Below are 55,009 nucleotides of genomic sequence, written 5' to 3'. Positions count from 1 at the left end.
GCCTTGCTGTGGCAACACCTCTTCTGGTTCTTCGGCCATCCAGAGGTGTACATCATCGCGTTGCCGTTCTTCGGCATCATCTCCGAGGTCATTCCGGTCTTCTCCCGTAAGCCGATGTTCGGTTACACGGGTCTGATCGGCGCGACCATCGCGATCGCGGGTCTGTCCGTGACGGTGTGGGCCCACCACATGTACGTCACCGGCGGTGTGCTGCTGCCGTTCTTCTCCTTCATGACCTTCCTCATCGCGGTCCCGACCGGTGTGAAGTTCTTCAACTGGATCGGCACCATGTGGAAGGGCTCGTTGTCCTTCGAGACACCGATGCTCTGGGCGACCGGCTTCCTGATCACCTTCACCTTCGGTGGTCTGACCGGTGTCATCCTGGCCTCGCCGCCGATGGACTTCCACGTCTCCGACTCGTACTTCGTGGTGGCCCACTTCCACTACGTCGTCTTCGGCACCGTGGTCTTCGCGATGTTCTCCGGCTTCCACTTCTGGTGGCCGAAGTGGACCGGCAAGATGCTGGACGAGCGCCTCGGCAAGATCACCTTCTGGACCCTGTTCATCGGCTTCCACGGCACGTTCCTGGTCCAGCACTGGCTGGGCGCCGAGGGCATGCCGCGCCGTTACGCGGACTACCTGGCGGCCGACGGCTTCACCGCGCTGAACACGATCTCGACGATCAGCTCGTTCCTGCTCGGCATGTCGATCCTGCCGTTCTTCTACAACGTGTGGAAGACGGCCAAGTACGGCAAGCCCGTCGAGGTCGACGACCCGTGGGGCTACGGCCGCTCGCTCGAGTGGGCGACGTCCTGCCCGCCGCCGCGGCACAACTTCATCACCATGCCGCGGATCCGCAGTGAATCCCCGGCGTTCGACCTGCACCACCCGGAGATCGCCGCTCTCGACCAGCTCGAGAACGTGGGCCACGGTGACAAGGCCCTCGCCGGCGGCAAGGAGGCCGGCAAGTGAAGATCCAGGGCAAGATGTTCATGTGGCTGAGCGTCTTCGTGCTCGTCATGGCGGTCGTCTACGGCTACTGGTCGAAGGAGCCGGCCGGTACCACGGCCCTCTTCCTGGCCTTCGGCCTGTGCATCATGATCGGCTTCTACCTGGGCTTCACGGCCAAGCGGGTCGACGTCGGCGCACAGGACAACAAGGAGGCGGACGTCGCGGACGACGCCGGCGAGGTCGGGTTCTTCAGCCCGCACAGCTGGCAGCCGCTCTCCCTGGCCATCGGCGGCGCCCTCGCCTTCCTGTCGGTCGCCATCGGCTGGTGGCTGATGTACTTCTCGCTGCCGATCATCCTGGTCGGCATCTGGGGCTGGGTCTTCGAGTACTACCGCGGTGAGAACCGCACCCAGTAACCCGCGCCCAGCGCCACAGGGGCCCGGACACTCCGAGAGGAGCGTCCGGGCCCCTGCCCGTTGCCGCAATACATGTCACTCGTACGAGTCTCTCGGCGTGCCGCTGTTGACGGGCCTTCCTAGCGTGAGGTCATGAGCCACACAGCGATAACCCGGCCCCGCACCGTCGTCAGTTGCACGCTGCTGGTGATAGCCCTCAGCGCGGGCGTCATCACCGCCTGCGGCTCGGACGGCAACCCCCTCGCCCACCGCCCCTACGACGCGGCGGACCAGATCTCCTTCAACGGCCCCCCAGAGGGCCGCGAGAAGGCCGACCCGGACAAGCCCCTGGAAGTGGTCGCCGAGGACTCCGACGGGCGGATCACGGACGTCACGGCCTACGACGCCACCGGACGCTACCTCGCGGGCGAACTGGCCGCCGACGGCAGCCGCTGGCACAGCACCGCGCCGCTCGCCGCCAACGCCGGCTACACGGTCCGTGTGAGCACCGAGGACGAGGACGGGGCGCCCGGCCGCAAGGTCCTCACCTTCGACACGGGCAGGCCCACCACCAAGAAGCGCCTGGACGTCACCTTCGGTCCCAAAGCGGGCACCTACGGCGTCGGCCAGCCCGTCACCGCCGAGCTGAGCCGGCCCGTCAAGGACAGGGCCCAGCGGGCCGTCGTCGAACGCGCGCTCAAGGTCTCGTCCATGCCCGCTGTGGACGGCGCCTGGCACTGGGTGGACGACAAGAAGCTCCACTACCGCCCGAAGGACTACTGGCCCGCACAGGCCACCGTCCAGGTCCGCAGCAACCTGGAGGGCATCAAGATAGGCGACCGCCTCTGGGGCGGCGGCAAGGCCAAGCCGGTGACGTTCGGCACCGCCGACAAGCTCATAGCCGTCACGGACGCCTCGGCCCACCAGATGACGGTCTACAAGAACGACGAGATCGTCCGCCAGATACCGGTGACCACGGGTATGCCCGGCTACGACACCCGCAACGGCGTCAAGGTCGTCCTGGCCAAGGAGGGCACCGTCCGCATGACCAGCGCCAGCATCGGCGCCTCGGACTTCTACGACCTGATCGTCCACCACTCGGTGCGGGTCACCAACAGCGGCGAGTACGTCCACGCCGCCCCCTGGTCGGTCGGCTCCCAGGGAGCCGCCAACGTCAGCCACGGCTGCACCGGCATGAGCACCGAGAACGCCGCCTGGTTCTACGACACCGTCCGCGAGGGCGACATCGTCAAGGTCATCAACTCCGGCGGCGACACCATGGCCCCCTTCGGCAACGGCTTCGGCGACTGGAACCTCGACTGGCAGAAGTGGCGCACAGGCAGCGCCCTCCTGGGCGGCACCCCGGACGGCCCGGCAGCGGCCGACAGGGCCCGACTGCGCCCACAGAGCGTCTGAACGCCCTCAGGGGCTCGTCCCCAGGGGCGCGGGGAACCGCGCGACAAGCCACAACCCACCCGCACCCGCCACACAACCGGTCGAACCGAGCCCCTAGGCGTTCAAGGCCTTCTTCTCCCGCAGCAAAGCAGCCAGCGCCGCCGCGAACTCCACCGGCTCCACCGGCAAGGTCACCGCCGACTCCGCACGACTCCAGGTCGCCAGCCACGCGTCCTGCGGCCGCCCGATCAGCAGCAGCACGGGCGGGCAGTCGAACACCTCGTCCTTGATCTGCCGGCAGACGCCCATGCCCCCCATCGGCACGGCCTCACCGTCCAGCACACAGACGTCGATCCCACCCCGGTCCAGCTCCCGAAGCACCGCGTCCGGAGTCGCACACTCCAGGAACTCCACCACAGGAACGTCCGGAGCCGGCCTCCGTCCCGTGGCGAGCCGCACCTGCTCGCGGGTGTTGGAGTTGTTGCTGTAGACCAGCACCGTGGCGGTCGGCTGCATTGTTCCTCCGTGACGTCAGCGTCGTAAGGACAGGCCCGATGGGCGGGATGCTACTCCCTTGAACACCACGTCAACACCGGTACGACAGGCGAAGACACTCCGAACGGCACCCCCCGGAGTGAGGGCGGGATAAGCGACCGACATAATGTCGGTCGTGGCGACAGCAACGACAGCAGAAACCGGGCACGCGCACCCGTCGGTCAACCGGCCGAACCTCACCAGCGTCGGAACCATCATCTGGTTGAGTTCCGAGCTGATGTTCTTCGCGGCCCTCTTCGCGATGTACTTCACCCTGCGATCGGTGACGGGTCCCGATCACTGGAAGGAGATGGCCGACCATCTCAACTTCCCGTTCTCGGCGGCGAACACCACCATCCTGGTGCTCTCTTCCCTCACCTGCCAGCTCGGCGTCTTCGCCGCCGAGCGCGGTGATGTGAAGAAGCTCCGGATGTGGTTCATCGTCACGTTCGTGATGGGTGCGATCTTCATCGGCGGTCAGGTCCTCGAGTACACGGAGCTGGTCAAGGAGGCGGGCCTGTCCCTGTCCTCCGACCCCTACGGCTCGGTGTTCTACCTGACCACCGGCTTCCACGGCCTGCACGTGACAGGCGGTCTCATCGCCTTCCTGCTGGTCCTCGGCCGGACCTACGCGGCCAGCAGGTTCACCCATGAGCAGGCGACCGCCGCGATCGTCGTGTCCTACTACTGGCACTTCGTCGATGTCGTCTGGATCGGCCTCTTCGCCACGATCTACATGATCAAGTAGCAGGGCCCACATCCACGCGTGCTCCATGAAGCGCGCATCCCAGAAGCATCGACGCAGAAGATCCTGACACCGGGGTAATCCGTGAAAAAGCTCTCCGCACGACGACGCCACCCGATGGCGGCGCTCGTCGTCCTACTCCTCGCGCTGGCATGCACCGGGGGGCTGTATGCCGTGTTCGCACCGACGAGCCCGGCGAAGGCCGACGAAACCGCCCAGTCCCTCACCATCGAGGAGGGCAAGAAGCTCTACTCGGTCGGCTGCGCCAGTTGCCACGGCACCGGCGGTCAGGGCACCTCCGACGGGCCGAGCCTGGTGGGTGTGGGCGCCGCGGCCGTCGACTTCCAGGTGGGCACCGGCCGGATGCCGGCCGCCACCTCGCAGGGCCCGCAGGTCCCGGCGAAGAAGAACATCTACTCGCAGGCCGAGATCGACCAGCTCGCGGCGTACATCGCCTCGCTGGGCGCCGGTCCGTCCATCCCGACGGAGGAGCAGTACGGCCCCGAGGGCGCCGACATCGCCGAGGGCGGTGAGCTGTTCCGCACCAACTGCGCGCAGTGCCACAACTTCACCGGCAAGGGCGGCGCGCTGACGCACGGCAAGTACGCGCCGACCCTCGAGGGCGTCTCCGCGAAGCACCTCTACGAGGCCATGCAGACCGGCCCGCAGAACATGCCGTCCTTCCCCGACACCACGCTGTCGGAGGAGAACAAGAAGGACATCATCGCTTACCTCGACGCGGTCAACAGCGACCAGACCGAGAGCCCCGGCGGCCTCGAGCTCGGCGGCCTCGGGCCGGTCAGCGAGGGCCTGTTCGGCTGGATCTTCGGTCTCGGCGGACTGATCGCCGTCGCCGTGTGGGTCGCCGCCCGGACCGCAAAGGCCAAGAAGTCATGAGTAGCCAAGACATTCCAGAAGAGAACCTGCCCGCCGAGCACGCGGGACGTGACGAGCACGGGCACGACGCGGTGAGCGTCCCGGACGACAAGCACCCGTTCGCCGACCCGGGCCTGCCTCCCCACGAGCACCGGGTCCAGGACGTCGACGAGCGGGCCGCCAAGCGGTCCGAGCGTACGGTCGCCCTGCTGTTCACGGTGTCGATGCTGGCCACGGTCGCCTTCATCGCCGCGTTCGTGGCGATCCCGGTCGACAAGTCGGTCTTCATCTTCCCGCTGGGTCACATCAGCGCCCTGAACTTCGCGCTGGGCATGACGCTCGGCATCGCGCTGTTCTGCATCGGCGCGGGCGCCGTCCACTGGGCGCGCACCCTGATGTCCGACGTGGAGGTCGCCGACGAGCGGCACGCGATCGCGGCGACGCCCGAGGTCCGCGAGAAGGTCTTCGCGGACTTCAAGCAGGGCGCCAAGGAGTCCGCGCTCGGCCGCCGCAAGCTGATCCGCAACACCATGCTCGGCGCGCTCACGCTGGTGCCGCTCTCCGGTGTCGTGCTGCTGCGCGACCTCGGCCCGCTGCCCGGCACCAAGCTCCGCCACACGCTGTGGTCCAAGGGCAAGCTGCTCGTCAACATGAACACGGACGAGCCGCTGCGTCCCTCGGACGTCGCGGTCGGTTCGCTGACCTTCGCCAAGCCCGAGGGCCTGGAGGAGCACGACCACGACTTCCAGAACGAGATCGCCAAGGCCGCCCTGATGATCGTCCGGATCCAGCCGGAGAACATCAAGGACAAGCGCGAGCTCGAGTGGTCGCACGAGGGCATCGTCGCGTACTCGAAGATCTGCACCCACGTCGGTTGCCCGATCTCCCTGTACGAGCAGCAGACGCACCACGTGCTCTGCCCCTGCCACCAGTCCACCTTCGACCTCTCCGACGGTGCGCGAGTGATCTTCGGTCCCGCCGGTCACGCCCTGCCGCAGCTCCGCATCGGCGTGAACGACGAGGGCTATCTTGAGGCGCTCGGCGACTTCGACGAGCCCGTCGGCCCTGCTTTCTGGGAGCGCGGATGAGCACTGCACAAGAACGCCGCAAGGCACCCGCCGGTGAGCGGGTCGCCGACTGGGCCGACGGCCGCCTCGGGATCTACTCCCTGGCCAAGGCCAACATGCGCAAGATCTTCCCGGACCACTGGTCCTTCATGCTGGGCGAGATCTGCCTCTACAGCTTCATCATCATCATCCTCACGGGTGTGTACCTGACGCTGTTCTTCCACCCGTCGATGAACGAGGTGGAGTACCACGGCAGTTACGTCCCGCTCCAGGGGCAGCTGATGTCGGAGGCGTTCGCCTCCACCCTGGACATCAGCTTCGACGTCCGCGGCGGTCTGCTCATCCGGCAGATCCACCACTGGGCGGCGATCATCTTCCTCGCCGGCATGTTCGTGCACATGATGCGCGTCTTCTTCACCGGCGCGTTCCGCAAGCCGCGTGAGATCAACTGGATGTTCGGCTTCCTGCTGTTCGTCCTGGGCATGTTCACCGGTTTCACCGGCTACTCGCTCCCGGACGACCTGCTCTCCGGCACCGGTGTCCGCTTCACACAGGGCGCGATCCTGTCCGTGCCGATCGTGGGCACGTACATCTCGATGTTCCTGTTCGGCGGGGAGTTCCCGGGCACCGACTTCGTCGCCCGGTTCTACTCGATCCACATCCTGCTGCTGCCGGGCATCATGCTCGGGCTCGTGGTCGGCCACCTGATCCTGGTCTTCTACCACAAGCACACCCAGTTCGCGGGTCCCGGACGGACCAACAAGAACGTCGTCGGCATGCCGCTGCTGCCGGTCTACATGGCCAAGGCCGGAGGCTTCTTCTTCCTGGTCTTCGGTGTCATCTCGGCCCTCGCCGGCATCGCGACGATCAACCCGATCTGGGTCCTGGGCCCCTACCGACCCGACCAGGTGTCGACCGGTGCCCAGCCCGACTGGTACATGGGCTTCGCCGAGGGTCTGATCCGTGCGATGCCGGGCTGGGAGGTCAACTTCTGGGGCCACACGCTGGTCCTGGGCGTGTTCATCCCGCTGGTGCTCTTCGGTGTCTTCCTCGGGATCATCGCCCTCTACCCGTTCATCGAGTCGTGGGTCACCGGGGACAAGCGCGAGCACCACATCCTGGACCGTCCGCGCAACGCCCCGACCCGCACCGGTGTGGGTGTCGCCTGGGTCACCGGCTACATCATCATGCTGATCGGCGGTGGCAACGACATCGTCGCCACGCACTTCCATCTGTCGATCAACTCGGTCACCTGGTTCGTCCGGATCGGGTTCTTCCTCGGACCGGTCCTCGCGTTCATCGTCACCAAGCGCATCTGTCTCGGCCTGCAGCGCCGGGACAAGGAGAAGGTGCTGCACGGCCGCGAGTCGGGCATCATCAAGCGCCTGCCGCACGGTGAGTTCATCGAGGTGCACGAGCCGCTCAGCCAGGAGCAGATGTACACGCTCACCGCGCACGAGCAGTACCAGCCGGCCGAGATCGGTCCGACGACCGACGAGAACGGTGTCGAGCGCAAGGTGAAGGGCTCCGAGAAGCTGCGCGCCAAGCTCAGCGAGTCCTACTACGGCGAGGGGGCCCAGATCCCCAAGCCCACCGCCGAGGAGTACCGGGAGATCACGAGCGGCCACGGCCACCACTGATCGCTGCTTCGCCACGCCACAGAAGGGCCCCGTCCGGTGTTCGGACGGGGCCCTTCGCGGTGCCCGGGGCTGGATAGGGTGGGCACACTGCTTTTACGTGACGTACGACGACCCAGGAGCGGCTTATGAGCGCTGTGACCCCCGCTGGAGGCGACACCGCGGCGGGCCGCTCCTGGCCCGCCCTGCTGAACGGCCTGCTGGACGGCAGGCACCTGAGCGCGGACGACACCGCCTGGGCGATGGACCGGATCATGCGCGGCGAGGCGACCGAGGCGCAGATCGCGGGCTTCGTGGTGGCCCTGCGGGCCAAGGGCGAGACCGTCGAGGAGATCAACGGCCTCGTCCGGACGATGTACGAGCACGCGAACGTGATCGAGGTGCCCGGGGCGACGGTCGACATCGTCGGCACGGGCGGTGACGGCGCCAAGACGGTCAACATCTCCACGATGTCCTCGATCGTCGTCGCCGGCACCGGCGCGAAGGTCGTCAAGCACGGCAACCGGGCCGCGTCCTCCGCGTCCGGGGCCTCCGACGTGCTGGAGAAGCTCGGGGTCAACCTGGAGCTGCCGCTGAACCGGGTCGCGGAGGTCGCCGAGGAGGCCGGGATCACCTTCTGCTTCGCGGTGAAGTTCCACCCGGCCCTGCGGCACGCTGGCGCGGCACGCGGCCAGCTGGGCATCCGTACGGTGTTCAACGCGCTCGGCCCGCTGACCAACCCGGCCCGGGTGCGCTCCCAGGCCGTCGGTGTGGCGGACCCGCGCATGGCGCCGATCGTCGCGGGCGTCTTCGCCGAGCGCGGCAACTCGTCCCTGGTCTTCCGGGGCGACGACGGCCTGGACGAACTGACCACCACGGCCACGTCCCGGGTGTGGATCGTCCGGGACGGCAAGGTCACCGAGGAGCCCTTCGACCCGCGTGACGTGGGCCTCGAACTGGTCCCCGTGGAGGCCCTGCGCGGCGCGGACGCCTCCTACAACGCCGAGGTCGCCCGCCGTCTGCTGGAGGGCGAGACCGGGCCGGTCCGCGACGCGGTCCTGCTGAACTCGGCGGCCGCGCTGGTGGCTCTGGAGCCGACGTCGGCACCGCTGGCCGACCAGGTCCGTGCCGGGATGGCGAAGGCCGCGGAGTCGATCGACTCGGGGGCCGCGAAGCGGACCCTGGAGCGCTGGGTGGCGGCCAGCAACGCGTAACCGAGGTGAGCGCGGTCCCGCGATGCGGACACGAGTTGCGGGACCGCGATCACTTCACGTACTTTCCTGATCAGGTCATGAGTGACAGTCATGAGGCCCCGGCCGACTGTCCGGCAACCCTCCGTCCGTGGCGGGGTGCCCCGGGTGAAGACCGGGCCGCAGGCAGCGAGGTCTGTGGCAAGCGCGTGACGAGGAGCTTCTCGTGAACCAGCGAATGCGATAGGGCCGCAGAGCCCCGCCTCCGCACCCCCTTCTTCCTTCACCCCCGCTTGAGCCGTACGTGCTCGCGGGCGGATTCGACCTGCCTTCACGGGAGTTCCGCCATGTCTGTCTCCACCGCTGCCGCCGCCCCGTCCGTCTGTGCCTCGCTGCCCGTTCTCGGCCGGGATGTCACCGTGCCGCTCGTGACCGGCGGCGAGGTCACCTACGCCGCGCTCGACTACGCCGCCAGCGCCCCGGCGCTCCAGCGCGTCTGGGACGACGTCGCCGCCTACGCGCCGTACTACGGCAGCGTCCACCGCGGCGCCGGGTACCTGTCCCAGCTGTCGACCGACCTCTTCGAGAGCGCCCGGCGGACCGTCGCGGAGTTCCTCGGCTGCCGGGACGGTGACCAGGTGGTGTTCACGCGGTCCACCACCGACTCCCTGAACCTCCTCGCCGCCACGCTCCCGGACGGCTGCCAGGTCTTCGTCTTCGAGACCGAGCACCACGCCTCCCTGCTGCCGTGGCGGAACGCCCACGTCACCTATCTGGACGCCCCGGGCAGCCCGCGGCAGGCCGTCGAGATCCTGGAGCGCGCCCTCGCCGACCGGGAGCCTCACGGGCCGGCCCTCGTCTGTGTCACCGGCGCGTCGAACGTCACCGGCGAGCTGTGGCCCGTACGGGAACTCGCCGCCGCCGCGCACGCCCATGGCGCCCGGATCGTGCTCGACGCCGCCCAGCTGGCCCCGCACCACCCGGTGTCCGTCGCGGACCTCGACGTCGACTGGGTCGCCTTCTCCGGGCACAAGCTGTACGCGCCCTTCGGCTCCGGCGTCCTGGCCGGCCGGGCCGACTGGCTGCGTGCGGCGGACCCCTATCTCGCCGGCGGCGGTGCCTCGCGGAAGGTGGCGCGGCGTACGGACGGCGGCGTCGACGTGGAGTGGCACGAGAGTGCCGCCCGGCACGAGGCAGGCTCCCCGAACGTCATCGGTGCCTACTCCATCGCCTCCGCCTGCACGGCGCTCACCGAGGCCGGGTTCGACAGCCTGGTCGCCCGTGAGCAGTACCTGATCGAGAAGGTGCGTACGGGCCTCGCCGAGGTGCCGGAGGTCCGGATCCTCTCCCTCTTCGGCGACGACGCCCCGCGCGTCGGCGTCATCTCCTTCGTCGTCGAGGGCTGGAACAGCTCCCACTTCGCCGCCGCCCTCTCCGCCGAGTACGGCATCGGGGTGCGGGACGGGCTGTTCTGCGCCCACCCGCTCCTGCGGACCCTGCTGGGCAGCGACCCGCAGACCCAGGGCGAGTGCGGCGCACCGGAGGCGGCTCCCGGCGAGAAGTCCCTCAACGCCATCCGGGTGAGCTTCGGCGCGGGCACGCCCGACGAGCACGTCGAGCGGTTCGTCGGCGCCGTCAAGGAACTGGTCCAGGACGGCGCGCGGTGGAACTACCGTACGGAGGACGGCCGTTGCGTCCCGGACACCTCCGCGTGAGCCGGTAGCCGGGCACCCAGCAGGATCATCCGCAGGGCGCGTTCGGTCGCGTCCGTGAGCAGTTCGGAGGCCCGTACCAGCGCCTCCGCCAGGGCCATCGGCGCCGGCAGGATCCCGCTGAACGCGTCCACGCCCGGCACCTCGTGCGCGCCCTCGCCGAGGGTGCCCGCGAGGGCCAGGACCGGGCGGCCGTGGAGCTTGGCCCGGCGGGCCACCTCGGCCGGGACCTTGCCCCGCGGTGTCTGGTGGTCCAGGGCGCCCTCGGCGGTGACGACCAGGTCGGCCCGGGCCAGCCGGGCGTCCAGGTCGAGATGGTCCAGCAGCACGTCGAAGCGGGGGAGGAGCCGGGCGCCGAGGGCGGCGAGACCGGCTCCCAGGCCGCCGGAGGCTCCCGTGCCGGGACCGGAGCGGAGATCCGTGCCCGGGACGGCGACATCGCGGGTGAGGACGAAGGCCCAGTTCTCCAGGCCGGCCGACAGTTCCTCGACCTGGACCGGCGTCGCGCCCTTCTGCGGGCCGAAGACCCGGGCCACGCCCCGCTCGCCGCACAGCACGTTGTAGGGGTTGCAGGCGACGAGCAGCTCCACCTCCGCCAGCCGGGGGTCCAGGCCCCGTGGATCGACGCGGTGCAGACGCGCCAACCCGGCTCCTCCGTACGGGAGTTCCCGGCCCTCCTCGTCCAGGAGCCGGGCCCCGAGCGCCTGGAGCGCGCCCGCGCCCCCGTCCGAGGTGCCCGAGTCGCCGCAGCCGACGAGGATCCGCCGCACGCCCAGGTCGAGCGCGGAGCGGATCAGCTCACCGACGCCGTACGTGGTGGTGGCGCCCGGGTCGCGCAGGTCGCGCGGGACGAGGGAGAGGCCCGCGACCGCCGCCATCTCCACCACCGCCGTGTCCCCTGAGCCCAGCACGGCGAAATGGGCGCCGATGGTCTCCCCGACCGGGCCGGTGGCGGGCACGGTGACGAGCCGGCCACCGGTCGCGGCGGCCAGGGCGAGCGCCGTGCCCTCGCCGCCGTCCACCAGCGGAACCAGGTCGATCTCGGCGTCGGGCAGGACGCGGCGGACACCGGCGGCGATGGCGTCGGCCGCCGCCTCCGCGGACAGGGACTCCTTGAAGCCACTGGGGGCTACGACGACTCGGGTCAGCATCAGGACTCTCCTCAACGGGTGACGGACACGCCGAGCAGCGGCCACACCGCGACGGCGAAGAGCAGGACGAGCGCGGCGGTCAGCGGTGCCAGGAACGCGGACAGCCGCAGCAGGTCGCGCGGGGTGTAGGTGGGCGTGCCGGGGATCTGCGCGAAGAGCGTGACCGGCTTGGCCGAGGCGGGCAGGGTGTGGCAGAAGCCCGCTGCGGCGGTGGAGGCGAGCGCGGCGGCGACCGGGTTGACCCCGACACCGACGGCGGCGGCCACGACCAGCGGCACCAGGACCGACGAGCGGGCCGAGCGGGACTGCAGGACCAGGTGGGCCGCCGTACTGACGGTGATCACGATCGCCAGGAACACCACCGGCGCCTCACCCGTCGGCAGACCTGAGACCAGCCACTTCGCCGCTCCCGAGTCGGCGAGCGCGACGCCCATCGCCATCGTCGCCGCCATGAACAGCAGCAGCGACCAGGGGACGGTCTTCAGCGCGTCCTTCAGTCGGACGGTGCCGAGGGCGGGGGAGGAGGCGATGACGGCGCCGATCAGCGCGACCAGCGCCGGCGGCACCCGGTGCAGCGGCTCACTGCACCACAGCAGCACCACCGTGGCGAGGAGCAGGGCGCAGCGCTTCTCGGCCTGGCTCCAGGGGCCGGTCACCGGCTGCTCGCTGTGTTCCTGGATCTGCTCCGGGGTGATGCTGACGGGGCCGCGGCGGTCCGCCCGCCGGGTCGTCGTCAGCATGACCAGCTCGGCGGCCAGATGGGACGAGGCCACGGCCAGCGGCAGACCCAGCAGCAGCCACTCCGCGAAGCCGATGTGCTGCCCGGTCGTCTCCCACAGCACCGACACGGTGATCAGATGCGCGCCCGCGCCGATCAGGGTCGCCACCGCCGACAGAAGGATCACGGTCGGAAACAGCAACGCCAGCATCACGACCAGTCGCTTCCGGTCGGCGAGGACCTTGGCGAGGGCGAGGAACACCGGCAGCGCGAGGGCGGCCCGGCCCGAGGTGGCGGGCACCGCGAACGCCGTGACGACCAGGGCGGCGGTGGTGAGATGCACGAGCTGCCGCACGGTCCGCGCCCCACTGACCAGGAACACCGCCGCCCGGCCCGCGAGCCCGGTCCGGCTCACCGCCGCCGCCAGCACGAACGCGCAGATCAGCAGCCACACCGTGGCATCCCCGAGCGTGCCGAACAGGGTGTCGCTGCTGATCACCCCGGTCACCGTGAGCGCGAGTCCGGCGCCCAGCGCGATATAGGTGTCGTCGATCGACGTCCCGATCCAGGCGCAGCTCGCGAACACGAACACGGCGAGCGTGAAACGGGCGTCGCCGCCGAGCCCCGGGAAGTTCGCGGGGACCGCCAGCAACGCACACACGGACAGTGCCACGCACAGGGCGATGGTGGTACGGAGATTCAGCGTCACACCATCGAGGCTCCGCGCGGGCGGTGAGCCGACGATGAGTTCCACATGAAGGAACTTTCACCACAACCCCTCAGGGGCGCGGGGCTGTATCGATATGCGGCTCCGCCGCGTGGGCGCGAGCAACCACAACGATCCCGCACCCGGCAACGGCGAAGGGCCGGCACTACGGCAACCGGTACCCCATCCCCCGCACCGTCTCCACCCGCTCCGCCCCCAGCTTCTTCCGCAGCGTCCGTACGTACACGTCCACGATGTTGGACCCCGGATCGAAGTCGTACCCCCACACATGGGACAGGATCTGCTCCCGGGAGAGCACCTGCCCGGGATGCCGCAGGAACAGTTCCAGCAGCACGAACTCGCGCGCCGTCAGGTCGACCGTCCGCTCCCCGGAACGAGCCCGGCGCGTGCGCAGATCGAGGCTCAGGGAGCCCGACCTGAGCACCGTCACCTCCGGCGCCCGCGCCGCCGTCCGGAGCCGCAGCCGCACCCGCGCGAGCAGCTCCTCGAAGCGGAACGGCTTGGTCATCCAGTCGTCGGCGCCGCCCTCAAGGCCGGCCACCGTGTCCCGTACGGAGTCCCGCGCGGTCAGCACGATCACCGGCACCGACACCCGGGCCTCGCGCAGCTCCCGCAGGATGGTGAAGCCGTCCCGGCCGGGCAGCCCGATGTCCAGGACGACGAGGTCGAAGCCGCCGGTCAGGGCGTACTCGTAGCCCGCGTCGCCGTCGGTGACGACGGTCGTGGTGAAGCCGTTGGAGCGCAGGCCCTTCTCCACGAAGGAGGCGATGCGCTCCTCGTCCTCGACGATGAGGATCCGGTTCACGAGGGGTCCCCTTCCGGTGCCCGGGACGCGTGCAGAACGAGGGCGAAGCCGGCGCCGCCGTCGGGTGGGTCATAGAGCCGTACCCGGCCCCGGTGGCCCTCGGCGATCGCCTTGACGATGGAAAGACCGAGTCCGGCGCCCGAGCCCCGGGTGCCGCGGCGGGCCGTGCCGCGCCGGAAGCGTTCGAAGATCACCTCGGCGTCCTGGGGCTGCACACCGGGCCCGGAGTCGGCGACGTACAGCTCCAGGTCCGGGCCGTCGGTGCGGGAGCCGATGCGGATGGTCTGGCCGGTCGTGGTGTGCTGCACGGCGTTCTGCGCGAGCTGCACCATGGCCTGGGTGATCCGTTGCGGATCCAGCTCGGCCTCCAGGTCGGCGACCCCGTCGAGCCGCCAGTCGCGTTCACCCAGGGTGCGGGCCTTGACGTAGACGTCGGCGGTGAGTTCGGCGACCTGGACCGGCTCGGGCGTGACGAAGTCGGGGCGTTCGGCCTTGGCGAGCAGCAGCAGGTCCTCGACGATGCGGCTCATCCGGTCCAGCTCGTCGGTGACCAGCCGGACCGTCTCCTCGCGTTCGGCGGGATCGTCGCCCATGAGTTCCAGGTGTCCGCGCACGATGGTGATGGGGGTACGCAGTTCGTGCCCGGCGTCGTCGACGAACTCGCGCTGGGCGGCGAAGGCCCGCTCCAGCCGGTCGAGCATGCCGTTGAACGTCTCGGCGAGGGCGGCTATGTCGTCGTTGCCGTGCACCGGGATCCGCCGGGTGAGGCCCTGCTCGGTGAGCTGCGCCGCCGCGGTGCGCACCACCCGCACCGGTTTGAGGATCCGCCCCGCGACCGCCCAGGCGATGCCGACGGTCAGCAGCAGGGCGGCCCCGGAGATGACGAGCAGTGTGCGGAACATGTCGTTCACCCGCTCCCGCTCGCGTTCCGGGTGGAAGGCGACGACGAACGCGGCGTCCGGCGCCCGGCCCTGCCGGGCCACGGTGACCTTGGCCCAGCGGATCTCGCCCTCCGGCCGCCGCAGCACCCCGGAGGACTCGGGTGACTCGAAGACGGCGCGCTTGGCCCGGGGATCCCGGTGCAGGGGCAGGGCGACGGGCAGGTCGTGCTGCTGGCGGATCTGCCGGGGACCGCTGCCCGCCCGGCCGACCAGGCCGATCAGCTCCTCGTCCGCGTCGGGGTACTGCCGTTCGAGGAACACCGTCAGCAGCCGGTTCGCGTCGGTGAACGGGCGGCCGGTCTGCGGATCCCCGCCCCGTTCCTCGAAGTTGGCGAACTCGCCGGTCTCCTGGGTGAGCAGGCGGTTGATCCGGTTGTCGACGTCCCGCAGGAGATAGGAACGCGTGGTCATGGCCACCGAGGCGAGCGCGACCGCCATCACCAGCAGCAGCCAGAGCAGGATGCGGACCCGGGCGGAGACGCGCCGCCGGCCGGGGTCAGTTGTCGGAGCCGGGGCCGTCGTCGCCCGGTCCGTCGTCTCCGTTGCCCTGGCCGCGGTCGTCGTCATCATCGTCACCAGCCGAGCTGTCGGTCACCGGAGGCCGCGAGACCACCTCGTCGCCCGGCGTGGGTTTCGGGGTGGGGCCGAGCGTGGAGGTGGGGGTGGGTGTGCCGCTGTCCAGCTCCACCTGCTGGGACGGGACCTTCGGCGACTGGGGGCTGTCCGCGAGGGCGTAGCTGGTCGCCGCGATGCCCAGGGGGATCAGCACGACCGCGGAGAGGGCGGCCATACGACGGGAGAATGCCATGCGCCCGATCCTGCGGACGCAACCCGTGGCGGATGATGAACCCCGGATGAAGAACTCTTCATCCGGAGCCGGCCGGGCCGCGAGCCCTAGTTGTCCAGCCCGATCGAGAACGCAGCCTCCAGGTCGTGCTGCGAGTACGTACGGAACGCCACGTGCGTGTCCGTGCCCTCCACGCCGGGGATCTTGCTGATCCGGCCGGGGATGACCTCGGCCAGGTCCTCGTGCTCCTTCACCCGGACCATCGCGATGAGGTCGTAGGTGCCGGTGACCGAGAAGACCTCGCTGACGCTGTCCAGCGCCGCGATCGACTCCGCGATCTCGGGGATCCGGTCCACGCTGGTCTTGATCAGGACGATCGCGGTGATCACGGCTGGTTCTCTCCCTCGGGGGCCGGAGCAGGGGCGGTCCTCACTCTAGTGGGGCCGGTGCGGCCGTAGCGGACCGAGGCGTAGCAGAAGCCCAGGCCGAATCCGACCAGGTGGGCGAGGTAGGCCACCCCGGGCCCCGCCGAGGCCCGCCCCGCCGCCAGCCACTGCAGCCCCGCCCAGAACGGCAGCACGATCCAGGCCGGGAAGCGCACCGGCAGGAAGAAGAGGAACGGCAGGAGACTGGTCACCCGGGCACGGGGGAACAGGTACAGGAACGCGCCGAGGACCGCCGAGATCGCCCCGGAGGCACCGACCAGGGGCTGCTCGGAATCCGCGTTGGCGACGGCGTACCCGAGCAGGGCCAGGTAGCCGCAGCCGACGTAGAACAGGGTGAACTGCACCCGTCCCATCCGTTCCTCGGTCATCGCCCCGAAGACGTAGAGGAAGAGCATGTTGCCGAGCAGGTGCACCCAGGTGCCGTGGACGAAGAGCGCCGTCACCGGGGTGAGGGCCGATCCGGGGGATCCCTCGAACAGTTCTGCGGGGATCACGCCCCAGTGCCGGAAGTAGGCGCGCTGCGCGGCGAGCAGATCGTCGCCCGAGCCGTACGCCGGGCCGATGCCCGAGGCGGGCCCGGCCAGGAAGACCGTGCAGCACAGGGCGATCAGTGAGTACGTCACCGGCGCCGACGACCCCCTGATCGATCCGCTCGCCCGGGTGATCGACGCGCTCCACTTGCTGATCATGGCTACAGAGCATGACGTAACCGGACGCAACCGCACAGACCGCCTCGCCGCCGTGGACACGCAGGCGACGAGGACCCCGCAGGCCGTAGGGTTACGAGCCACACGCACCGGGGAAGCCCGTGGCGTCACGGACACTAGAAGGAAAGAGAACAGGCCACGATGACGGTTCCCCTGCCGACCGCCGAGACGCGGTGGCGCTGCACCCTCTGCGGCAACCTCACGCGCTTCGACGTGACCCGCTCGTCGAAGGTCGTCGAGTACGTCCACCTCGACCTGGCCGGAGAGGCCAAGGTCGAGGAGCGCGAGGTGCTCAGTGAGACCATCGAGTCGGTGCGCTGCCGCTGGTGCAACGCGGTGGACCAGGTGGAACTCGTGGACAGGCCGGGCGCCGGCTCCTGAGGGGAGCAGGGCCCCGCACAGGCATTGGGGTGTGACGGATGGTGGAGACCACAGGCGGGGGGCCGGGCGACGGCGCCGCCGAGGTGCTCGACCGTCCGCTGCCCGACGGCGTGCGCCGCAAGGTCGTGCAGATCGTCTCCGACGGCTTCGGAGCGCTGACGGTCGGCGAGCTGCCCGCACAGCTCAGGCAGTACGCCCGGTTCGCCCCTAACCGCAGAGCCAAGTTCGCCGGCAACGCCATGGCCTCCGCGCTGGAGACCGACCCGCTGTTCCGGCAGCGCATCGGGGAGAAGCTCAGAGAGGCCCAGCCGGAACTCGCCGGCGCCCTCGACTCAGGCTCCCCGCCCCCGGCCGCGGACCCGCTCGACGTGGCGGCCGCGGCCTACGTACTGCGGCCGACCGACTGGGTGAAGCTGGTGACCGCCGCCGGCGAGGAGGCCCAGCGGGCCGACGCCGAGCGCGCGGACGAGGAGAGCCGGGCCGAGCTGGAGCGGCTGCGCGACGAGCTGGCCCGGGCCCGTGACCACACCAGGGCCGAGACCGAGCGGCTGCGCACGGAGCTGGAATCGGCCAAGCGGGAATCCGAGTCGCTGCACCGCAAGCTCCGCGCCGCCCTGAGCGACGTCAAGCGCGGTGAGGCCGCCCTGCGCAAGGCGCACGGCGAGATGGAGGCCCTGCGTGCCGAGGGGCACGCCCAGGTGTCCGCCGCCGAGAGCGAGACCCGGCGGCTCAAGGCCAGGCTGGGGGAGACCGAGGCGGCCCTGGAGGCCACGCGCCGGGCGGCCCGCGAAGGCCGCAGCGTCGAGGACATGCGGGTCCGGCTGCTGCTGGACACCCTGCTGGACGCCACCCAGGGTCTCCGGCGCGAACTGGCCCTGCCGCCGGTGTCGGTGCGGCCCGCCGAGACCGTGGACGCCGTCGAGCCGGGCCGGATGACCCCGAAGGACATCGCCGCCCGCGCGCTCTCCGAGCACGACCCGCAGGTCCTCGACCAGCTGCTGGCGCTGCCGCAGGCCCATCTGGTCGTCGACGGCTACAACGTCACCAAGACCGGCTATCCGCAGATGCCGCTGGAGAAGCAGCGCCTCAGGCTGCTGGGGCAGCTCTCGCAACTGGCGGCGCAGAGCGGCGCCGAGGTGACATGCGTCTTCGACGGGGCCGAACTGGCCGCGCCGGTCCTGCTGGCGCCGCCGCGCGGGGTACGGGTGCTGTTCTCGAAGCCGGGCGTCACCGCCGACGAGCTCATCCGTCAACTCGTGCGCGCCGAACCACCCGGAAGGCCGGTCATCGTCGCGTCCACCGACCGTGAGGTCGCCGACGGGGTGGCCCGCGCCGGTGCTCGCCCGGTGGCCTCGGCGATGCTCCTCAAGCGTCTTTCGCGGCCCTAGGCGCCCTACGGGCGATGCGTAACGTCCGGGCGTGATGCCCGAATTGATGAGACCTGTGGGCCACGTTAAGTCAAGTGTGTCTCACGGCCTGTGAGTCCAGGGGAAAAGTTGGCTCACTGTGACGCATTTTTTCATCTGAGGATTTGAACTGATCACAGGAAGGTCACTAGGGTCAGGCTCCGAAACCTCCGCTCGGGTGATCACTCATCGGGAGAGACGGCGGAGGGGGCAGAAGGAGCTTTCACCCGTGGCGTCCCACCGTCGTCCGAAGCAGCCGAGCCGCGCACGTGTGACCGTGCTGACCACCGCCGCCGCCGCTGCCGTCGCCTTCAGTGCGCAGGCCGCCAACGCGGCCCCCAGCGAGAAGCCGAGCAAGGACGAGGTCAAGGCGAAGGTCGACAAGCTCTACGAAGAGGCGGAGCAGGCCACCGAGAAGTACAACGGGGCCAAGGAGAAGCAGGAGAAGCTCCAGAAGGAGATCTCCACGATCCAGGACAACGTCGCCCGCGGCCAGGAGGAGCTCAACGAGCTGCGCGACAGCCTGGGCATCGCGGCCGCGTCGCAGTACCGCACCGGCTCCATCGACCCCTCGGTCCAGCTCTTCCTCTCCTCGAACCCGGACGACTACCTCGACAAGGCCTCCACGCTCGACCAGTTGAGCAGCCAGCAGGTCGAGGCGCTGAAGAAGGTCCAGGAGAAGCAGCGCGAACTCGCACAGGAGCGCGCCGAGGCCTCCGAGAAGCTCAAGGACCTCGCCTCCACCCGCACCGAACTGGGCAAGAAGAAGAAGGAAGTCCAGGGCAAGCTCGGCTCCGCGCAGAAGCTGCTCAACAGCCTCACCGCCGCCGAGAAGCAGGCGCTCGCCGCCGAGCAGGACCGCGCCAGCCGGGACAGCCAGCGCGACGCCCTCACCGACAACGTCCCGCCGGGCTCCGGCCGGGCCGCCGCGGCCTTCGCCTTCGCCCAGAGCCAGCTCGGCAAGCCCTACGTCTACGGCGCCACCGGTACGAGCTCCTACGACTGCTCCGGTCTCACCTCCCGGGCCTACGCGGCCGCCGGCATGCAGATCCCGCGCACCTCCGAGGCGCAGGCCCAGACCGGCACCAGGATCTCCTCGGTCAGCCAGCTCAAGGTCGGCGACCTGGTCTTCTTCTTCAACGACCTGCACCACGTCGGCCTCTACGCCGGCAACGGACAGATCATCCACGCCCCGCGCACCGGCACGGTCGTCCGCTACGAGTCGATGGACACCATCGGCGGCCCGTTCATGTTCGGCGTCCGCGTCTGACGAACGGCACCTCCCGAGGACACCGTGTCCGCCATTCGGGGGAATCACCACATCCTTGAGTAAGCCCACGCCCCGCCGGTGACCTGCGTCAGCGGCGGGGCGTCGTGCCGCGTACCCACGGATGGTCGTTGGCTGCTCCCGGTCGCGGGGATACTGTCTGCCGCGTTTCCAAGTCCGTCAGCGGAAGGAGAGCGGCTTCCCGTGGGGTCCCATCGCCGACTTGCACCGTCCGGGTTCGACCGGGGCGCCGGTGCCGCGGTCGGTTTCCTGTCCGTCGCGGCCACCGCCCTGTGCGCGGTACCGGCCGCTTCCGCACCGCACGACGACACCCGGGCCGAGGTGGACCGCCTCTACGAGCAGGCCGAGAAGGCCACCGAGGCCTACAACAAGGCCGACGAGCGCGCCGACGGGCTGCGCGAGGAGGCCGGTACCGCCCGGGACAGGATCGCCCGGCAGCAGCAGCGCATCAACTCCATGCGGGAGTCCCTCGGTTCGCTCGCCGGCGCCCAGTACCGCTCAGGCGGCCTCGACCCGTCCCTCGCCCTGCTGTTCTCCGACGACCCGGAGGACTACCTCGACAGGGCCGCCCGGCTGGACCGCCTCACCGCCCACCAGGCCGGTGAGCTGAGGGACCTCCAGGACGCCATGCGCGAACTCGCCCAGGACCGGCAGGAGGCCGCCGGGAAGCTCCGCGAACTGGAGAAGAGCCGCGAGACGGTCGCCGTCCACAAGAAGTCCGTCGAGAAGAAGCTCGCCGCGGCCCGGCGGCTCCTCAACTCCCTGCCGGAGTCCGAGCGCGCCGCCTACGACCGGGCCTCCCGCTCGGGCCGCGGCGACCTGCCCTACCTCGGGAACGCCACCGCCGCCTCGGGACGCGGGGCCGCCGCCGTCGCCGCCGCCCGCAGCGTGGTCGGCAGGCCCTATGTCTGGGGCGCCAACGGCCCCTCCGGCTTCGACTGTTCGGGCCTGACACAGTGGTCGTACGCGCAGGCCGGGGTCTCCCTGCCGCGCACCTCGCAGGCCCAGCGGTACGCCGGCCGGCAGGTCCCGCTGTCCGAGGCGCGCCCCGGTGACCTGGTCGTCTACCGGGACGACGCCAGCCATGTCGGGATGTACATGGGCAACGGCCAGGTCATCCACGCGCCCTACCCCGGCGCACCCGTGCGCTACGACCCGGTCGGGATGATGCCCGTCTCCTCGGTCACCAGGGTCTGACCCGCGCGGCCCGGCGCCCGTACGATCGGGAACGTGGCTGGTCGAAGGTCGGGGTCCGCGGTGGTGGCGCTCGTCGTGCTGCTCGTCGCCCTGGTCGGGTGTGGCGGGCGGTCCGCAGCCGACAGCGCCACGGCCGACGTCCAGCGGCTCCTGGACCGGCGGGCCACCGCGATCCTCGACCGCGACGAGCGGGCCTGGGAACGGACGGGCACGGGGGCGGATTTCGCCCGGCTGCGCGCGATGCCCCTGGCCGACTGGTCGTACCGGGTCACCGAAATGCGCCGCACCGGTGACACCGCCACCGCCGACGCCGAACTGCGCTACCGCGTCGCCGGGTACGACCGGGCGCCGGTGACCGCGGGCCGCACCCTGCGGCTGAGCCGGGACGCGGACGGGCGGTGGTCCGTCGAGACCGACCGGCCCGCGAAGAAGTCCGCGCAGCAACTGTGGGACCAGGGCGCGGTACAGGCCGTCCGGGGCGCCCGCAGCCTCGTCCTCGGCGTCGGGCAGTCCGGCCGGTCGCTGCGCGACTTCGCGGAACTGGCCGACCGCGCGGTGCCCGCCGTGTCCGAGGCGTGGGGTACGGACTGGTCCCGGCAGGTGGTCGTGCTCGTGCCGAAGTCCCTGGAGGGGATGGCGGGGTTGCTCGGCTCGCCCGCCTCCTCCTACCGCGGGATCGCGGCGGTGACGACCGGCGAGACCAGCGCTCCGGCCCGGGCGCCTGCGGACCGCGTCATCGTCAACCCGGACGCCTTCGCGCTCCTCGGCGGCCTCGGCGAGCAGGTCGTCGTCACCCACGAGACCACCCATGTCGCCACCCGTGCCCACACCAGCGCCGCCACCCCCCTCTGGCTGTCCGAGGGCTACGCCGACTGGGTCGGCTACCGCGCCACCGGCCGTGTCCCCTCCGAGGCCGCGCCCGAGCTGTCCCGGGCGGTGAGCCAGGGGCAGGTCCCGGCCGCGCTGCCGGAGGACGAGGACTTCGGCTTCACCGGCGACGCGAGCCGCCTGGCCCGGGCCTACGAGAGCGGCTGGACGGCGTGCCGCCTGATCGCCGACCGCTGGGGCGAGTCCCGTCTCGGCGAGTTCTACCGTGCCGTCGGGGACCACCGGAAGCGGGCCGGGGCGGTGCCGGAGGCGATGCGCGAGGTGCTGGGCACGACGCCGGAGGAGTTCACGGGGCTGTGGCAGGAGTATCTGGGGGAGCAACTCGGCTGACAGCGGGGTCGGAGTGACTCACTCCGGCTGATCGAGCAGTTCGACGGCCTCCCGCAGCCAGGCCCGCTCCGCCTCGCCCGTCGCTCGCGCGACCCGGAGCATGCCCTGGCGGAACAGGTCGTCCGCCTCCTCGGCGCGGACCGGTTTGCCGGACGCGTAGAAGAAGCTCGTCGGGGTCTCCAGGAAGTCCAGCCGGCGGCGCAGCACCGCGGCCTGCTCGGGCCGGTCGGGCAGGTGGCGCAGGAACGCCAGGACGGTGTTGAAGCGGACCTGGTCGGTGATCTCGGTCTGCTTCGGCCGGCGCAGCCGCTCCAGCAGTTCCTCGCGGCCCCGGTCGGTGAGGGCGAGGATCCGGCGCGGGGCCGCGCTCGCGCCCGGCTCGGTGTGCTGGTCGAGCAGGCCCGCCCCCACCAGGCGCGTGATCGCCGGGTAGAGCGCGCCGTCGCTCACCGGCCGGACATGGCCGGTCAGCGCCTTGATGCGCTCCTTGAGCTCATAGCCGTGCAGGGGCTCCTCGGCCAGGAAGCCCAGGATCGACAGCTCCAGCATGGTCCTCCTTGCGGGTGACGTTCGACGCATGCTACCTCTTAACGAGTTACCTCGAATCGAGATAGCTCGTATCGAGGGTCATGAGGACTCGGGGACCAGGGGGACATGCACCGTGAACGCCCATCGCAAGCACCTCCTCCTGCTCGCCGGACCCGTCTACCTCTCGCTGCTCGCCTCCGTCGCCGCGGGGATCATCAACACCGTCTGGGTGGCGCGGCTGGGCGGCCCGGCCGTGGCGGCCGTGGCCGTGGCGACCAACACGGAGAACGTGCTGCTCGGCGTCGCCCTGGTCTTCGGCTCAGGTACGACCGTGCTGGTCGCCCACGCCCGGGGCGCCCGCGACCCCATGGCGGTACGGGCGGCGGTGCGCGGCGGATGGGCGCTGTGGGCGCTGGTGACGCCGCCGGTGGTGGCGGGCGGTCTGCTGGGGCGCGAACCACTGGCCCGGCTGGTGCTGGGCGGGGCCGACAGCGCCGCCCTCCCGCTCGCCGTCGCCTACTTCGCCCTCTCCCTGCCGGGCATGGCCGTCTTCTTCGCCCAGCACCTCGTCGACGGCATCCTCAAGGGCACCGGCGACACGAGAACCCCGCTGCGGCTCGCCCTGCTGTCCAACGGCCTGATCCTGGCCCTCGACCCGCTCTTCATCCACCTCTACGGCGTCCGGGGCGCCGCCGCCGCCACGGTGCTGTCCCGGTCCGTGGCGCTCGCGGCGGGACTCGTCGCGGTGCGGCGCAACGCGGTGCTGCGCAAGGCACGCGAGACGGCGGCGGGCGAGTCCCTGGCCGCCTCCCTGCGTCGGACGCTGTCGACCGGTCTGCCGATGTCCGCCGACTTCACCGTGCGGCAGACGGGCGCCCTGGTCCTGGTCGCGATCGTGGCGCGGCTCGGGGTGACGGCGGTGGCCGGGTACGCGATCGCCTACAAGGTCATGTACGTGGCGACCATGGCCTTCTACGCCGTCCGCCAGGCCGCCGCCATCCACACCGCGCACACGCGCGGCGCGGGCGAGGACGAGCGGCGGGCGATCGGGCGGCAGGCCGTGCTCCTCTCCGGCGCCCTCGGCCTCACGGCGGCGGTGCTGCTGGCCGGCACCGCCCCCTGGCTCATGGCCGCCTTCGGGGCCGGGCCCGGGGTCGCGCACGAGGGTGTGCTGTTCCTGCGCTGCGTCGGGCCCTACCTGTTGCTGATGGCCTGTCTCATCGCGCTGGGCGGGGTCTTCGAGGGCAGCGGGGGCGCCTCGGTGCTGCTGCGGGTGACCGTGCTCGGGACCGCGGTCCAGCTGGCCCTCGCGTACGGCCTGACGGGGCTCGGGCTGCCGGGGGTGTGTCTCGCGCTGGCGCTCGCGACGGCGGTGCAGTGCGGGCTGGCGGGGGTGCTGTTCCGGCGGGCCCCGGCTCAGGAGGAGACGGGGGTCTCCCCGGCACGGGCGGCAGGCTGAGGCGGCAGGGGGGCGGGGGCCGTGCGCGGCACCGTCGCCTTCCACAGCGCGCGGGCCGCGACGAGCGTGGCGACCACCAGGAGGCCGTTGCGCAGGAACAGCAGGGTGAGGCCCAGGCCGTCGCTGGCCACCACGTTGGCGAAGTAGAGCGGGAACTCCAGCACCGTCACGAAGCACGCCACCAGGACGAGTCCGACCGGCAGCCGCATCCGGCTCCCGGGGAAGCAGAGGCACACCGCCGCCAGCCCGACCAGCCACACCATGTACTGCGGGCTGATCACCCGGCTGGTCGTCGTGAACATCAGGACCGCCACGAAGGCCGCGTCGGCCAGCGTGTGCTCCTCGAAGCGCCGGGCGAGCAGCCGCCACAGCACCAGCCAGCCGAAGGCCGCGCCCGTCAGGAACAGCGCGCCCGTACTCACCTCGCTCACATACGGCCCGAGGAACTCGATCGAGCCGTAGTTCAGCAGCACATGGCCATCCCAGCCGAAATGCCGGGCGACATGGAAGACGAGAGCGCCGAGCGACTCCACCTCGGTGCCCCGGTCGCGCTGGAAGGTCAGGAAGGCGAACCCGCCGGGCATGGTGAGCACGAAGACGCCCGTCACCGCGACGGCGGTCACCAGGGCCGACATCCAGGCGCTCCGCCGGCGGGCGGCCAGCAGGATCATCGCCGGCCAGACCTTCAGCAGCGCGCCGAACGCCGCCAGCGCCCCCATCGCCTTCGGGTGCCGGGCCCCGGCGAGCAGCGCGGCCATCGCCACGGCCGTGACCATCACGTCGTAGCGCGCGTACACCGTCGGACCCAGCAGCGGCACGCCCGCCACCCAGACCCAGGCGCCGCGCAGGGTCCGGCCGGGCCGCCGTCCGGCATACGTCAGCAGGGCCAGGACGGCCAGGTCGGTGACACAGACCAGGACGAAGAACGCGGTCGCGTAGTGCAGGAAGGGCAGCAGCGCGGGGGAGAGGATCGCCAGGGCGGCGGCGGGCGGGTACTGCCAGGTGACGTCGTTCTGAGGGAACGTTCCGGTGCGCAGGACGTCGTACCAGCCCTGGTAGATGACGTGCACGTCGCTCGTCACGTCCGGGCCCGGGAAGACGTACACCTTCATCACGAACAACAGCAGTGCCGCCCTCGTGAGACACCAGATCACCGGCAGCCACGCCAGGGACCGCCTCGTGCCCGTCGTCTTCACCTGATCCCTGCCCGTCCGCGCGCTCTGTCGATGGGGTCATGATGTCCCGCAGAGCTGTGAGCGTGCCATAAGAGCCGCCCCGCACGGCTGTGAGGGTCGGGTTCGGTAGGGTCGGCGGCGTGCGCAAGACCCTGATCGTGACCAACGACTTCCCGCCCCGGCCCGGCGGCATCCAGGCGTTTCTGCACAACATGGCGCTGCGGCTGGATCCGCGGGAGCTGGTCGTCTACGCGTCCACCTGGAAGCGGAGCCGGGAGGGCGTCGAGGCGACCGCCGCCTTCGACGCCGAGCAGCCCTTCACCGTCGTACGGGACCGTACGACCATGCTGCTGCCGACGCCCGCCGTCACCCGGCGTGCCGTCGGGCTGCTGCGGGAGCACGACTGCACGTCGGTGTGGTTCGGGGCGGCGGCGCCGCTCGGCCTGATGGCACCGGCGCTGCGCGGTGCGGGCGCCGAGCGGCTGGTGGCCACCACGCACGGGCACGAGGCCGGCTGGGCCCAGCTGCCCGCGGCCCGGCAGCTGCTGCGCCGGATCGGGGACTCCACGGACACGATCACCTACCTGGGCGAGTACACGCGCTCGCGGATCGCCGGCGCGCTGAGCCCGCGGGCCGCCGCGCGGATGGCGCAGCTGCCGCCCGGGGTCGACGAGAAGACCTTCCACCCGGACTCGGGCGGCGACGAGATCCGGGCGCGGCTCGGGCTGACGGACCGGCCGGTGGTCGTGTGCGTGTCCCGGCTGGTGCGGCGCAAGGGGCAGGACACGCTGATCCGGGCCATGCCACAGATCCTCGCCGCCGAGCCGGACGCCGTACTGCTGGTCGTCGGGGGCGGACCGTACGAGAAGGACCTCCGCAGGCTGGCCCAGGACACGGGCGTCGCCGGCTCCGTCCGCTTCACGGGCCCGGTGCCGTGGTCGGAGCTGCCCGCCCACTACGGCGCCGGTGACGTCTTCGCCATGCCGTGCCGGACCCGGCGCGGAGGCCTCGACGTCGAGGGCCTCGGCATCGTCTACCTGGAGGCCTCCGCGACCGGCCTGCCGGTCGTCGCCGGCGACTCCGGCGGCGCACCGGACGCGGTCCTCGACGGCGAGACCGGCTGGGTCGTCCGCGGCGGCTCCCCGGCGGACGCGGCCGACCGCGTCATCACCCTCCTCGCAGACCCCGAACTGCGCCGCCGCATGGGCGAGCGGGGCCGGGCATGGGTCGAGGAGAAGTGGCGCTGGGACCTACTCGCGGAGCACCTGAAGAACTTGCTGTAGTGCGGTTGGCCTCTTGGGGGCGCGGGGAACTGCGCGATCAACCACAAACAACCCGCACGCGCCCACAAGCAAACGTGGCACACCCCTAGGCGGAACCCAATAATCCGCCCATGCTGCGCACATGACATCAAACCTGATGCAACGTCAGCTGACAAGACGTCAGATCCTGGGAATGGCGGCGATCCAGACCGCGGCCGCCCTCGGCTTCACCCGCATCGGCCTCCGGTCAGCCCAAGCCGCCGAACCCGCCGCCCTCGACAACGCCCCGGCGATCGTGATCGGTTCCGGCTACGGCGGTGCCGTGGCCGCCCTCCGTCTCGGTCAGGCCGGCATCCGCACCCTCGTCCTGGAAATGGGCCGGCTCTGGAACACTCCCGGCCCCGACGGCAAGATCTTCTGCTCCACCCGCACCCCGGACCGGCGCTCCATGTGGTTCCGCACCCGCACGGAGGCCCCACTGGCCACCTTCCTCTGGCTGGACCTGGTCAACAGGGACATCAGCGCCTACCCGGGTGTCCTGGACCGCGTGCACTACGACCAGATGTCCGTGTACGTCGGCCGGGGCGTCGGCGGCGGTTCCCTGGTCAACGGCGGCATGGCGGTGACCCCGCTCCGGTCCTACTTCGCCGAGCAGTTCCCGACCGTGGACACCGCGGAGATGTACGACACGTACTTCCCGCGCGCCCGCTCCATGCTCGGCGTCAACACCATCGACCCGGCCTGGTTCGAGTCCACCGAGTGGTACCGCTTCACCCGGATCTCCCGCAAACACGCGGACAACGCGGGGCTGAAGACCACCTTCGTGCCCAACGTCTACGACTTCGGCCACATGCAGCGCGAGGCCGCCGGCACCGCGCCGAAGTCCGCACTCGACGGCGAGGTCATCTACGGCAACAACCACGGCAAGCGCAGCCTCGACAAGACCTACCTCGCCTCCGCGCTCGGCACCGGGAACGTCACCATCCACACCATGGAGCGGGTGACGTCGATCAGCAGGGCCGCCGACGGGACGTACGTCCTGAGCGCCGACCGGATCGACGACACCGGCACCGTCGTCGGGACCAAGGAGTACGGCTGCACGTACCTCTTCCTCGGCGGCGGCAGCATCGGCACGACCGAACTCCTCGTCCGCGCCCGGGAGTCGGGCACCCTGCCCGCCCTGGACGCGAGCGTCGGCACCGGCTGGGGCACCAACGGCAACGTGATGCTCGGCCGGGCCAACCACCTGTGGGACACGGTGGGCGCGAACCAGTCGACCATGCCGGTCATGGGCATCGACGACTGGGCCAACACATCCAACCCCGTCTTCGCCGAGATCGCGCCGCTGCCCATGGGGCTAGAACACTGGGTCAGCCTCTACCTGGCGATCACCAAGAACCCGGAGCGGGCGTCCTTCGCGTACGACTCGGCGAGCGGCGCCGTACGGCTCGGGTGGAGCGCCGCGCAGAGTGCCGTGTCGGTGGGCATGGCGAAGAAACTGTTCGACCGGATCAACAGGGCGAACGCCACGATCTACCGGTACGACCTGTTCGGCTCGGGCAACAAGGTCTTCGCCGACGACTTCACCTACCACCCGCTGGGCGGCTGCGTCCTGGGCCGGGCGACGGACGCCTACGGCCGGCTCAAGGGCTACCGAGGGCTCTACGCCGTCGACGGCTCACTGGTGCCCGGCTCGATCGGCGTCAACCCGTTCGTGACCATCACGGCCCTCGCCGAACGCACGATGGCGCGGGTCCTCGTGGAGGACACCTCGCCATGACTGTGGCCCGGCCACCACATGAACTGGAAGTACCGGTCGTACCAGGCCGGCGGCTGCTCCTCCTCGGTTCCCCGGTCTCCTCTCCAGTGTCCTCGCCGGGCAGGTCCGCCTCCTCGATGAGGGCGGCTCCTTCGAACGTTTCCATGAGTAGAGCGACGTGCGCAGGCACCCCAGCTCCACGCAGAGCCCGTCCAGCCAGGCCACGAACTCCTCGCTCAGGCCTCCTTCGCAGCCGGGCATACCCCAGTTCCTGCCTGTACCGGCGGTGGCGAAGGGGCCGAAGTTGCTCATCAGCACCCACAGGAGTCGACCCGCACCCGCACCCGCACCCGTGGCCGTGGCGGGGACGGTGGCGAACCCGTGGCAGCCCGCGCCCTGCGCCCTTCCGGCCGCCACGGACGCACCGAACCGCCCCACTAGATGTATTGCCCTGTGAGGTTAGGAACGCGACTGGCGGGTGGCTGCCCCTTCAGCGCGGTGTGTCCGCGGTGGTGATTGTAGGTGTGCAGCCAGTCGGGGAAGGCGTCGCGTCGTTCGGTCTCTGAGCGGTAGGGGCGGGCGTAGGCCCATTCGTCGAGCAGGGTGCGGTTGAAGCGTTCGACCTCGCCGATGGTCCGGGGGCGGTAGGCGCGGGTGCGCTTGTGCGTGATCCCGGCCGCGGCGAGGGCGTCGCGCCACAGATGCGACTTGTAGCAGGAGCCGTTGTCGGTCAGGACGCGCTCGACGGCGATCCCGCAGGAGGTGAAGAACAACTGCGCCCGGGCTCCAGAAGGCGACGGCGGTCTGCTTCTTCTCGTCGGTGTGGATCTCGGTGTAGGCCAGGCGGGAGTGGTCGTCGACAGCGGTGTGGATGTAGCTGTAGCCGGCGTTCGAGCGGGTCTTGCGTCCGGCTTGGCGGCCGAGGACCTTGTGGCCGCCGCCGTCGGGGATGTTGCCGAGTTTCTTGATGTCGACGTGCACCAGCTCGCCGGGCCTGGCGCGTTCGTAGCGGCGTATGACGCGGCCGGTGGCCCGGTCCAGGTGGGCCAGGCGGGCCAGTCCGTAGCGGGCCAGTACGCGGTGCACGGTCGAGGGCACCAGTCGCAGCAGGCCGGCGATGCGGGCAGGTCCCCAACGGCGCAGGACGCGGACCTTGATGATGCGCCGCTCGGTACGGGTCGGGGTGCGCCGTGGGCTGGTGCGGGGACGGTTGGAGCGGTCGGCCATGCCCGCCTCGCCGAACTCGCGGTAGCGGTCGGCCCACCGCTTGGCGGTGCTCACGGAGACCTGGAAGCGTTCCGCGGCTCGTCGCAGGGGCCAGTTGCCGTCGACGACGCACCGGGCCAGGCGCAGGCGTCCGGTCTCGGTCAGCGGTGCGTTACGGTGCGGCATGAGGGCCTTTCTGGTCGCCGGTGCAGATCTCGCAGTCCACACCGAGCCAGAAGGCCCTCACTCATTTCAAGATCACACGTCAGTGATCGCTGTCACCAACCTCCGTGGACAGAACAACTAGAGCGGCTAGCCGGTCGAGATGCTCCCAGGCGGCCGGAAGGTCATGGTGCACAGAGGAACACCGATCAAAGTCGGTCAAGAGAGTAGTTGAAGGTGGCTGTGAAGTTACTGTTAAGTAAGTGAGTCTTGGGTGAAGATCGAGTGGTTCTGGGGTGACCTCCCGGCGGGGGGCAGTACGGGGAAGTGACCAGGGGGAGCGCGGCCCGCCGTCCACGGGCAGGTGCCTGAGCGCGGCCGCGTACCTGGAATGCGAGGACCTCTCAGGTCCGCCGAGTTCGCCACAATCACCGTTCGCGCCTTGCTCCTTGTCGTCGATGACGCCGTCGGAGGCCCCGTCGAATTCAGTCACGCAGGGATGAGGAGCGACGCATTGAGTGTCAGATGGGGAGCCGCGCGGGCATGGCGCGGCTTCGTGGCGACGCTGTTGGCCTTGACGGTAGTCCTGGGCGCCGATCTACGTCCTGCCGCGGCCGACGACAGTGAACCACCGCTCGGCAGAGTGGACGTTCTTGAGGCCTGGAAGCATGGCGGTCCGGGTGTGCGGAAGGCTGCGGAGGCAGCCCTGCTGGGGCCGGACGAGGACATCCAGACGTTCATGACCGAGGACTTGCCGGTCATCTGGGAAGAGGACCTGCGCGTGCAGGTCGCCCAGGTCATGGCGATCGGCGGTCCGGCGGTCCGCGAGAAGGCCAATGCCGCGCTGAGCGGTGGCATTGAGGAACTCCAAGTATTCCTGAACGGTTCCTTCGGCCCTGCCCACGACGAGGATCTGCGCGTCCGGGTGGCGCAGGCCATGGCATTCGGCGGCCCGGGAGTGAAGGAGGCGGGCAGCGGAGCGCTGGACGGCACGGCCGATGACTGGACCGCGTTCCTCCAGGACGGGCAGTACAAGGCGCGCAGCGACGACAACCGGGTCCGGGTCGCCCAACTGCTCGCATCGGGCGGTCCGAACGTGAAGAAGCTCGCCGGCCAGGCCCTCGACGGCACGGCCGAGGACGTACAGGAGTTCCTGGATCACGGCTGGGCGATCGCGGCCGCGCGCGATCAGGAGACCCTCTCGGTCAGCCAGCTCGCCGAACTCGCGGAGAAGGCGCAGAAGCAGGCGAAGGAACTGACCGAAACCGCCAAGGAAGAGGCGGCCAAGGCGGAGAAGGCCACGAAGGCGGCCAAGGCGGCGGCGCTGGTCGCGGCCAAGGAGGCTCAGGAGGCCAAGGCGTCGGCCGGCAAGGCGGCGGCAGCCGCGTCCCGGGCCGCCGCCGCTGCCGACCGTGCGGCTCAGTCGGCCCGTACGGCGGTGTCCGCGGCCGCGGCGGCGAACGCAACGGCGCGAGTGGCCGCCACCGCCGCAGCCCAGGCCGCCTATGCCGCCAGCCGGGCGGGCAACGCCGCTTCCGCGGCCAGGTCCGCCGCTGCTGCGACGGCGGCTGACGCCGATCGGGCCCACGAGGCGCGGAAGGCCGCGGACAAGGCGAATGCCGCCGCCTCGGGGGCACGCAAAGCAGCTGACGCGGCGGACCAGGCCGGCATCGCCGCCGACAACGCGGCGAAGGCGGCCTCGGCCGCTGCCAGCGCGGGCGTCAACGCAGCCGCCGCGGCCGCGGCCGCCGCCGACGCCGGTCATTGGGCCGGGGAGGCGGGAGCCAAGAGCAACGAGGCAACCGCTGCAGCGGCCCGCGCCAAGCGGCTCGCTGACCAGGCCACGCGAGCCGCCAACGCCGCCCAGAGCAACGCCAACCAGGCCGCCAAGGCCGCGCGGCAGTCGCGGGACGCGGCCAATGACGCCGCCGCCCATGCGACGGCCGCGGCGACGGCGGCCAACAAGGCCGCCGACAACGCGAGCGAGGCGGTTGACGCGGCCAAGGAGTCCACCGATGCCGCGAACGCGGCCACAGTGGCAGCCGATGGCGCGCTGAAGGCCGCCGAACAAGCCTCAACCGTAGTGGAGTTGGCCCGCAAGGCCGACACCGAGCGACTGGCCCAGCAGCGGGACGAAGAGGTCCTGGCCGCCGAGGAGGCCAGACGGGCCTATGAGGCCCGCAAGGTCGCCGCCGCATACGAGATCGGCCACCGCCAGGAGCTCACCGCCGACACGCAGAAGCTGGTCACCGAGGCGGCCTCGGCGTCCGACCCGGCGGTCACGGTGACCAAGGGGCGGCAAGCCGCGGTCAATCTGCTGAGCAGCAGCGGTACCTGGGTGCGTGACGCGGCCGAGAACGCCCTGTCGGGCACCGACGCGGATGTGGCCGAGTTCGTCCGCTCCAGGCTGGGCGTGGCCATGGAAGAGGACGACCGCGCCGGCGTGGCGCACATCGCCGCGACCACCACGATCCCTGCCCAGCAACAGGCCGCCCTGGACGCCCTGGACCAACCTGCCGACAAGGTGCGGGAGTTCCTGCGCACCCGCGCCTACCCGGGCAAGCATGACGACGACCGGGTCGCCGTCGCCAAGATCGCCGCTCAGGGTGGCCCCGGTGTCAAGGCCGCCGCGAGCAAGGCCCTGGACGGTAACGCGGCGGACCTGGCGCAGTTCCTGGAGGCCGGGCAGCACAGGGCCCGCGAGGACGACGACCGCGTGGCGGTCACCAAGGCCCTCGACACCGGCGGGCCCGAGGTCCAGGCCGCGGCGCAGGCCGTACTGTCGGGTCCGCCGTCCGGGCTGCGCAGCTTCCTGGAGATCGGCTTGCACAAGGCGCGCCAGCGCGACGCCAACGCAGCCGCCCACATCGCCGAGGTCAACGTCCTGCTGAAGGCCGCGTACAAGTCGGCGCACCTCGCCCACAAGGACGCCGCCGAAGCCCAGAAGGTGGCCGCGGAGGCGCGCAAGGACGCCGCCAAGGCCGTGGAGTGGGCCGACAAGGCCAAGAAATCCGCCACGCAGGCTGACAATTACGCCAAGCAGGCCGACAAGTCCGCCGATCAGGCCCAGAAGTCCGCCGACCAGGCCGCTGACTCCGCCAGGACCGCCAGGAACGCGGCGGCGGCTGCGCAGCAGGACGCCAAGTCGGCAGCCCGTTCCGCGGAACGCGCGCAGCACTCCGCCTCTGTCGCCGGGGAATATGCCTACCAGGCCGGGCTCGCCTCCTACCAGGCGTCTCTCGCCGAGGAGGCCGCGGGCAAGGATGCCGTGGCGGCAGCCAAGGCGGAGACAGAAGCCATGAAGACCGCCGCCGACAAGCTCGTGGCGGAATTGAAGGCCCAGATCAAGCAGGAAGCTCAGGAGGCCAGCAAACCACTGTCCGATGACGAGCTCCGCAGAACCTTGGAAAAGCGGTTGGTGACCGTCCGGCACAGTCTCCTGTCCGACGGTGACCTCAAGCCGGGTGAAACGCTCCTGGTCTGCGGCGCCGACCAGGGCGGAGGGTACGGCTGCATCACCAGCACGTATCTCGACCGCCTGATCGCCTGGTTCGTGGGCGCCGAGGAGATCGAGAAGTGCCTCGGCGGCAAGTCGGTCAAGTGCCTGGACGACCTTGCCCTGAACGCACTCAAGTTCAAGGCATTCAAAAAGCTGCCGTGCCAGAAGAGCAGCTTCCTCCCGGGCACTCGGGTGCTGCTGGGCAACGGCCGGACCAAGGCGATCGAGAAGGTCCGGGTCGGTGACAGAGTGCTGGCCACCGCCCCCGAGTCCGGACATACTCGGATCGAGCCGGTCGAGGCGACTATCACCAGTCGCGGTGCCAAGAAGCTCGTGCAGGTCGCCGTCCCGGCACACGGTCCCGGACTGTCGGCAACGGTGACCGCGACGGACAAGCACCGCTTCTGGGCCGGGGGTGCGACCGGAGCCTGGCGTGAGGCCGCGCAGCTCGACACGGGCACGCGGCTGAGGACGCCGACGGGCGCGGAGGTGCCTGTCACCGCGGTGAAGTCCTGGGCGGTGGAGGACCAGCGGGTACACAACCTGACCATCGCCGACATCCCCACGTACTACGTGATGGCTGGCTCCACCCCGGTCCTGGTACACAACGACCGGTGCCCCAACGGGCGCCTGTCGGACAAGCTGCCCAAGGGGATGACCAACGAGATCGCGGCGGCCTATGACCTGCTCAGGCAGGGCAAGCTTCAGTCGCACGGTACCTACAAGGGGCATGAGTACGCATGGTGGGCGGGCGCCGCAAAGTACCGGGTTCCGGGTGCTCCGAACAACGAGCGACTTCTTGTCCTCGAGAAGAACGGAATCAAGATCTACGGCTGGACGTCGACTCACTACAAGAAAATCCAGCGCTTCACCGCCCCACATTTCCCTGACTGGGGATGGAAGAAGAAAAAGTAGGAAATGCGGCGTGCTCGGCCGAAGGGCTTCGGCTCTCCGGTCGAGCAATCCCTCTGACAGATGGCTTTACATGAATATTCTGTATCAACTTGTCGATAAGGAGTCCGGGAAGGTCCTGCTGGCCGCCGAGGACATCCGTGGTTTCTTCGTGGAGCAGGATCTGGAATCGGCGGACAGATTCACCTTCGTCAAGGTGCGCAGCATCGCCCACCTCCGGAGAAAGGTCGAGGGAGTTGAGCTCCAAGTCGTCGGCCGGAAGCAAGAACCGATCGGGAAGTACTACCTCGGGAGGGTAGAGGCGGCTTTCCGGGAGATGCCGGAAGTGGGCCCCGGTGAGCATCCTGACATGGAATTTCTCGGCTATACGTGGGAATACCCCAGGGCTGGAGAGATCTGGAAGAAGTGGGCAGTCGGCGTCGAATTGGGGGAGTGGGCCCGTCAGTCGACGGAATGGCACGAGAGTTGGCTCCACGTCGTGCAGAATGCCTGGTTCACCGCAGGGAAACGAGCAACCCGGTACCAAACGGGGGAGACAGTCTTTTTGGACGGTGTCGCAAGCGCCACGCCGGACGCTTTCTACTGTGCCCTGGGAGAGACGTTCAACGGCCCCGGCGGCTACTTCGGAGCCACATTCGAGGCCCTCGACGAATGCCTTCAAGGGGCACGGAACGACGGGACTCACCCGTCTCGCCTGGTATGGCGGGATTACACGACCTCTCGTGAGGCGCTGGGTGATGACTTCGTCGACAGCATCATGGCCGTGTTTCACAAGCACGGCCTGACAGTGCAACCGCATTAGGAGAATGGTGATGAGAAAACGCGTCGCGATATTCGCGATGTCACACCGCAAGAGATCCGTCGGCACTGCCTTGGCAGCCGTGGCCGCCGGTGCGCTGGCCTGGTTCGGGGCAGCGGGCGGGCAACCATCCGCCGGGACCTCAGGCTCCGTCACGCCAGTGGTGGACGAAGCCCCCGGTTACGCCGTGGAGGACTTCAACCACCCGCAGGCCGACAAGATCCTCCAGGAGCAGGGCGTCATCCTCAAACGGGGAGACGGCCACATCACATTCGCTGACTGCGCGAGCGGCCCGGGGCTCCTGGAAGTCTCGGCGCGTGAGAAGGGCCGGATCTGCTTCAAGGTCGTGGGCAACTCCGGCTGGCTGACGATGGAGATCCCCGCTGTCTACGCGATCAGGGGCAACGACTACACGACCGAGGTCGACATGACCGTCGGGACCGAGAAGAAGTCGTTCGACATCGTGAAGAACACCTGGACCTCGGTCGGTGAGGGAAACGACGAGCAAGGCCGCCGGCACGTGCTCGTGGAGATCAGGACATCCAAGTAGCGCTCAGCCGACCGTCCCTGCCGGATCTGTCTTCAAGGAACCACGTGATACACCACTCCAGACCCGTGCGCCTGGCCGCGCTGGGCGCCTCCCTGCTGATGTGTACCGCCGTCCCGGCTGCCGCCGTGACCGGGCCTCCAGTCCCCGCCTCCGAGACCACCTACGCCTACACGGCACAGATCATTGTCGGTGACCACCACCGAGGTTGTTCCGGAGTCCTGGTCGCCGCCGAGTGGCTGCTGACCGCAGCCAGTTGCTTCGCCGACAACCCCGCCGCCGGCCTCGCTGTGCCCGCGGGCAAACCACAGCGGAAGACCACCGCCACCCTCGGTCGCTCCGATCTCACCAGCACCACCGGCGCTGTACGCGAGATCGTCGAGCTGGTGCCCCGCACCGACCGGGACGTGGTCCTGGCACGACTCGACCGACCGGTCACTAACGTCTCTCCTCTCGCCCTGGCCGACACCGCGCCCGCCGCGGGCGAGGAGCTGAAGCTCGCGGGGTACGGCCGAAGCAAGACCGAGTGGGCGCCCCTCAACCTGCACACCGGCACGTTCTCGGTGAACGCCGCCACCGCCACCACCGCCACGATCACCGGCGGGGACGGCGTTTCCGCGTGCATGGGCGATACCGGCGGGCCCTTGGTCCGTTCGGCGGGCGGCAGGCATCAACTGGTCGCCCTCAGCAGCCGCTCCTACCAGGGCGGTTGCTTCGGCATCGCCGAGACCGAGATCCGCACCGGTGGCATCGCCGCCCGAGTGGACGACCTGGCCGCCTGGATACAGACCAAGACGGCCGAGGCACGCATCACCGACTTCAACTGCGACGGCGTCCGCGACACCGCCATCGCCGACCCCGATGCGGCCGTCGGCGGCGACGCGGGCGCGGGCCTGGTCCGGGTGGTGTACGGCGGGGGCAAGGGCACCGCCGAGCTGACCCAGGACCTCGAAGCGGTCCCCGGCGGCTCGGAGGCGAAGGACCGGTTCGGCACGGCGCTCGCCACGTACGACCACAACCTCGACGGCTGCACCGACCTCGTGGTGGGCGCTCCGGCCGAGGACCTGGGCACAGCCACCGACGCCGGCATGGTCAGCATCCTCTACGGCGCGTCGTCCGGGCTGACCACCGGCAAGGCGGCCGTCAGTCTGGAGCAGGGTTCTGGTTCCGGCGCTCTCGCGGCGATGGCGTCCGAGTCAGGCGACCAGTTCGGCGCCGCCCTCGCAGCCGGCACCGCGATCACCGGCGACCCGTACCTGGCCATCGGCGCCCCCGGCGAGGACGCCGCCGGTGGCATCACCGACGCGGGCGGTGTCGTCTACGTGCGCGGCACCGGCGTCACCAACGTCCTGATCCACCAGGACAAGGCGGGTGTGCCGGGCGCCATGGAGGCGGGCGACAAGTTCGGCTCCACCATCGCGGGTTCGCCGCAGCACCTCGCGGTGGGTGCCCCGGGCGAGGCCATTGGCTCGCTCGCCGCTGCGGGCGGTGTCGCGCTGTTCAGCCACACCCTCAACGCGGCCAAGCTGCCGACCGGCGTGACCGGCATCGACCAGGACCTCGACACCGTCGAGGGCGGCGCGGAAGCCGACGACCGGTTCGGCGCGTCCCTGGCCCTTGTGCAGTACCGGGCCAACGCCGCCGCGAACGGTACCGAGTCGATCCTGGCCGTCGGCTCGCCGGGTGAGGACGGCTCCCAGGCCGCCAACGCGGGCCGCGTCGACACCTTCCGCCTCACGGCCTCCGGGTTCACCCAGATCTCCGGCATCTACCAGGGAACCACCGGTGTCCCGGGCGCCATCGAGGCCAACGACGGCTTTGCCCACTCCCTGTCGGCCGTGAACACCGCCCCGGGCGCGGTCAGCAGCGCGCAGAACACGCTGCTCGCGGTGGGCGTGCCCGGCGAGGACAGCACCGGCGCCACCGACGGCGGCACCGTCTACACCTTCAGCCTGACCAACGGCGCCTTCATCAACACGGTGTACCCGGGCAAGTTCGGCATCCCGGGTGCCCTGGGCAACGCGCAGAAGGTGGGCACCTCCCTCCACGCGACCGGCACCGAGCTCTACCTCGGCCTGCCCAACGGCCCCGTCTCCTACGGGTCCGCGCACGCGGTGCCGTGGGCGAACGTCCTCAGCGGCGCCACCCAGCCGGTCACGACGTTCCAGCCGGGCACCGGTGGCCTGCCCGCGGCCGGTGAGACGTTCGGCTCCGTGATCCGCTGACGCCAGGGACGCACCGACGCACTCGGACCCACCTCGGCCGGTTCCGCGACACGCTCGTGTCGCGGAACCGGCCCGTCACCCGACTTCTTCCTGCCTGAAAGCACACACCCATGCGCCGCTTACTGCTGCCCGCCTTCGCCGCCCTCACCGTGGCGGGCGCCGCCGCCCTGTCCACCACCGCTACCGCCCCGGCCGCCCACGGTGCCCGCACGACACAGTCCGTGCAGGCCGGCGCCGCCAAGACCACCCACAAGTACGGCACCCACGCCCGCCAGAGCCTCGACGCCCACTGGAACGCGAGCAGCTCCGGCCCCAGACCGGCGCTGGTGCTGATCCACGGCGGCTACTGGTACCACCAGACCGACTGGTCCTCCTCGGCGGAACGCTTCGCCGCCGAGGGCTTCCAGGTGTTCGCCATCAAGTACCGGCTCAACTTCGAGGCCGCGTGGCCCGCCCAGCGCGACGACGTCGCCGACGCCGTCGCCTGGATCCGCTCCCACGCCGCCGAGTTCGACGTCGACCCCGACCGGATGCTGCTCCTCGGCTCCTCGGCAGGCGGCCAGCTCGCCACCGACGCGGCCACCCACGGCGCCAACGGTCTGAAGCTCAAGGGCGTGGTCGCCCTCTCGCCCGTCGCCTCTCCCTACCGGGCGTGGAACGACGGCAACACCTCCACCGACGCCAAGAAGCGCAAACTCCGCGACAACTCGACCGTCCTCGCCCGCTGTTATCCCGACTCCGGTGACACCTCCACCGCGCTCCACCCCTCCTGCTGGGACACCTGGCGCAGCATGGTCTCCAAGAACTGGGTCGACCCGGCCGACGCTCCGATGTACCTGATCCACTCAGAGGAAGACTTCGTACCGCCCGTCCACTCCACCGACCTGGAAGCCACGGCCGAGGCCAAGGGAGTGCCCAACGGCCGGATCCAGACCCAGGTCGTCGCCGGCTCCGCGCACGGCGGCTCCCTGCTGAGCGAGCCAGGGGTGTACGACCGCATCGTCACCTGGCTGAAGAGCAAGGCATGAGGACGGAAGCGAGAGCGTTCGCCCTCGTCGCCTGCGCCGTGCTGGCCGTGTCCGGCCTTACGTCGCATCCCGCGCGGGCGGCGGGGCCCGGGACGCCGTACGACTTCGACGCCTCGGGCTCCTCCGACCTGGTCGCCGGTACCCCCGACACCGCCTCGGCGGCGGGCTCGGTGACCGTCCTGCCCGGGTCCGCCACCGGCCCCTCCGCGACCGGCCGACGTACGCTCACCCAGGACACCGGCTCGGTGCCCGGATCAGCCGAGCCCGGCGACCGTTTCGGCGCAACCACAGCCGCCGGCGACCTGGACGGCGACGGCCGCCTGGATCTGGTGGTCGGCTCGCCGGGCGAGAACGACACGAGCGGCAACGCCGACCGCGGCTCGGTCACCCTCCTGACCGGCGCTTCGGGTCTGACCGCAGGCACGTCCTTCACGACGGGGGCCCACCGGGGGCCGTCGTCCTCGGCCCGCCTCGGCACCGACGTGGAGGTGGGGGACGTCGACGGCGACGGCCTCGACGACGCGATCGGCCTGGGTCCCGGCACCACAGGCAGCGGCTCCTGGCTCGTCTGGCGCGACAGCGCCACCGGCGCCGTCCACACCGACGGTGTGAGCTTCGATCCCGCTGTCGCCATCGACGGCGCGGTAGGCGACTTCGACGCCGACGGTTATGACGATCTGGCGGTGACCGTCGTCGACACGTACGGCATCGGCAAGGTCTTCGAGTTCACCGGCGGCCCGGACGGCCTCGCGGGCGGCTTCGGCGCCCTGGTACCTCCGGGCCGCTCCCTCGACGCCGGCGACATCGGCAAGGACGGCTACGACGACCTAGTGGTGGGGCAGCCGCTCGCCGCCGACGCCCGGGGCCGGGCAGGGGGACAGGTCACCATCAAGCGCGGCCACGCGTGGGGCCTCAACCACCCCGGGGACGCTGTCACCGTCCACCAGGACACCGACGGCATCCCCGGCACCGCCGAAGCGGGTGACGCCATGGGCACTTCGGTGGCGCTGCGCGACATCGACGGTGACGGCGTCCTCGATGTCCTGGCAGGCGTGCCCGGCGAGGACATCACCGTGGACGGAACCGCCCGAGCCGATGCCGGCGCCGGCCTGGTCCTGCGGCTGACCGCCGACCTCACGGTGGCATCCGCACAGGCCCTCAATCAGGGTGCCGACGGGCTCCCCGGCGCCGCCGAGGCCGGGGACCGCTTCGGCGCGGACATCGCGGCGGGCGATTTCACCGGGACCTCGTCCACCGGCCTGGCGATCGGCGCCCCGGGCGAGAACTCCGGTGACGGCACCGTCGTGCACGTCGGCGCCGACGGCAGCGGCGTCTTCATCGGTCCCGCCGTCGCGGGCACCCCGGACGACGGCGGCCTGGGCACCGTCCTGGCGCCCTAGACCCGCTGGCGGACCGTCACTTCGCGTAGATCGCCTCGACCTCGTGCGCGTAGTCCTTCGCCACCACGTTCCGCTTCAGCTTCAGTGAGGGGGTCAGGTGGCCCGACTCCTCCGTGAACTGGGAGGACAGAATGCGGAACTTCCGCACCGATTCCGCCTTCGACACCGCGGCGTTGCCGTCGTCGATCGCCGCCTGGATCGCGGCCAGCAGGTCCGGGTCCTCGCACAGCGACGCCGCGGTGGCACCCGCCGGCTTGCCGTGGTCCGCGCACCAGCGGCCCAGGAACTCCTCGTCGATGGTGACCAGCGCGCCCACGAACGGCCGCCCGTCGCCCACCACCATGCACTCCGCGACCAGGGCGTGCGCGCGGATACGGTCCTCGATCACGGCCGGGGCGACGTTCTTGCCGCCCGCCGTGACGATGATCTCCTTCTTGCGGCCGGTGATCTTGAGGTAGCCGTCCTCGTCGAGGGTGCCGATGTCACCGGTGTGGAACCAGCCGTCGGCCAGCGCCTCCCCGGTCGCGCCGGGGTTGTTCCAGTACTCCTTGAACAGGTGCTCGCCGTGCAGCAGCACCTCGCCGTCGTCGGCGATCCGGACCACCGAGCCGGGCAGCGGCTGCCCGACCGTGCCGATCTTCTGCCGGTCCCAGGGGTTGAACGCGGTGGCCGCGCAGGACTCGGTCAGGCCGTAGCCCTCCAGGACCGTGAAGCCGATACCGCGGAAGAAGTGGCCCAGGCGCTCGCCCAGCGGGGCCCCGCCGGAGATGGCGTACTCGCCCCGGCCGCCGAGGACCGCGCGGAGCTTGCTGTAGACGAGCTTGTCGAACGTCTTGTGCTTGATCTTCAGGCCGAAGGACGGGCCCGAGGGTGTGTCCAGCGCCTTGCTGTACGCGATCGCGGTGTCGGCGGCCTTGTCGAAGATCTTGCCCTTGCCGTCGGCCTGCGCCTTGGCGCGCGCCGAGTTGTAGACCTTCTCGAAGACGCGCGGCACCCCGAGGATCAGCGTCGGGCGGAACGAGGCCAGCTCGTCGGTGAGGTTCTTGATGTCCGGGACGCAGCCGAGCTTGATCGGCGCCATCATCGGCGCGATCTGCACCAGCCGCCCGAAGACGTGCGCGAGCGGCAGGAAGAGGAGCACCGAGCACTCGCCCGTGCGGAAGAGCGGACGCAGACGCTCCACGATGTTGCCGCACTCGGCGAAGAAGCTGCGGTGGGTGAGCACACAGCCCTTGGGGCGGCCGGTGGTGCCCGAGGTGTAGACGATGGTCGCCGGGTCGTCGGCCTTGGCGATCGAGCCGCGCTCCTCGACCGTCCGGTCGGTGACGTCCTGCCCGAGCCGGCCCAGTTCGTCGAGACCGCCGCCCTCGATCTGCCACACGTGTTTCAGCGCCGGCAGCCGGTCGCGCACCGACTCGACGGCGGCCGTGTGCGCGTCCGACTCCACGATGCACGCGGTGGCGCCCGAGTCACCGAGGATCCACTGCACCTGCTCCGGCGAACTGGTCTCGTACACCGGCACGGTCACCGCGCCCGCACTCCAGATCGCGAAGTCCAGCAGCGTCCACTCGTAGCGCGTGCGGGACATCAGGCCGACCCGGTCGCCCGGCTGGACACCGGCGGCGATCAGCCCCTTCGCGGCCGTGTGCACCTCGGCGAGGAAGACGGTGGCCGTGACGTCCTGCCAGGTACCGCCGATCTTGCGGGCGATGACGGCGACGTCCGGATGCTGCGCGGCGTTTCTGCGGACGATGTCGGTGAGATTTCCGTCCGCAGGGACCTCGTACAAAGCCGGAAGGCTGAACTCGCGCAAGACTGCTGCTCCTCATAGGGCGCCGGCGCCACGACGTTGTGTGCTGCGACGGTGCGGTCCAAGGCTCGGGCAGGTACTCAGGCATTCACTTGTTGAAATGCAGAGCACGACTGGACGGCCCGGACGTTACCCGCCGGTATGGCTTCTGCGACAGGGGGTCCCATCGAGATGTTCGCTGCGTCACACACTTGGGTATTCCTTCGCGCACAGTAGTCCACGTACTAACTGACTGGCCAGTAACCGCAGGTAGGACCGCCACTGTTCACAAGGACAGCGCTCGGCCTACTCTTGATCGCCATGGCACCCACACCAGCCGGAAACCGCAGGACACGTGTGCACGTAGTGAGCGACGTGCACGGCAACGCCCGTGACCTGGCCAGGGCCGGCGAGGGCGCCGACGCCCTGATCTGCCTGGGCGACCTCGTCCTCTTCCTCGACTACGCCGACCACTCGCGCGGCATCTTCCCCGACCTGTTCGGCGTCGAGAACGCCGACCGTCTCGTGGCGCTGCGCACCGCCCGCCGCTTCGAGGAGGCGCGGGAGCTCGGGGCCCGGCTGTGGGCCGGGGTCGGCGCGGACCGGGCCTCGGTGATCGAGAAGGCGGTGCGCAAGCAGTACGCCGAGATGTTCGCCGCGTTCCCCACTCCTACGTACGCGACCTACGGCAACGTCGACATGCCGCCGCTGTGGCAGGAGTACGCCGGGCCCGGCACGACCGTCCTCGACGGCGAGCGCGTCGAGATCGGCGGCCGGGTCTTCGGCTTCGTGGGCGGCGGCCTGCGCACGCCGATGCGGACGCCGTACGAGATCAGCGACGAGGAGTACGCGGCGAAGATCGAGGCCGTGGGCGAGGTCGACGTGCTCTGCACACACATCCCGCCCGAGGTTCCCGAGCTGGTCTACGATACCGTCGCCCGCCGCTTCGAGCGCGGCAGCCGCGCCCTGCTGGACGCCATCCACCGCACCCGGCCCCGGTACGCCCTGTTCGGGCACGTGCACCAGCCGCTCACGCGACGGATGCGGATCGGGGCCACCGAGTGCGTGAACGTGGGGCACTTCGCGGCGACCGGGACGCCCTGGGCGCTGGACTGGTGAGGACGCCCCAGGTCGGGTGAGATCGGCGGGGCCCGTGCGCGGTAGCCTTCACGCTGCACACACGTGCGCACGACGACGTCTTACCGGCCCGTATCTGGAGGAGCCACGGCGATGGCGGAACACACCAGCTCGAGCATCACCATCGAGGCAGCCCCGGCCGACGTCATGGCGGTCATCTCCGACTTCGCCCGCTATCCGGACTGGACCGGCGAGGTGAAGGAGGCGGAGGTCCTCAAGACCGACGAGCAGGGCCGCGCCGAGCAGGTCCGCCTCGTCATGGACGCGGGTGCGATCAAGGACGACCAGGTGCTCGGGTACACCTGGACCGGCGAGAACGAGGTGTCCTGGACGCTGGTGAAGTCCCAGATGCTGCGGTCTCTTGACGGCTCGTACCTCCTCAAGCCCGCCGGGGCGGGGGGTACGGAGGTCACGTACGTGCTGACCGTGGACGTCAAGATCCCGATGCTGGGGATGATCAAGCGGAAGGCCGAGAAGGTCATCATCGACCGGGCGCTGGCGGGGTTGAAGAAGAGGGTCGAATCCGCCTGATCGCGGTCGTCGGCCGGGTGCCGGTGCGTTGGGGCTGCTCGCGCAGTTCCCCGCGCCCCTCAAAGGGGCGTCTCGGTTACCGTTCATTCTCATGCGCACCATCCTGATCATGGGCCCCGGCGGTAGCGGGCGTACCACGCTCGCGGCCGCCACCGCGGTCACCGCCGCCCGCGAGGGCACCCGCACCCTCGTCCTCAGTGCCGACCGCACCGACACCCTCGGTGCCGCGCTGGGGAGCGGTACGGGACCTGAGCCGGTCGAAGTCGCTCCCGGCCTGACGGCCTGGCGGCCCGACCCCGCCCAGGAATTCCGGAAGGACCTCACCGCCCTTCAGGACCGTGCCTCCTCCGCCCTGGACCTCCTCGGAGCCTCGCGGCTGGACCCCGAGGAGCTCACCCCCCTCCCCGGCGCGGAGGAACTCGCCCTCCTGCGAGCCCTGCGCGACGCCGCGCTGTCGGAGTCGTACGACCTCCTCGTAGTCGACCTCCCCCCGACACCGCAGGCCCTCGCCCTCCTCGCCCTGCCCGAGGAACTGCGCCGCTATCTGCGCCGGCTGCTGCCGCCCGAACGGCAGGCCGCCCGCGCTCTGCGCCCCGTGCTGGGACGGCTGGCCGGCGTGCCCATGCCCGCCGAGTGGCTGTACGAGACGGCAGGGCGCTGGGAACTGGAGCTGGCCGCCGTGGAGGCGGTCGTCGCCGACCGCGACACCGTCGTACGGCTGGTCGCCGAGCCGGGCCCCGCCGGTGCCGACGCCGTCCGTACCGCCGGCCTCGGTCTCGCCCTGCGCGGCCTGCGCACCGACGTCGTGGTCGCCAACCGCGTCCTGCCCGAGGCGTCACCGGACACCTGGCTCGCCGGGCCGGTCGCCCAGCAGCGCAAGACGCTGGAGGAGTGGCGGGAGGCGCACGACGTGCGCGCCGTCGCCCACCTCGGACGCGACCCGCGCGGTGCCGACGACCTCGCCGCCCTCGATGTGCCCGGCGCCGAGCACGCCGCCTCCCCGGTCGAATGGCCCGTGACCGACCGGCTCGGCGACGACGGTGTGCTCGTCTGGCACATCCCCCTGCCCGGGGCCATACGCGAGGAACTGGACCTCGTCCGGCGCGGCGACGAACTGGTCGTCACCGCGGGGCGGTTCCGCCGTGTCGTCCCGCTGCCCTCCGCGCTGCGCCGCTGCACCGTCGACGGCGCCGCCCTGCGCGAGGGCGAGCTGCGCATCCGCTTCGCACCCGACCCGAAACTGTGGCCGCAGGCCCGGTGAGCGCGGTACGCCCGTTCGGGTAACGTCGTAGGGACGAACCGTAGTCAGGAGTCCGTCATGAGCGAAGAGCTCCCCCCGTCCGACGCCGCCCGCGAAGAGGCCGTGGACGAGGTACGGGCGACCGACGCCGACGCCTGGGCGACCGCGTGCGCCGAGGACCTCGAGGCGGAGAAGGCCCGCCGCCGTGCTCAGTACGGCCCGCCCCCGGGCTCCGCTGCCGAGGAACTGAAGAAGCTCGTCGACGCCGTCGCGGACAAGCTGTCCGGCCTCGAGTCCCCGCTGTTCGGCGCGGTCGCCGGGCCCGCCGCCCAGCAGGTCGTCCGGCAGGTCGTCCAGCAGGCCAAGGACGCCGTGGAACCCGTCATCGAGCGCAATCCGGACGTCTTCGACCACCTCGCGGCGGCCGGGAACGAACTGCTCGCCGCCTACCGCTCCGCCGTGCAGGCCCAGGAGCGGCGCTGGACCGGCCGCGACGACGACACCGACCCCCGTGACCTGGACGAACGCCGCGACCGGGGCGACGACGACGGCCCCGGGGAACGCATCGACCTGGACTGAGCCCCCGGCCGAGCCTCCGGCCTCTCGGGTACCGTTGGCCGTAGCGGGGCTCGACCGAAACTGAGGGATTCATGGGACTCACCATCGGCGTCGACATCGGCGGCACGAAGATCGCGGCCGGCGTGGTCGATGAGGAAGGCAACATCCTCTCGACCCACAAGGTGCCGACCCCGGGCACGGCCGAGGGCATCGTGGACGCCATCGCCTCGGCGGTGGAAGGCGCCCGCGTCGGGCACGACATCGTCGGCGTGGGCATCGGCGCCGCCGGCTATGTGAACCGGCAGCGCTCCGAGGTCTACTTCGCGCCCAACATCCACTGGCGCAACGAACCGCTCAAGGAGAAGGTCGAGGCCCGCGTGGGCCTTCCGGTGGTCGTCGAGAACGACGCGAACGCCGCGGCGTGGGGCGAGTACAAGTTCGGCGGGGGCAAGGGCCACCGCAACGTCATCTGCATCACCCTGGGCACCGGCCTCGGCGGCGGCATCATCATCGGCAACAAGCTGCGCCGCGGTCACTTCGGCGTGGCCGCCGAGTTCGGCCACATCCGCATGGTGCCGGACGGCCTGCTGTGCGGCTGCGGCTCGCAGGGCTGCTGGGAGCAGTACGCCTCGGGACGCGCGCTCGTCCGGTACGCCAAGCAGCGTGCCAACGCCACCCCCGAGAACGCCGAGATCCTGCTCGGCCTCGGCAACGGCACGCCCGAGGGCATCGAGGGCAAGCACATCTCCATGGCCGCCCGCCAGGGTGACCGTGTGGCCGTCGACTCCTACCGCGAGCTGGCCCGCTGGGTCGGCGCGGGCCTCGCCGACCTGGCCTCCCTCTTCGACCCCTCCGCGTTCATCGTGGGCGGCGGCCTCTCCGACGAGGGCGAACTGGTCCTCGGTCCGATCCGCAAGTCCTACAAGCGCTGGCTGGTCGGCGGCAACTGGCGCCCGGTGGCGGAGGTAAGGGCCGCGGAACTGGGCAACAAGGCGGGCCTGGTGGGAGCGGCAGACCTGGCCAGGGAACCCGACCCGATCATGTAAACGCCTTCAGGGTTGTGCCCCAAGGGGCGCGGGGAACTGCGCGACAAGCCACGAACAACCGGCACTCGCGCACAACCCTCGCGCCCCGAGCCATCGGGCGTAAATTGACCAACATGGCGCCGCTCCCCAACTCCCGGACCGAACCCGACGGTTCCGCGGTCATCAGGGTCCTCAGCTACAACATCCGCTCGATGCGCGACGACACCGACGCCCTGGCCCGTGTGATCCGCGCTTGCGAACCCGACCTGGTCCTCGTCCAGGAAGCCCCCCGCTTCTTCCGCTGGCGCAAGAAACTCGCCCGCCTGGCCCGCGCGGCCGACCTCGTCATCCTCACCGGCGGCGCCACGGCCGCGGGCCCGGCGATCCTCTGCTCGCTCCGGGCGACGGTCGAGCGCACGGAGGACGTCCTCCTGCCCCTCACCCCCGGCCTGCACCGCCGCGGCTTCGCCACCGCCGTCGTCCGGTTCGCCGGCACCCGGCTCGGCGTCCTGAGCTGTCATCTGTCGCTGCAGAGGGACGAGCGCTACGAGCAGGGCGGCATGCTCCTCGACCGGCTCGCCGGGATGGGCGTGGAGCACGCGATCGCCGGCGGTGACCTGAACGAGCGCCCGGACGGCCGCACCTTCCGCAGGCTGACCGACGGTCTCACCGACTGCCGGGCCGCCGCGCCCTGGGGCGGCGAGCACACCTGGACCCCCGCCGACCCCTACCAGCGCATCGACGCGATCTTCGCGACCAAGGGCATCGAGGTGCTGGGCTGCGGAGTGCCGGCCGGTCACCCCGGGGTGACCGGGACAGACCTGAGGGCGGCCACGGACCATCTACCGGTCCTGGCCGCCCTCAAGGTGCCGGCCGGTTAGACGACCGCCCCGCGCCCCGGATCCTCGTCGTCCTCGTCATCCGTCCGCATCCGTGTCACCAGCGTCGCGAACCCGCCGAGGAACCCGCCGATCCCCGCCGTGGCCAGCCACCACGTCATCTCCCAGCCGAGCACCACGGCCAGCAGAAGCAGCACCGGACCGCCGAGCACGCCCAGCCAGGCGAACTTCGCCGTCACGTCGGCCTCCGGCAGCGGGGGCGGCTCCGGCGGCACGAAGTGGCCTTCGTCGTCCTCGTCGAAGTCCTCCTCGGCGGGCTCGGGCGCGGAGTAGTCACGCGGGCCGACGCCGGGCGCGAAGGAGACGGAGCCGCCCAGCGGGGTGGCCGGGGCGGCCGGCTTGTCCCCGGGCTCCTTGACCTCCGGTCCCTCGGGCTCGGAGGGCTTCGCGGCGTCCTTGACCGTCCCGGCCGTGTCCACCCGGTCGTCGTTGGTCGGAGTCTCCAGCAGCGCCAGGTCCTCGATCGACTTGAACGGCTTGGCGCCCGGCGGGTCCGGCGGCTCATCGCCGTACGCGGCGACGATCGCGGCCCATGCGGCCTCCTCGTCGAACGGGACGCCCTCCTCGTCCGGCTCACGGCCCTCGCGGTCCTCGCGGTCCGAGTCGTGCTCAGCCACCTGCGGTCGTCCCTTCCTTGCCGAGACCGGGCTCCTTGCCGAGGCCGGACGCGAGCCGGCCGATGAACTCGACGCTCTCCTCGAAGATCCGGTCCGCGTCATGGTCCAACGTGGCGACGTGGTAGCTCTGTTCCAGGATGACCTCTTTCACATCCGTCGAGGAGATGCGGCTGAGGACGCGGGCGGAGTCGGCGGGCGGCACCACATGGTCCTGCGGGCTGCGCAGCAGCAGCACCGGCTGCGTGACCTGCGGCAGCTCGCCGTCGACGATCCGGAAGAACTGGCGCAGGGAGTGCGCCGCGTGCAGCGGGACCCGGTCGTAGCCGAGCTCCCGGCTGTCCGGCCTGGCGATGTCGCTGGCGATGCCCTTCGTCGCGGGGACGAGGTGGCGGACCACCGGGAGCGCGTGCGCCGCCAGTCCGTGCACCTTGTTCGCGGGGTTGACGACCACCACGCCGCTGACGGCGTCGCCGTGCTTCGCGGCCAGCCGCAGGGCCAGGGCGCCGCCCATGGACAGACCGGCCACGAACACCCGCTCACGGCGCTCGCACAGGAGGCGCAGCTCGCGGTCCACCTCCGCGTACCAGTCCTGCCAGCCGGTGATCCGCAGGTCCTCCCAGCGGGTGCCGTGCCCGGGCAGCAGCGGCAGGGAGACGGTCAGACCGCGCTCGGCGAGGTGCTCCGCCCAGGGGCGCAGCGACTGCGGTGATCCGGTGAAACCGTGGCAGAGGAGGACGGCGACCTCCCCGCCCTCGTGGCGAAACGGCTCGGCTCCGGAAAGGACCGGCACCTTCGGCCTCCTGGTCGTGAGAAGGGACTGACACGATCACGGAATGTCACGGAACGTCATGGAGGGGGTCGCACGTCGTTCGCGGGACCTTCACCGTACGCGACCGCACTGACACCGACCAGGGCCGTCGGCGCCTTTGACAGCACTCCGGGTTAAGGTCTGACCGACACATACAGGAGGCACTCGGTTGTTGTACGGCGCGATGAAGGTCGCTGTTGGGGGACCGCTGAAGGTCGCCTTCAGGCCCTGGGTGGAAGGCCTGGAGAACGTTCCCGCGCAGGGCGCCGCGATCCTGGCGAGCAACCACCTGTCCTTCTCGGACTCGTTCTTCCTGCCCGCGGTACTGGACCGCAAGGTCACGTTCATCGCGAAGGCGGAGTACTTCACCACGCCCGGTGTGAAGGGCCGGCTGACGGCCGCCTTCTTCAAGGGCGTGGGGCAGCTCCCCGTGGACCGCTCCGGTGCGCGCGGCGCGGGTGAGGCCGCCATCAGGAGCGGCATAGAGGTGCTGGAGCGCGGCGAGCTGTTCGGCATCTACCCGGAGGGCACGCGCTCGCCCGACGGGCGGCTCTACCGCGGCAAGCCGGGCGGCCTCGCGCGCGTGGCCCTCGCGACCGGCGCGCCCGTCCTGCCCGTCGCGATGATCGACACGGAGAAGATCCAGCCGCCCGGCAAGGTCATGCCGAAGCTGATGCGCCCGGGCATCAGGATCGGCAAGCCCCTGGACTTCAGCCGCTACCAGGGCATGGAGCACGACCGCTTCGTGCTGCGCGCGGTGACCGACGAGGTCATGTACGAGATCATGAAGCTCTCCGGCCAGGAGTACGTCGACATGTACGCCACGGCCATGAAGCGCCAGATCGCGGACGCGGCGAAGGCGGACAAGGAAGCCGAGAAGGCGGCGAAGGCGGCGCTCGCGCGGGCGGAGAAGGAACAGGCCGCGAAGGAGAAGGCCGAGCGGGAACAGGCCGAGAAGAAGCAGGCCGAGACGGAGCAGCGGCGCACCGAGCCCTAGTCGGGCTCGAAGCCGGGGGGCGGGGAGATGGCCAAGCGCGAGCGAGTCATGAGGATGTCGGTCGAGCAGCCGCTGTGGCGCGCGCTGTCCGGCTACCGGGTGCTCACGATGCTGTACGCGGTGGGCCTGTTCGCCACCGCCTACGACGAGTTCGCCCGCCCCTGGGTCGCCGTCGCCTACTACGCCGTACTGGGCGTGTGGACCCTGGCCACCCTGCCCCGGGTCGCGAACGCCGCCGGCTGCACCAAGCGTTTCCTCACCGCCGACCTCACCATCGCGATCGCCGGCATCCTGCTCACGCCCGTCGCCGACGCGCACGAGCGGGTCCAGGCCGGCGGCCCGACCCTGCCGTCGATCTGGACCGCGGGATCCGTCCTCGCCTTCGCCGTCAAGGGCGGCTGGCGCTGGGCGGCCCTCGCCTCCGGCCTCGTGGCCGTGGCCAACCTGGTCGAACGCGGCACCCCGGCCCGCGACACCGTCCACAACGTCATCCTCGTCTGCATCGCCTCCATCGCCATCGGCTACGTCGTCGAGGTGGCCCGCGCCTCCGAGCGCACCCTCGCCCGCGCCCTGGAGATCGAGGCCGCCACCCGGGAGCGGGAGCGGCTCGCCCGGGACATCCACGACAGCGTGCTCCAGGTGCTGGCGATGGTGCAGCGACGTGGTGCGGTGATCGGCGGCGAGGCGGCCGAGCTGGGCCGGATGGCGGGCGAGCAGGAGGTCGCCCTGCGCACCCTGGTCTCCGGCGGGCTCGTGCCCGTCTCCCGGGTCTCGGAGGACGCCGCGGAGGGAGCGCTCGTCCGGTCCGTCGACGAGGAACCGGAGGACAGCGGCCCCGTCGACCTGCGCGCCCTGCTCGCGCCGTACGCCGGGGCCGAGGTCAGCCTCGCCGAGCCCGGCGCGCCCGTGCCGCTGACCCCGGTCGCCGCCCGCGAGGTGGCCGCGGCCGTCGGGGCCGCCCTGGACAATGTCCGCAGGCACGCCGGGGAGCAGGCGCGTGCGTGGATCCTGGTCGAGGACGAGCCGGACGAGGTGATCGTCACCGTCCGGGACGACGGCCCCGGCATCCCGGAGGGGCGGCTAGCCCAGGCCGAGGGCGAGGGGCGGCTCGGTGTCGCCCTGTCGATCCGCGGCCGGCTGCGCGACCTCGGCGGCAGCGCGGAGCTGATCTCGGTGCCGGGCCAGGGCACGGAGGTCGAGCTGAAGGTACCGAAGGACGTGACGGAAGCGCGGGGGAAGGCGGAGCGACGATGACGGAGACCACGGAGGACCTGCGGGACCCGGCAGAGGACCCGATCAGGGTCATGGTGGTCGACGACCACCCCATGTGGCGCGACGCCGTCGCACGCGACCTGGCCGAGTCGGGCTTCGAGGTGGTCGCCACCGCGGGCGACGGCGACCAGGCCGTGCGCCGCGCCAAGGCCGCCGCGCCCGACGTCCTCGTGCTGGACCTGAACCTGCCCGCCAAGCCCGGCGTCCAGGTCTGCAAGGAGGTCGTCGCCGCCAACCCCGCGCTGCGCGTCCTCGTGCTGTCCGCGAGCGGTGAGCACGCCGACGTCCTGGAGGCCGTGAAGTCCGGTGCGACCGGCTACCTGCTGAAGTCGGCCTCCACCGGGGAACTCCAGGACGCGGTGCGCCGCACGGCCGTCGGCGACCCGGTCTTCACCCCCGGCCTCGCCGGGCTGGTCCTCGGCGAGTACCGCCGCCTGGCCTCCGAACCCGCCCCCGCCCAGGACACCGACGAACCGAAGGCGCCCCGGCTCACCGACCGCGAGACCGAGGTGCTGCGCCTGGTCGCCAAGGGCCTGAGCTACAAGCAGATCGCCGAACGCCTGGTCATCTCCCACCGCACGGTGCAGAACCACGTCCAGAACACGCTCGGCAAGCTCCAGTTGCACAACCGGGTCGAGCTGGTCAGGTACGCGATAGAGCGCGGCCTCGACGACGAGTGAGGCGCACGTCACACTGACCCTTCGTCAGGCACCTGCGGCGAAGGGACTGTTCCATGCGCGTCGGAGTACTGACCGGAGGCGGCGACTGCCCCGGCCTCAACGCCGTCATCCGGGCCATCGTCCGCAAGGGCGTGCAGGAGTACGGCTATGACTTCACCGGCTTCCGGGACGGCTGGCGAGGGCCCCTGGAAGGCGACACCGTCCGACTCGACATCCCCGCCGTGCGCGGCATCCTGCCCCGCGGCGGCACCATCCTCGGCTCCTCGCGGACCAACCCGCTGAAGGTGGAGAACGGCATCCGCCGTATCAAGGAGAACCTCGCCGAGCTGGAGGTCGAGGCGCTCATCGCCATCGGCGGCGAGGACACCCTGGGCGTGGCCGCCCGGCTGTCCGACGACCACGGCGTGCCCTGCGTCGGCGTCCCGAAGACCATCGACAACGACCTGTCCGCCACCGACTACACCTTCGGCTTCGACACCGCGGTCGGCATCGCGACCGAGGCGATCGACCGGCTGCACACCACCGCCGAGTCCCATATGCGGGTCCTGGTAGTCGAGGTGATGGGCCGGCACGCCGGCTGGATCGCCCTCCACTCCGGCCTGGCGGGCGGCGCGAACGTCATCCTCATCCCCGAGCAGCGCTTCGACGTCGAGCAGGTCTGCGCCTGGGTGACGTCCCGCTTCAAGGCGTCGTACGCGCCGATCGTGGTCATCGCCGAAGGGGCGATGCCGAAGGACGGCGACATGGTCCTCAAGGACCAGTCGCTGGACTCCTTCGGGCACGTCCGGCTCTCCGGCGTCGGCGAGTGGCTCGCCAAGCAGATCGAGAAGCGCACCGGCAATGAGGCCCGGACCACGGTCCTGGGCCATGTCCAGCGCGGCGGCACCCCCAGCGCCTTCGACCGCTGGCTCGCCACCCGCTTCGGTCTGCACGCCATCGACTGCGTCCGCGACGGCGACTTCGGCACGATGGTCGCCCTGCGCGGCACGGACATCGTCCGGGTCCCGATCGCCGACGCGACGGCCCGCCTGAAGACGGTGGACCCCACGCTGTACGAGGAGGTCGGCGTCTTCTTCGGCTGACCGGGACACGGACGTCCGGGGGCGCCCGGCCCCCGGACGGCTACACCGTCGTGTTGCGCAACTGCCCCACCAACTCCCGCACGACCCCGGCACCGTTCAGGGTCAGGATCGACTCCGGATGGAACTGCACCCCGGCGAACCCGGGCCCGCGCATGGCGTGCACCTCGCCGTTCGCGGCCCGGCTCACCTCGACGCCGTGCGCGGCCAGCTCCTGGCGGGCCTCCTCGTCGCAGCGCGCCACGAAGCTGTTGTAGAACCCGACGGTCTCGCGCCGCCCGAACAGCTCGATCTCCGTCTGCGCGCCCTGGTACGGCACGTCCTTCCGTAGGATCTCGAGCCCCAGCTCCGCCGCGATCAGCTCGTGCCCCAGGCAGACGCCGAGCACGCCGTGCCTCTCGGCCCGGACGACCTCGGCCGTCAGGGCACGCAGGAACCGCATCTTCGGATCGGCCAGGTCGGAGGGATCGCCCGGGCCGGGCCCCAGCACCACCGGCCCCGTGTGCCCGAGCACCGCCTCCCGCAGCCCCGGCTCGTCGTACCGCCGCACGGTCACCTCCAGACCGCACGAGCGCAGCACATGCGCGAGCATCGCCGTGAAGGTGTCCTCCCCGTCGACGACCAGGGCGTGTCCGGCGAGCCCCTCGGAGCGCTCCTGCATCCGCAGCCAGAACGGCGCCAGCGACGCCCGGCGCCCGTCGAGCGCTGCACGCACGCGTGGATCCTCGGCGAGCTGCGGCCGCACGGACTCCGCACGCGGCCTGCCCGGCCGTACGCCCAGGGCCGCCAGCACGCCCGCCGCCTTCGCGTGGGTCTCCGCGACCTCGCCGGCGGGGTCCGAACCGCGCACGAGCGTGGCGCCGACCGGCACCCGCAGCCCGCCGTCCGCACCGATGTCGGCGGTACGGATGAGGATGGGGGAGTCGAGGGTCTGCGCCCCGCCGGAATCCCGCCCGAGGAGGGCCAGCGCCCCGGCGTAGTAGCCACGCCCCCCGACCTCGTGCCGCTCGATCACACGGCAGGCGTTCTGCACCGGCGAGCCGGTGACGGTCGCCGCGAACATGGTCTCCTTCAGCACCTCCCGCACATCCAGCGAGGACTTCCCGCGCAGCTCGTACTCGGTGTGCGCGAGGTGCGCCATCTCCTTCAGCCGCGGCCCGACCACGACGCCGCCCATGTCGCCGACGGTGCACATCATCTTGAGCTCCTCGTCGACGACCATCGACAGCTCCTCGATCTCCTTGCCGTCGGCGAGGAAGCCGAGCAGATGCTCGGGGGTCGGCCCCTCGGCGGGGTAGCGGTAGGTGCCGCTGATCGGGTTCATGACGACCGTGCCGCCGGACATCCGGACGTGCACCTCCGGGCTCGCCCCGACCAGCGTCCGGTCCCCGGTGTGCACGACGAACGTCCAGTACGCGCCCCGCTCGCCCTCCAGGAGCCGCCGGAACAGCGCCAGCGCGTCGGCCCGGCCGAACCCGGGGATCTCACCCTCGTACGTCCGCCGGATCACGAAGTTCGCGCCCTCGCCCCGCCCGATCTCCTCCCGCAGCACACGCCCGACGATCTCCGCGTACTCCTCGTCGCCGACGTCGAAGCCACCGCCCTCGACCCGCACGTCATGCCCCGGAAGCTGCTCCAGGGCGTCGGCCAGCGGGATCTCGTACGACTCCTCGGGCGTCAGCACCGCAAGGGGCGTGCCGTCGTCGCGGACGTCGAAGCCGCGCTCGCGGATCTGCCGGAAGGGGACGAGCGCGAGGCCCTCGCCGGGGAGGTCGGCGAGACGGTCGTACGCGGCGACCGGGCCGATCAGGACCTCGACCTGATCATGGTCCTGGCCCGGGGTGCGGCGGCGCAGCAGGGCGAACGGGCGGGAGTCGTCCAGCAAGCCGTGCAGGTTCATGGGTCCGTGCTCCATCTCGGTGAGAGAGGAACGGACCCCGGAAACACCGAAGGCCGCCCCTCGGGCGGCCTTCGCGAAGTCTGTCGTACGCGCAGTCAGCGGGCCGCCGGATGAGCGGTCCACCACCAGGTCTGGATCGAGTGCGCGAACATGCGACGCACCTTATCCCATGTCCGAGGGGTGTACCCGGTGTCTCAATTGCTGGGCATGGGTCAGGACGCCCGACACGACCCCGTAATGTTGAGGTCGTGACCGTGAACGCT

49 protein-coding genes, 1 pseudogene and 1 riboswitch (1 of these 51 running past the window's edge) are annotated in these 55,009 nt (G+C 70.7%); of the genes and pseudogenes, 34 read left to right on the top strand and 16 right to left on the bottom strand.

Annotation, left to right across the window (positions count from 1 at the left end):
• The 3 genes from ACIBK5_RS18285 to ACIBK5_RS18275 all read left to right on the top strand — a co-directional run.
• Nucleotides 1-972, top strand: a 972-nt coding sequence (locus tag ACIBK5_RS18285) for a cbb3-type cytochrome c oxidase subunit I (RefSeq protein ID WP_399020806.1), incomplete at its 5' end; no start/stop codon positions are given.
• Entirely contained in the window at nucleotides 969-1,367 is a 399-nt protein-coding gene (locus ACIBK5_RS18280) for a cytochrome c oxidase subunit 4 (RefSeq protein WP_391104923.1), read from the top strand. The genes ACIBK5_RS18285 and ACIBK5_RS18280, both read left to right, overlap by 4 nt.
• A gap of 132 nt (nucleotides 1,368-1,499) precedes the next feature.
• Entirely contained in the window at nucleotides 1,500-2,762 is a 1,263-nt protein-coding gene (locus ACIBK5_RS18275; RefSeq protein WP_399020803.1) for an Ig-like domain-containing protein, read from the top strand.
• 93 nt (nucleotides 2,763-2,855) lie between these two features.
• On the opposite strand, the gene ACIBK5_RS18270 is transcribed toward ACIBK5_RS18275, so the two are convergent.
• On the bottom strand, nucleotides 2,856-3,257 hold the full coding sequence (locus ACIBK5_RS18270; RefSeq protein ID WP_399020802.1) for a hypothetical protein: 402 nt from the start codon (nucleotides 3,255-3,257) through the stop codon (nucleotides 2,856-2,858).
• A gap of 145 nt (nucleotides 3,258-3,402) precedes the next feature.
• On the opposite strand from ACIBK5_RS18270, the gene ACIBK5_RS18265 reads away from it, so the two are divergent.
• The 6 genes from ACIBK5_RS18265 to ACIBK5_RS18240 all read left to right on the top strand — a co-directional run bounded on the left by ACIBK5_RS18265 (nucleotide 3,403) and on the right by ACIBK5_RS18240 (nucleotide 10,484).
• A complete protein-coding gene (locus ACIBK5_RS18265; RefSeq protein WP_399020800.1) occupies nucleotides 3,403-4,023 on the top strand; it encodes a heme-copper oxidase subunit III in 621 nt (206 codons plus the stop codon).
• 81 nt (nucleotides 4,024-4,104) lie between these two features.
• Nucleotides 4,105-4,917: a c-type cytochrome gene (locus ACIBK5_RS18260; RefSeq protein WP_399020798.1), complete on the top strand. Its 813-nt coding sequence runs from the start codon at nucleotides 4,105-4,107 to the stop codon at nucleotides 4,915-4,917.
• Complete coding sequence (locus tag ACIBK5_RS18255) at nucleotides 4,914-5,984, top strand: Rieske 2Fe-2S domain-containing protein (RefSeq protein ID WP_399020797.1); 1,071 nt, start codon at nucleotides 4,914-4,916, stop codon at nucleotides 5,982-5,984. The genes ACIBK5_RS18260 and ACIBK5_RS18255 overlap by 4 nt, the downstream gene beginning before the upstream one ends.
• Nucleotides 5,981-7,603 carry a cytochrome bc complex cytochrome b subunit gene (locus ACIBK5_RS18250; RefSeq protein WP_399020795.1) on the top strand — a complete coding sequence of 541 codons (1,623 nt, stop codon included), beginning with the start codon at nucleotides 5,981-5,983 and terminating at the stop codon, nucleotides 7,601-7,603. Before ACIBK5_RS18255 ends, ACIBK5_RS18250 begins: the two co-directional genes overlap by 4 nt.
• Nucleotides 7,604-7,728: 125 nt before the next feature.
• Nucleotides 7,729-8,793, top strand: coding sequence for an anthranilate phosphoribosyltransferase (trpD, locus tag ACIBK5_RS18245; RefSeq protein WP_399020793.1), 1,065 nt, complete (start codon nucleotides 7,729-7,731; stop codon nucleotides 8,791-8,793).
• 73 nt (nucleotides 8,794-8,866) lie between these two features.
• Nucleotides 8,867-8,983, top strand: a riboswitch (SAM riboswitch).
• Nucleotides 8,984-9,116: 133 nt separating this feature from the next.
• Complete coding sequence (locus ACIBK5_RS18240; RefSeq protein ID WP_399020791.1) at nucleotides 9,117-10,484, top strand: aminotransferase class V-fold PLP-dependent enzyme; 1,368 nt, start codon at nucleotides 9,117-9,119, stop codon at nucleotides 10,482-10,484.
• Here the strand turns inward: ACIBK5_RS18240 and ACIBK5_RS18235 are convergent.
• From ACIBK5_RS18235 to ACIBK5_RS18205, 7 genes are all read right to left on the bottom strand, one after another.
• Nucleotides 10,439-11,632 (bottom strand): glycerate kinase, encoded by a 1,194-nt coding sequence (locus ACIBK5_RS18235; protein ID WP_399020789.1) that lies wholly within the window; start codon nucleotides 11,630-11,632, stop codon nucleotides 10,439-10,441. The genes ACIBK5_RS18240 and ACIBK5_RS18235 overlap by 46 nt on opposite strands.
• 11 nt (nucleotides 11,633-11,643) lie before the next feature.
• On the bottom strand, nucleotides 11,644-13,059 hold the full coding sequence (locus ACIBK5_RS18230; RefSeq protein WP_399020788.1) for an SLC13 family permease: 1,416 nt from the start codon (nucleotides 13,057-13,059) through the stop codon (nucleotides 11,644-11,646).
• Between the two features lie 163 nt (nucleotides 13,060-13,222).
• Nucleotides 13,223-13,882, bottom strand: coding sequence for a response regulator transcription factor (locus ACIBK5_RS18225; protein ID WP_062926395.1), 660 nt, complete (start codon nucleotides 13,880-13,882; stop codon nucleotides 13,223-13,225).
• Complete coding sequence (locus tag ACIBK5_RS18220) at nucleotides 13,879-15,390, bottom strand: ATP-binding protein (protein WP_399020827.1); 1,512 nt, start codon at nucleotides 15,388-15,390, stop codon at nucleotides 13,879-13,881. The genes ACIBK5_RS18225 and ACIBK5_RS18220 overlap by 4 nt, the downstream gene beginning before the upstream one ends.
• Nucleotides 15,320-15,631 carry a small secreted hydrophilic protein gene (locus tag ACIBK5_RS18215; protein WP_399020785.1) on the bottom strand — a complete coding sequence of 104 codons (312 nt, stop codon included), beginning with the start codon at nucleotides 15,629-15,631 and terminating at the stop codon, nucleotides 15,320-15,322. Before ACIBK5_RS18215 ends, ACIBK5_RS18220 begins: the two co-directional genes overlap by 71 nt.
• 86 nt (nucleotides 15,632-15,717) lie before the next feature.
• A complete protein-coding gene (locus ACIBK5_RS18210; RefSeq protein WP_030848030.1) occupies nucleotides 15,718-15,999 on the bottom strand; it encodes an Lrp/AsnC family transcriptional regulator in 282 nt (93 codons plus the stop codon).
• A complete protein-coding gene (locus ACIBK5_RS18205) occupies nucleotides 15,996-16,745 on the bottom strand; it encodes a rhomboid family intramembrane serine protease (RefSeq protein ID WP_399020783.1) in 750 nt (249 codons plus the stop codon). Before ACIBK5_RS18205 ends, ACIBK5_RS18210 begins: the two co-directional genes overlap by 4 nt.
• A 159-nt stretch (nucleotides 16,746-16,904) precedes the next feature.
• Between ACIBK5_RS18205 and ACIBK5_RS18200 the strand changes: the two genes are divergently transcribed.
• The 5 genes from ACIBK5_RS18200 to ACIBK5_RS18180 all read left to right on the top strand — a co-directional run bounded on the left by ACIBK5_RS18200 (nucleotide 16,905) and on the right by ACIBK5_RS18180 (nucleotide 22,253).
• The gene (locus ACIBK5_RS18200) at nucleotides 16,905-17,144 is read left to right on the top strand and encodes a hypothetical protein (protein WP_184596435.1); all 240 of its coding nucleotides are present in this window, start codon (nucleotides 16,905-16,907) and stop codon (nucleotides 17,142-17,144) included.
• A gap of 38 nt (nucleotides 17,145-17,182) precedes the next feature.
• Nucleotides 17,183-18,532: an NYN domain-containing protein gene (locus tag ACIBK5_RS18195; RefSeq protein ID WP_399020780.1), complete on the top strand. Its 1,350-nt coding sequence runs from the start codon at nucleotides 17,183-17,185 to the stop codon at nucleotides 18,530-18,532.
• A gap of 247 nt (nucleotides 18,533-18,779) precedes the next feature.
• A complete protein-coding gene (locus tag ACIBK5_RS18190; RefSeq protein ID WP_399020778.1) occupies nucleotides 18,780-19,820 on the top strand; it encodes an NlpC/P60 family protein in 1,041 nt (346 codons plus the stop codon).
• Nucleotides 19,821-20,021: 201 nt separating this feature from the next.
• A complete protein-coding gene (locus ACIBK5_RS18185; protein ID WP_399020776.1) occupies nucleotides 20,022-21,035 on the top strand; it encodes an NlpC/P60 family protein in 1,014 nt (337 codons plus the stop codon).
• A 33-nt stretch (nucleotides 21,036-21,068) separates the two neighbouring features.
• Complete coding sequence (locus tag ACIBK5_RS18180) at nucleotides 21,069-22,253, top strand: hypothetical protein (protein WP_399020774.1); 1,185 nt, start codon at nucleotides 21,069-21,071, stop codon at nucleotides 22,251-22,253.
• An 18-nt stretch (nucleotides 22,254-22,271) separates the two neighbouring features.
• On the opposite strand, the gene ACIBK5_RS18175 is transcribed toward ACIBK5_RS18180, so the two are convergent.
• Complete coding sequence (locus tag ACIBK5_RS18175; protein WP_399020771.1) at nucleotides 22,272-22,802, bottom strand: PadR family transcriptional regulator; 531 nt, start codon at nucleotides 22,800-22,802, stop codon at nucleotides 22,272-22,274.
• 112 nt (nucleotides 22,803-22,914) lie between these two features.
• Here ACIBK5_RS18175 and ACIBK5_RS18170 point away from each other — a divergent pair, with 112 nt between their 5' ends.
• The gene (locus ACIBK5_RS18170) at nucleotides 22,915-24,240 is read left to right on the top strand and encodes an MATE family efflux transporter (RefSeq protein ID WP_399020769.1); all 1,326 of its coding nucleotides are present in this window, start codon (nucleotides 22,915-22,917) and stop codon (nucleotides 24,238-24,240) included.
• Here ACIBK5_RS18170 and ACIBK5_RS18165 read toward each other — a convergent pair.
• On the bottom strand, nucleotides 24,198-25,436 hold the full coding sequence (locus tag ACIBK5_RS18165) for a glycosyltransferase 87 family protein (protein WP_399020767.1): 1,239 nt from the start codon (nucleotides 25,434-25,436) through the stop codon (nucleotides 24,198-24,200). The genes ACIBK5_RS18170 and ACIBK5_RS18165 overlap by 43 nt on opposite strands.
• A gap of 119 nt (nucleotides 25,437-25,555) precedes the next feature.
• Between ACIBK5_RS18165 and ACIBK5_RS18160 the strand changes: the two genes are divergently transcribed.
• Nucleotides 25,556-26,698 (top strand): glycosyltransferase family 4 protein, encoded by a 1,143-nt coding sequence (locus tag ACIBK5_RS18160; protein WP_399020765.1) that lies wholly within the window; start codon nucleotides 25,556-25,558, stop codon nucleotides 26,696-26,698.
• Between the two features lie 172 nt (nucleotides 26,699-26,870).
• Nucleotides 26,871-28,457, top strand: coding sequence for a GMC oxidoreductase (locus ACIBK5_RS18155; protein WP_399020763.1), 1,587 nt, complete (start codon nucleotides 26,871-26,873; stop codon nucleotides 28,455-28,457).
• A 416-nt stretch (nucleotides 28,458-28,873) separates the two neighbouring features.
• On the opposite strand, the pseudogene ACIBK5_RS18150 reads toward ACIBK5_RS18155, so the two are convergent.
• A pseudogene (locus tag ACIBK5_RS18150) lies at nucleotides 28,874-29,828 on the bottom strand (IS481 family transposase).
• Between the two features lie 418 nt (nucleotides 29,829-30,246).
• Here ACIBK5_RS18150 and ACIBK5_RS18145 point away from each other — a divergent pair.
• From ACIBK5_RS18145 to ACIBK5_RS18120, 6 genes are all read left to right on the top strand, one after another.
• Nucleotides 30,247-34,218 carry a polymorphic toxin-type HINT domain-containing protein gene (locus tag ACIBK5_RS18145; RefSeq protein ID WP_399020761.1) on the top strand — a complete coding sequence of 1,324 codons (3,972 nt, stop codon included), beginning with the start codon at nucleotides 30,247-30,249 and terminating at the stop codon, nucleotides 34,216-34,218.
• Between the two features lie 70 nt (nucleotides 34,219-34,288).
• Nucleotides 34,289-35,017, top strand: coding sequence for a barstar family protein (locus ACIBK5_RS18140; protein ID WP_399020759.1), 729 nt, complete (start codon nucleotides 34,289-34,291; stop codon nucleotides 35,015-35,017).
• A gap of 157 nt (nucleotides 35,018-35,174) precedes the next feature.
• Complete coding sequence (locus ACIBK5_RS18135) at nucleotides 35,175-35,564, top strand: hypothetical protein (RefSeq protein WP_399020757.1); 390 nt, start codon at nucleotides 35,175-35,177, stop codon at nucleotides 35,562-35,564.
• A gap of 98 nt (nucleotides 35,565-35,662) precedes the next feature.
• Nucleotides 35,663-37,786, top strand: a complete 2,124-nt coding sequence (locus ACIBK5_RS18130; protein ID WP_399020826.1) for a trypsin-like serine protease — start codon at nucleotides 35,663-35,665, stop codon at nucleotides 37,784-37,786.
• A 110-nt stretch (nucleotides 37,787-37,896) separates the two neighbouring features.
• Complete coding sequence (locus tag ACIBK5_RS18125) at nucleotides 37,897-38,814, top strand: alpha/beta hydrolase (RefSeq protein ID WP_399020755.1); 918 nt, start codon at nucleotides 37,897-37,899, stop codon at nucleotides 38,812-38,814.
• Nucleotides 38,811-40,214, top strand: a complete 1,404-nt coding sequence (locus tag ACIBK5_RS18120; RefSeq protein WP_399020753.1) for an FG-GAP repeat protein — start codon at nucleotides 38,811-38,813, stop codon at nucleotides 40,212-40,214. The genes ACIBK5_RS18125 and ACIBK5_RS18120 overlap by 4 nt, the downstream gene beginning before the upstream one ends.
• 16 nt (nucleotides 40,215-40,230) lie before the next feature.
• Here ACIBK5_RS18120 and ACIBK5_RS18115 read toward each other — a convergent pair whose 3' ends face one another.
• A complete protein-coding gene (locus tag ACIBK5_RS18115) occupies nucleotides 40,231-42,027 on the bottom strand; it encodes an AMP-dependent synthetase/ligase (protein ID WP_399020751.1) in 1,797 nt (598 codons plus the stop codon).
• A gap of 297 nt (nucleotides 42,028-42,324) precedes the next feature.
• On the opposite strand from ACIBK5_RS18115, the gene ACIBK5_RS18110 reads away from it, so the two are divergent.
• The 6 genes from ACIBK5_RS18110 (at nucleotide 42,325) to ACIBK5_RS18085 (ending at nucleotide 47,375) form a co-directional block, all read left to right on the top strand.
• Nucleotides 42,325-43,122 (top strand): metallophosphoesterase, encoded by a 798-nt coding sequence (locus ACIBK5_RS18110; RefSeq protein ID WP_399020748.1) that lies wholly within the window; start codon nucleotides 42,325-42,327, stop codon nucleotides 43,120-43,122.
• 111 nt (nucleotides 43,123-43,233) lie between these two features.
• Nucleotides 43,234-43,671 carry an SRPBCC family protein gene (locus ACIBK5_RS18105; protein ID WP_261680591.1) on the top strand — a complete coding sequence of 146 codons (438 nt, stop codon included), beginning with the start codon at nucleotides 43,234-43,236 and terminating at the stop codon, nucleotides 43,669-43,671.
• 91 nt (nucleotides 43,672-43,762) lie between these two features.
• The gene (locus tag ACIBK5_RS18100) at nucleotides 43,763-44,932 is read left to right on the top strand and encodes an ArsA family ATPase (RefSeq protein ID WP_399020745.1); all 1,170 of its coding nucleotides are present in this window, start codon (nucleotides 43,763-43,765) and stop codon (nucleotides 44,930-44,932) included.
• 57 nt (nucleotides 44,933-44,989) lie between these two features.
• A complete protein-coding gene (locus ACIBK5_RS18095; protein ID WP_399020743.1) occupies nucleotides 44,990-45,490 on the top strand; it encodes a DUF5304 domain-containing protein in 501 nt (166 codons plus the stop codon).
• A 71-nt stretch (nucleotides 45,491-45,561) separates the two neighbouring features.
• Nucleotides 45,562-46,515, top strand: a complete 954-nt coding sequence (locus ACIBK5_RS18090) for an ROK family glucokinase (protein WP_215121994.1) — start codon at nucleotides 45,562-45,564, stop codon at nucleotides 46,513-46,515.
• A gap of 113 nt (nucleotides 46,516-46,628) precedes the next feature.
• The gene (locus tag ACIBK5_RS18085) at nucleotides 46,629-47,375 is read left to right on the top strand and encodes an endonuclease/exonuclease/phosphatase family protein (RefSeq protein ID WP_399020741.1); all 747 of its coding nucleotides are present in this window, start codon (nucleotides 46,629-46,631) and stop codon (nucleotides 47,373-47,375) included.
• On the opposite strand, the gene ACIBK5_RS18080 is transcribed toward ACIBK5_RS18085, so the two are convergent.
• Together ACIBK5_RS18080 and ACIBK5_RS18075 are read right to left on the bottom strand one after the other, a co-directional pair.
• Nucleotides 47,372-48,010 (bottom strand): hypothetical protein, encoded by a 639-nt coding sequence (locus ACIBK5_RS18080; RefSeq protein ID WP_399020739.1) that lies wholly within the window; start codon nucleotides 48,008-48,010, stop codon nucleotides 47,372-47,374. The two genes, ACIBK5_RS18085 and ACIBK5_RS18080, sit on opposite strands and share 4 nt — an antisense overlap.
• On the bottom strand, nucleotides 48,003-48,800 hold the full coding sequence (locus tag ACIBK5_RS18075; RefSeq protein WP_399020737.1) for an alpha/beta hydrolase: 798 nt from the start codon (nucleotides 48,798-48,800) through the stop codon (nucleotides 48,003-48,005). The genes ACIBK5_RS18080 and ACIBK5_RS18075 overlap by 8 nt, the downstream gene beginning before the upstream one ends.
• Before the next feature lie 202 nt (nucleotides 48,801-49,002).
• Between ACIBK5_RS18075 and ACIBK5_RS18070 the strand changes: the two genes are divergently transcribed.
• Genes ACIBK5_RS18070 through ACIBK5_RS18055 form a run of 4 tightly spaced genes read left to right on the top strand, consistent with a single transcriptional unit; the run spans nucleotide 49,003 to nucleotide 52,849 of the window.
• On the top strand, nucleotides 49,003-49,815 hold the full coding sequence (locus ACIBK5_RS18070; protein ID WP_399020735.1) for a lysophospholipid acyltransferase family protein: 813 nt from the start codon (nucleotides 49,003-49,005) through the stop codon (nucleotides 49,813-49,815).
• 27 nt (nucleotides 49,816-49,842) lie between these two features.
• On the top strand, nucleotides 49,843-51,069 hold the full coding sequence (gene macS, locus ACIBK5_RS18065) for a MacS family sensor histidine kinase (RefSeq protein WP_399020733.1): 1,227 nt from the start codon (nucleotides 49,843-49,845) through the stop codon (nucleotides 51,067-51,069).
• Complete coding sequence (locus ACIBK5_RS18060; RefSeq protein WP_399020731.1) at nucleotides 51,066-51,767, top strand: response regulator; 702 nt, start codon at nucleotides 51,066-51,068, stop codon at nucleotides 51,765-51,767. The genes macS and ACIBK5_RS18060 overlap by 4 nt, the downstream gene beginning before the upstream one ends.
• 53 nt (nucleotides 51,768-51,820) lie before the next feature.
• Nucleotides 51,821-52,849 carry a 6-phosphofructokinase gene (locus ACIBK5_RS18055; RefSeq protein ID WP_399020729.1) on the top strand — a complete coding sequence of 343 codons (1,029 nt, stop codon included), beginning with the start codon at nucleotides 51,821-51,823 and terminating at the stop codon, nucleotides 52,847-52,849.
• Between the two features lie 40 nt (nucleotides 52,850-52,889).
• On the opposite strand, the gene ACIBK5_RS18050 is transcribed toward ACIBK5_RS18055, so the two are convergent.
• A complete protein-coding gene (locus ACIBK5_RS18050; RefSeq protein WP_399020727.1) occupies nucleotides 52,890-54,746 on the bottom strand; it encodes an anthranilate synthase family protein in 1,857 nt (618 codons plus the stop codon).
• A 95-nt stretch (nucleotides 54,747-54,841) separates the two neighbouring features.
• The gene (locus ACIBK5_RS18045) at nucleotides 54,842-54,898 is read right to left on the bottom strand and encodes a trp operon leader peptide (protein WP_078602827.1); all 57 of its coding nucleotides are present in this window, start codon (nucleotides 54,896-54,898) and stop codon (nucleotides 54,842-54,844) included.
• A gap of 96 nt (nucleotides 54,899-54,994) precedes the next feature.
• Here ACIBK5_RS18045 and ACIBK5_RS18040 point away from each other — a divergent pair, with 96 nt between their 5' ends.
• Nucleotides 54,995-55,009: the 5' portion of a class II 3-deoxy-7-phosphoheptulonate synthase gene (locus tag ACIBK5_RS18040; protein WP_399020726.1), read on the top strand. The gene runs 1,338 nt beyond the window's last position; the window shows 15 of its 1,353 coding nt (coding positions 1-15); the start codon lies at nucleotides 54,995-54,997; its stop codon lies beyond the right edge, outside the window.

Source organism: Streptomyces sp. NPDC050546 (genome assembly GCF_044457425.1).
GTDB lineage: Bacteria > Actinomycetota > Actinomycetes > Streptomycetales > Streptomycetaceae > Streptomyces.
The sequence above is the reverse complement of the archived record's forward strand: the minus strand, read 5'-3'. Positions and strand labels throughout refer to the sequence as shown.

Bases quoted from the DNA above. Each gene is read 5' to 3' on its own strand.
- ACIBK5_RS18275 (WP_399020803.1), top strand. From the start codon at position 1,500: ATGAGCCACACAGCGATAACCCGGCCCCGCACCGTCGTCAGTTGCACG.
- ACIBK5_RS18270 (WP_399020802.1), bottom strand. From the start codon at position 3,257: ATGCAGCCGACCGCCACGGTGCTGGTCTACAGCAACAACTCCAACACC.
- ACIBK5_RS18265 (WP_399020800.1), top strand. From the start codon at position 3,403: ATGTCGGTCGTGGCGACAGCAACGACAGCAGAAACCGGGCACGCGCAC.
- ACIBK5_RS18255 (WP_399020797.1), top strand. From the start codon at position 4,914: ATGAGTAGCCAAGACATTCCAGAAGAGAACCTGCCCGCCGAGCACGCG.
- ACIBK5_RS18250 (WP_399020795.1), top strand. From the start codon at position 5,981: ATGAGCACTGCACAAGAACGCCGCAAGGCACCCGCCGGTGAGCGGGTC.
- trpD (WP_399020793.1), top strand. From the start codon at position 7,729: ATGAGCGCTGTGACCCCCGCTGGAGGCGACACCGCGGCGGGCCGCTCC.
- ACIBK5_RS18240 (WP_399020791.1), top strand. From the start codon at position 9,117: ATGTCTGTCTCCACCGCTGCCGCCGCCCCGTCCGTCTGTGCCTCGCTG.
- ACIBK5_RS18235 (WP_399020789.1), bottom strand. From the start codon at position 11,632: ATGCTGACCCGAGTCGTCGTAGCCCCCAGTGGCTTCAAGGAGTCCCTG.
- ACIBK5_RS18220 (WP_399020827.1), bottom strand. From the start codon at position 15,390: ATGACGACGACCGCGGCCAGGGCAACGGAGACGACGGACCGGGCGACG.
- ACIBK5_RS18215 (WP_399020785.1), bottom strand. From the start codon at position 15,631: ATGGCATTCTCCCGTCGTATGGCCGCCCTCTCCGCGGTCGTGCTGATC.
- ACIBK5_RS18205 (WP_399020783.1), bottom strand. From the start codon at position 16,745: ATGATCAGCAAGTGGAGCGCGTCGATCACCCGGGCGAGCGGATCGATC.
- ACIBK5_RS18200 (WP_184596435.1), top strand. From the start codon at position 16,905: ATGACGGTTCCCCTGCCGACCGCCGAGACGCGGTGGCGCTGCACCCTC.
- ACIBK5_RS18195 (WP_399020780.1), top strand. From the start codon at position 17,183: ATGGTGGAGACCACAGGCGGGGGGCCGGGCGACGGCGCCGCCGAGGTG.
- ACIBK5_RS18175 (WP_399020771.1), bottom strand. From the start codon at position 22,802: ATGCTGGAGCTGTCGATCCTGGGCTTCCTGGCCGAGGAGCCCCTGCAC.
- ACIBK5_RS18155 (WP_399020763.1), top strand. From the start codon at position 26,871: ATGGCGGCGATCCAGACCGCGGCCGCCCTCGGCTTCACCCGCATCGGC.
- ACIBK5_RS18140 (WP_399020759.1), top strand. From the start codon at position 34,289: ATGAATATTCTGTATCAACTTGTCGATAAGGAGTCCGGGAAGGTCCTG.
- ACIBK5_RS18130 (WP_399020826.1), top strand. From the start codon at position 35,663: ATGTGTACCGCCGTCCCGGCTGCCGCCGTGACCGGGCCTCCAGTCCCC.
- ACIBK5_RS18125 (WP_399020755.1), top strand. From the start codon at position 37,897: ATGCGCCGCTTACTGCTGCCCGCCTTCGCCGCCCTCACCGTGGCGGGC.
- ACIBK5_RS18120 (WP_399020753.1), top strand. From the start codon at position 38,811: ATGAGGACGGAAGCGAGAGCGTTCGCCCTCGTCGCCTGCGCCGTGCTG.
- ACIBK5_RS18110 (WP_399020748.1), top strand. From the start codon at position 42,325: ATGGCACCCACACCAGCCGGAAACCGCAGGACACGTGTGCACGTAGTG.
- ACIBK5_RS18105 (WP_261680591.1), top strand. From the start codon at position 43,234: ATGGCGGAACACACCAGCTCGAGCATCACCATCGAGGCAGCCCCGGCC.
- ACIBK5_RS18100 (WP_399020745.1), top strand. From the start codon at position 43,763: ATGCGCACCATCCTGATCATGGGCCCCGGCGGTAGCGGGCGTACCACG.
- ACIBK5_RS18095 (WP_399020743.1), top strand. From the start codon at position 44,990: ATGAGCGAAGAGCTCCCCCCGTCCGACGCCGCCCGCGAAGAGGCCGTG.
- ACIBK5_RS18090 (WP_215121994.1), top strand. From the start codon at position 45,562: ATGGGACTCACCATCGGCGTCGACATCGGCGGCACGAAGATCGCGGCC.
- ACIBK5_RS18085 (WP_399020741.1), top strand. From the start codon at position 46,629: ATGGCGCCGCTCCCCAACTCCCGGACCGAACCCGACGGTTCCGCGGTC.
- ACIBK5_RS18070 (WP_399020735.1), top strand. From the start codon at position 49,003: ATGAAGGTCGCTGTTGGGGGACCGCTGAAGGTCGCCTTCAGGCCCTGG.
- macS (WP_399020733.1), top strand. From the start codon at position 49,843: ATGGCCAAGCGCGAGCGAGTCATGAGGATGTCGGTCGAGCAGCCGCTG.
- ACIBK5_RS18060 (WP_399020731.1), top strand. From the start codon at position 51,066: ATGACGGAGACCACGGAGGACCTGCGGGACCCGGCAGAGGACCCGATC.
- ACIBK5_RS18055 (WP_399020729.1), top strand. From the start codon at position 51,821: ATGCGCGTCGGAGTACTGACCGGAGGCGGCGACTGCCCCGGCCTCAAC.
- ACIBK5_RS18050 (WP_399020727.1), bottom strand. From the start codon at position 54,746: ATGAACCTGCACGGCTTGCTGGACGACTCCCGCCCGTTCGCCCTGCTG.